Source organism: Prescottella sp. GW823-FHT02E09 (genome assembly GCF_058797375.1).
Genome location: NZ_JBXAJP010000003.1, coordinates 565,335 through 620,027 on the forward strand (window position 1 = coordinate 565,335; position 54,693 = coordinate 620,027).

59 protein-coding genes (2 of these 59 running past the window's edge) are annotated in these 54,693 nt (G+C 69.0%); 30 read left to right on the plus strand and 29 right to left on the minus strand.

What is annotated here, in order from left to right; genetic code table 11:
• Together AC1RIF_RS10410 and AC1RIF_RS10415 are read right to left on the minus strand one after the other, a co-directional pair.
• A protein-coding gene (locus AC1RIF_RS10410; protein WP_492601270.1) for an alpha/beta fold hydrolase crosses the window boundary here: on the minus strand, window positions 1–367 show its 5' portion. The gene continues 350 nt to the left of window position 1, outside the view; 367 of the gene's 717 nt are visible here — the first part of the coding sequence; its start codon is at window positions 365–367; the stop codon falls past the left edge of the window.
• Window positions 368–371: 4 nt separating this feature from the next.
• The gene (locus tag AC1RIF_RS10415; protein ID WP_492601271.1) at window positions 372–752 is read right to left on the minus strand and encodes a VOC family protein; all 381 of its coding nucleotides are present in this window, start codon (window positions 750–752) and stop codon (window positions 372–374) included.
• Between the two features lie 130 nt (window positions 753–882).
• On the opposite strand from AC1RIF_RS10415, the gene AC1RIF_RS10420 reads away from it, so the two are divergent.
• The gene (locus AC1RIF_RS10420; RefSeq protein ID WP_492601272.1) at window positions 883–1,983 is read left to right on the plus strand and encodes a CaiB/BaiF CoA transferase family protein; all 1,101 of its coding nucleotides are present in this window, start codon (window positions 883–885) and stop codon (window positions 1,981–1,983) included.
• Between the two features lie 7 nt (window positions 1,984–1,990).
• Here the strand turns inward: AC1RIF_RS10420 and AC1RIF_RS10425 are convergent, their stop codons facing one another.
• A complete protein-coding gene (locus tag AC1RIF_RS10425) occupies window positions 1,991–2,866 on the minus strand; it encodes an alpha/beta fold hydrolase (protein WP_492601273.1) in 876 nt (291 codons plus the stop codon).
• Between the two features lie 67 nt (window positions 2,867–2,933).
• Window positions 2,934–4,415 carry a MocR-like transcription factor YczR gene (gene yczR, locus AC1RIF_RS10430; protein ID WP_492601274.1) on the minus strand — a complete coding sequence of 494 codons (1,482 nt, stop codon included), beginning with the start codon at window positions 4,413–4,415 and terminating at the stop codon, window positions 2,934–2,936.
• A gap of 62 nt (window positions 4,416–4,477) precedes the next feature.
• Here yczR and AC1RIF_RS10435 point away from each other — a divergent pair, with 62 nt between their 5' ends.
• The 6 genes from AC1RIF_RS10435 (at window position 4,478) to AC1RIF_RS10460 (ending at window position 10,994) form a co-directional block, all read left to right on the plus strand.
• Window positions 4,478–4,693 carry a hypothetical protein gene (locus AC1RIF_RS10435; protein ID WP_492601275.1) on the plus strand — a complete coding sequence of 72 codons (216 nt, stop codon included), beginning with the start codon at window positions 4,478–4,480 and terminating at the stop codon, window positions 4,691–4,693.
• A 479-nt stretch (window positions 4,694–5,172) separates the two neighbouring features.
• The gene (locus tag AC1RIF_RS10440; protein ID WP_492601276.1) at window positions 5,173–6,573 is read left to right on the plus strand and encodes an Ig-like domain-containing protein; all 1,401 of its coding nucleotides are present in this window, start codon (window positions 5,173–5,175) and stop codon (window positions 6,571–6,573) included.
• 42 nt (window positions 6,574–6,615) lie between these two features.
• Window positions 6,616–7,788: an Ig-like domain-containing protein gene (locus tag AC1RIF_RS10445; RefSeq protein WP_492601277.1), complete on the plus strand. Its 1,173-nt coding sequence runs from the start codon at window positions 6,616–6,618 to the stop codon at window positions 7,786–7,788.
• 64 nt (window positions 7,789–7,852) lie between these two features.
• A complete protein-coding gene (locus AC1RIF_RS10450; RefSeq protein ID WP_492601278.1) occupies window positions 7,853–9,115 on the plus strand; it encodes a helix-turn-helix transcriptional regulator in 1,263 nt (420 codons plus the stop codon).
• A gap of 131 nt (window positions 9,116–9,246) precedes the next feature.
• Complete coding sequence (locus AC1RIF_RS10455) at window positions 9,247–10,335, plus strand: S-(hydroxymethyl)mycothiol dehydrogenase (protein ID WP_492601279.1); 1,089 nt, start codon at window positions 9,247–9,249, stop codon at window positions 10,333–10,335.
• Window positions 10,335–10,994: an MBL fold metallo-hydrolase gene (locus AC1RIF_RS10460; RefSeq protein ID WP_492601280.1), complete on the plus strand. Its 660-nt coding sequence runs from the start codon at window positions 10,335–10,337 to the stop codon at window positions 10,992–10,994. The genes AC1RIF_RS10455 and AC1RIF_RS10460 overlap by 1 nt, the downstream gene beginning before the upstream one ends.
• A gap of 71 nt (window positions 10,995–11,065) precedes the next feature.
• Here the strand turns inward: AC1RIF_RS10460 and AC1RIF_RS10465 are convergent, their stop codons facing one another.
• On the minus strand, window positions 11,066–11,677 hold the full coding sequence (locus tag AC1RIF_RS10465) for a CG0192-related protein (RefSeq protein ID WP_492601281.1): 612 nt from the start codon (window positions 11,675–11,677) through the stop codon (window positions 11,066–11,068).
• A gap of 188 nt (window positions 11,678–11,865) precedes the next feature.
• Between AC1RIF_RS10465 and glnT the strand changes: the two genes are divergently transcribed.
• From glnT to AC1RIF_RS10490, 5 genes are all read left to right on the plus strand, one after another.
• The gene (gene glnT / locus AC1RIF_RS10470) at window positions 11,866–13,239 is read left to right on the plus strand and encodes a type III glutamate--ammonia ligase (protein WP_492601282.1); all 1,374 of its coding nucleotides are present in this window, start codon (window positions 11,866–11,868) and stop codon (window positions 13,237–13,239) included.
• Between the two features lie 29 nt (window positions 13,240–13,268).
• The gene (locus tag AC1RIF_RS10475; protein ID WP_492601283.1) at window positions 13,269–14,165 is read left to right on the plus strand and encodes a class II glutamine amidotransferase domain-containing protein; all 897 of its coding nucleotides are present in this window, start codon (window positions 13,269–13,271) and stop codon (window positions 14,163–14,165) included.
• Window positions 14,153–14,851 (plus strand): protein glxC, encoded by a 699-nt coding sequence (locus tag AC1RIF_RS10480; protein WP_492601284.1) that lies wholly within the window; start codon window positions 14,153–14,155, stop codon window positions 14,849–14,851. The genes AC1RIF_RS10475 and AC1RIF_RS10480 overlap by 13 nt, the downstream gene beginning before the upstream one ends.
• A gap of 23 nt (window positions 14,852–14,874) precedes the next feature.
• Window positions 14,875–16,224: an FMN-binding glutamate synthase family protein gene (locus AC1RIF_RS10485; RefSeq protein ID WP_492601285.1), complete on the plus strand. Its 1,350-nt coding sequence runs from the start codon at window positions 14,875–14,877 to the stop codon at window positions 16,222–16,224.
• Window positions 16,225–16,364: 140 nt separating this feature from the next.
• A complete protein-coding gene (locus AC1RIF_RS10490) occupies window positions 16,365–17,012 on the plus strand; it encodes a helix-turn-helix domain-containing protein (RefSeq protein WP_492601286.1) in 648 nt (215 codons plus the stop codon).
• Between the two features lie 20 nt (window positions 17,013–17,032).
• Here AC1RIF_RS10490 and AC1RIF_RS10495 read toward each other — a convergent pair whose 3' ends face one another.
• Window positions 17,033–17,830, minus strand: a complete 798-nt coding sequence (locus AC1RIF_RS10495) for a siderophore-interacting protein (RefSeq protein ID WP_492601287.1) — start codon at window positions 17,828–17,830, stop codon at window positions 17,033–17,035.
• A 266-nt stretch (window positions 17,831–18,096) separates the two neighbouring features.
• Between AC1RIF_RS10495 and AC1RIF_RS10500 the strand changes: the two genes are divergently transcribed.
• Both AC1RIF_RS10500 and AC1RIF_RS10505 read left to right on the plus strand, forming a co-directional pair.
• Window positions 18,097–19,107: an ABC transporter substrate-binding protein gene (locus AC1RIF_RS10500; protein ID WP_492601288.1), complete on the plus strand. Its 1,011-nt coding sequence runs from the start codon at window positions 18,097–18,099 to the stop codon at window positions 19,105–19,107.
• Window positions 19,108–19,230: 123 nt separating this feature from the next.
• Window positions 19,231–20,280 carry an iron-siderophore ABC transporter substrate-binding protein gene (locus AC1RIF_RS10505; protein ID WP_492601289.1) on the plus strand — a complete coding sequence of 350 codons (1,050 nt, stop codon included), beginning with the start codon at window positions 19,231–19,233 and terminating at the stop codon, window positions 20,278–20,280.
• On the opposite strand, the gene AC1RIF_RS10510 is transcribed toward AC1RIF_RS10505, so the two are convergent.
• Together AC1RIF_RS10510 and AC1RIF_RS10515 are read right to left on the minus strand one after the other, a co-directional pair.
• On the minus strand, window positions 20,281–20,817 hold the full coding sequence (locus AC1RIF_RS10510; RefSeq protein WP_492601290.1) for a GbsR/MarR family transcriptional regulator: 537 nt from the start codon (window positions 20,815–20,817) through the stop codon (window positions 20,281–20,283).
• Window positions 20,818–20,961: 144 nt separating this feature from the next.
• Complete coding sequence (locus AC1RIF_RS10515) at window positions 20,962–22,326, minus strand: ammonium transporter (RefSeq protein ID WP_492601291.1); 1,365 nt, start codon at window positions 22,324–22,326, stop codon at window positions 20,962–20,964.
• A 193-nt stretch (window positions 22,327–22,519) separates the two neighbouring features.
• Here AC1RIF_RS10515 and AC1RIF_RS10520 point away from each other — a divergent pair, with 193 nt between their 5' ends.
• Window positions 22,520–23,722, plus strand: coding sequence for an NAD(P)/FAD-dependent oxidoreductase (locus AC1RIF_RS10520; protein WP_492601292.1), 1,203 nt, complete (start codon window positions 22,520–22,522; stop codon window positions 23,720–23,722).
• An 83-nt stretch (window positions 23,723–23,805) separates the two neighbouring features.
• Here the strand turns inward: AC1RIF_RS10520 and AC1RIF_RS10525 are convergent, their stop codons facing one another.
• A complete protein-coding gene (locus AC1RIF_RS10525) occupies window positions 23,806–25,095 on the minus strand; it encodes an adenylosuccinate synthase (protein ID WP_492601293.1) in 1,290 nt (429 codons plus the stop codon).
• 358 nt (window positions 25,096–25,453) lie between these two features.
• Between AC1RIF_RS10525 and AC1RIF_RS10530 the strand changes: the two genes are divergently transcribed.
• Window positions 25,454–26,128 carry a hypothetical protein gene (locus AC1RIF_RS10530; protein WP_492601294.1) on the plus strand — a complete coding sequence of 225 codons (675 nt, stop codon included), beginning with the start codon at window positions 25,454–25,456 and terminating at the stop codon, window positions 26,126–26,128.
• Between the two features lie 26 nt (window positions 26,129–26,154).
• Entirely contained in the window at window positions 26,155–26,934 is a 780-nt protein-coding gene (locus AC1RIF_RS10535; RefSeq protein WP_492601295.1) for a site-2 protease family protein, read from the plus strand.
• A gap of 74 nt (window positions 26,935–27,008) precedes the next feature.
• Here AC1RIF_RS10535 and AC1RIF_RS10540 read toward each other — a convergent pair whose 3' ends face one another.
• Window positions 27,009–27,314 carry a chorismate mutase gene (locus AC1RIF_RS10540; protein WP_492601296.1) on the minus strand — a complete coding sequence of 102 codons (306 nt, stop codon included), beginning with the start codon at window positions 27,312–27,314 and terminating at the stop codon, window positions 27,009–27,011.
• Between the two features lie 72 nt (window positions 27,315–27,386).
• Window positions 27,387–28,301 (minus strand): aminotransferase class IV, encoded by a 915-nt coding sequence (locus tag AC1RIF_RS10545; RefSeq protein ID WP_492601297.1) that lies wholly within the window; start codon window positions 28,299–28,301, stop codon window positions 27,387–27,389.
• A 106-nt stretch (window positions 28,302–28,407) separates the two neighbouring features.
• On the opposite strand from AC1RIF_RS10545, the gene AC1RIF_RS10550 reads away from it, so the two are divergent.
• Complete coding sequence (locus tag AC1RIF_RS10550) at window positions 28,408–29,370, plus strand: DUF389 domain-containing protein (RefSeq protein ID WP_492601298.1); 963 nt, start codon at window positions 28,408–28,410, stop codon at window positions 29,368–29,370.
• Window positions 29,371–29,385: 15 nt separating this feature from the next.
• Here AC1RIF_RS10550 and AC1RIF_RS10555 read toward each other — a convergent pair whose 3' ends face one another.
• Window positions 29,386–30,342, minus strand: coding sequence for a helix-turn-helix transcriptional regulator (locus AC1RIF_RS10555; protein WP_492601299.1), 957 nt, complete (start codon window positions 30,340–30,342; stop codon window positions 29,386–29,388).
• A gap of 62 nt (window positions 30,343–30,404) precedes the next feature.
• Here AC1RIF_RS10555 and AC1RIF_RS10560 point away from each other — a divergent pair, with 62 nt between their 5' ends.
• Both AC1RIF_RS10560 and AC1RIF_RS10565 read left to right on the plus strand, forming a co-directional pair.
• A complete protein-coding gene (locus AC1RIF_RS10560; RefSeq protein ID WP_492601300.1) occupies window positions 30,405–30,869 on the plus strand; it encodes a pyridoxamine 5'-phosphate oxidase family protein in 465 nt (154 codons plus the stop codon).
• A complete protein-coding gene (locus AC1RIF_RS10565) occupies window positions 30,866–31,789 on the plus strand; it encodes an SDR family oxidoreductase (protein ID WP_492601301.1) in 924 nt (307 codons plus the stop codon). Before AC1RIF_RS10560 ends, AC1RIF_RS10565 begins: the two co-directional genes overlap by 4 nt.
• Before the next feature lie 4 nt (window positions 31,790–31,793).
• Here AC1RIF_RS10565 and AC1RIF_RS10570 read toward each other — a convergent pair whose 3' ends face one another.
• Genes AC1RIF_RS10570 through AC1RIF_RS10580 form a run of 3 tightly spaced genes read right to left on the minus strand, consistent with a single transcriptional unit; the run spans window position 31,794 to window position 34,329 of the window.
• On the minus strand, window positions 31,794–32,720 hold the full coding sequence (locus AC1RIF_RS10570) for a cation diffusion facilitator family transporter (RefSeq protein ID WP_492601302.1): 927 nt from the start codon (window positions 32,718–32,720) through the stop codon (window positions 31,794–31,796).
• Between the two features lie 60 nt (window positions 32,721–32,780).
• Window positions 32,781–33,926: an FUSC family protein gene (locus AC1RIF_RS10575; RefSeq protein ID WP_492601303.1), complete on the minus strand. Its 1,146-nt coding sequence runs from the start codon at window positions 33,924–33,926 to the stop codon at window positions 32,781–32,783.
• Window positions 33,913–34,329, minus strand: a complete 417-nt coding sequence (locus AC1RIF_RS10580; RefSeq protein WP_114721620.1) for a DUF3151 domain-containing protein — start codon at window positions 34,327–34,329, stop codon at window positions 33,913–33,915. Before AC1RIF_RS10580 ends, AC1RIF_RS10575 begins: the two co-directional genes overlap by 14 nt.
• A 92-nt stretch (window positions 34,330–34,421) precedes the next feature.
• Between AC1RIF_RS10580 and AC1RIF_RS10585 the strand changes: the two genes are divergently transcribed.
• Entirely contained in the window at window positions 34,422–34,958 is a 537-nt protein-coding gene (locus AC1RIF_RS10585; RefSeq protein ID WP_492601304.1) for an Rv0361 family membrane protein, read from the plus strand.
• Between the two features lie 133 nt (window positions 34,959–35,091).
• On the opposite strand, the gene fbaA is transcribed toward AC1RIF_RS10585, so the two are convergent.
• Window positions 35,092–36,129, minus strand: a complete 1,038-nt coding sequence (gene fbaA, locus AC1RIF_RS10590; RefSeq protein ID WP_492601305.1) for a class II fructose-bisphosphate aldolase — start codon at window positions 36,127–36,129, stop codon at window positions 35,092–35,094.
• A gap of 166 nt (window positions 36,130–36,295) precedes the next feature.
• Here fbaA and AC1RIF_RS10595 point away from each other — a divergent pair, with 166 nt between their 5' ends.
• The gene (locus AC1RIF_RS10595; protein ID WP_492601306.1) at window positions 36,296–37,033 is read left to right on the plus strand and encodes a VTT domain-containing protein; all 738 of its coding nucleotides are present in this window, start codon (window positions 36,296–36,298) and stop codon (window positions 37,031–37,033) included.
• A 2-nt stretch (window positions 37,034–37,035) separates the two neighbouring features.
• Window positions 37,036–37,698 (plus strand): DedA family protein, encoded by a 663-nt coding sequence (locus AC1RIF_RS10600; protein WP_492601307.1) that lies wholly within the window; start codon window positions 37,036–37,038, stop codon window positions 37,696–37,698.
• Between the two features lie 6 nt (window positions 37,699–37,704).
• Here AC1RIF_RS10600 and AC1RIF_RS10605 read toward each other — a convergent pair whose 3' ends face one another.
• The 4 genes from AC1RIF_RS10605 to AC1RIF_RS10620 form a co-directional block, all read right to left on the minus strand.
• Window positions 37,705–38,826, minus strand: coding sequence for a glycoside hydrolase family 76 protein (locus tag AC1RIF_RS10605; RefSeq protein ID WP_492601308.1), 1,122 nt, complete (start codon window positions 38,824–38,826; stop codon window positions 37,705–37,707).
• Window positions 38,827–38,860: 34 nt separating this feature from the next.
• Window positions 38,861–39,559, minus strand: a complete 699-nt coding sequence (locus AC1RIF_RS10610; RefSeq protein WP_492601309.1) for a TrmH family RNA methyltransferase — start codon at window positions 39,557–39,559, stop codon at window positions 38,861–38,863.
• Window positions 39,556–40,164 carry a DUF6636 domain-containing protein gene (locus AC1RIF_RS10615; protein WP_492601310.1) on the minus strand — a complete coding sequence of 203 codons (609 nt, stop codon included), beginning with the start codon at window positions 40,162–40,164 and terminating at the stop codon, window positions 39,556–39,558. The genes AC1RIF_RS10610 and AC1RIF_RS10615 overlap by 4 nt, the downstream gene beginning before the upstream one ends.
• A 68-nt stretch (window positions 40,165–40,232) precedes the next feature.
• Window positions 40,233–41,027, minus strand: a complete 795-nt coding sequence (locus tag AC1RIF_RS10620; protein WP_492601311.1) for an SDR family oxidoreductase — start codon at window positions 41,025–41,027, stop codon at window positions 40,233–40,235.
• 99 nt (window positions 41,028–41,126) lie between these two features.
• Between AC1RIF_RS10620 and AC1RIF_RS10625 the strand changes: the two genes are divergently transcribed.
• Window positions 41,127–41,573 carry a hypothetical protein gene (locus tag AC1RIF_RS10625; protein WP_492601312.1) on the plus strand — a complete coding sequence of 149 codons (447 nt, stop codon included), beginning with the start codon at window positions 41,127–41,129 and terminating at the stop codon, window positions 41,571–41,573.
• On the opposite strand, the gene AC1RIF_RS10630 is transcribed toward AC1RIF_RS10625, so the two are convergent.
• Entirely contained in the window at window positions 41,570–42,307 is a 738-nt protein-coding gene (locus tag AC1RIF_RS10630; protein ID WP_492601313.1) for a lysoplasmalogenase family protein, read from the minus strand. The two genes, AC1RIF_RS10625 and AC1RIF_RS10630, sit on opposite strands and share 4 nt — an antisense overlap.
• A gap of 105 nt (window positions 42,308–42,412) precedes the next feature.
• Between AC1RIF_RS10630 and AC1RIF_RS10635 the strand changes: the two genes are divergently transcribed.
• On the plus strand, window positions 42,413–42,859 hold the full coding sequence (locus AC1RIF_RS10635; RefSeq protein WP_492601314.1) for a MarR family winged helix-turn-helix transcriptional regulator: 447 nt from the start codon (window positions 42,413–42,415) through the stop codon (window positions 42,857–42,859).
• Between the two features lie 20 nt (window positions 42,860–42,879).
• A complete protein-coding gene (locus AC1RIF_RS10640; protein WP_492601315.1) occupies window positions 42,880–44,124 on the plus strand; it encodes an MFS transporter in 1,245 nt (414 codons plus the stop codon).
• A gap of 19 nt (window positions 44,125–44,143) precedes the next feature.
• Here the strand turns inward: AC1RIF_RS10640 and AC1RIF_RS10645 are convergent, their stop codons facing one another.
• The 8 genes from AC1RIF_RS10645 to AC1RIF_RS10680 all read right to left on the minus strand — a co-directional run bounded on the left by AC1RIF_RS10645 (window position 44,144) and on the right by AC1RIF_RS10680 (window position 51,292).
• Window positions 44,144–44,698, minus strand: coding sequence for a nuclear transport factor 2 family protein (locus AC1RIF_RS10645; protein WP_492601316.1), 555 nt, complete (start codon window positions 44,696–44,698; stop codon window positions 44,144–44,146).
• A gap of 117 nt (window positions 44,699–44,815) precedes the next feature.
• Complete coding sequence (locus AC1RIF_RS10650; protein ID WP_492601358.1) at window positions 44,816–45,934, minus strand: helix-turn-helix domain-containing protein; 1,119 nt, start codon at window positions 45,932–45,934, stop codon at window positions 44,816–44,818.
• 114 nt (window positions 45,935–46,048) lie between these two features.
• Window positions 46,049–47,224 (minus strand): galactokinase, encoded by a 1,176-nt coding sequence (gene galK / locus AC1RIF_RS10655; RefSeq protein WP_492601317.1) that lies wholly within the window; start codon window positions 47,222–47,224, stop codon window positions 46,049–46,051.
• Window positions 47,221–48,336, minus strand: a complete 1,116-nt coding sequence (galT, locus tag AC1RIF_RS10660; protein WP_492601318.1) for a galactose-1-phosphate uridylyltransferase — start codon at window positions 48,334–48,336, stop codon at window positions 47,221–47,223. Before galT ends, galK begins: the two co-directional genes overlap by 4 nt.
• A 102-nt stretch (window positions 48,337–48,438) precedes the next feature.
• Window positions 48,439–48,972 carry an orotate phosphoribosyltransferase gene (gene pyrE / locus AC1RIF_RS10665; RefSeq protein ID WP_492601319.1) on the minus strand — a complete coding sequence of 178 codons (534 nt, stop codon included), beginning with the start codon at window positions 48,970–48,972 and terminating at the stop codon, window positions 48,439–48,441.
• Window positions 48,973–49,057: 85 nt separating this feature from the next.
• Complete coding sequence (locus AC1RIF_RS10670; RefSeq protein ID WP_492601320.1) at window positions 49,058–49,621, minus strand: LemA family protein; 564 nt, start codon at window positions 49,619–49,621, stop codon at window positions 49,058–49,060.
• A gap of 79 nt (window positions 49,622–49,700) precedes the next feature.
• Window positions 49,701–50,369, minus strand: coding sequence for a TtfA family protein (locus tag AC1RIF_RS10675; protein WP_492601359.1), 669 nt, complete (start codon window positions 50,367–50,369; stop codon window positions 49,701–49,703).
• 62 nt (window positions 50,370–50,431) lie between these two features.
• Window positions 50,432–51,292 (minus strand): DUF5666 domain-containing protein, encoded by an 861-nt coding sequence (locus tag AC1RIF_RS10680; RefSeq protein ID WP_492601321.1) that lies wholly within the window; start codon window positions 51,290–51,292, stop codon window positions 50,432–50,434.
• Between the two features lie 197 nt (window positions 51,293–51,489).
• Between AC1RIF_RS10680 and AC1RIF_RS10685 the strand changes: the two genes are divergently transcribed.
• The 4 genes from AC1RIF_RS10685 to AC1RIF_RS10700 all read left to right on the plus strand — a co-directional run.
• Window positions 51,490–52,149 carry a phosphatase PAP2 family protein gene (locus tag AC1RIF_RS10685; protein ID WP_492601322.1) on the plus strand — a complete coding sequence of 220 codons (660 nt, stop codon included), beginning with the start codon at window positions 51,490–51,492 and terminating at the stop codon, window positions 52,147–52,149.
• Window positions 52,150–52,225: 76 nt separating this feature from the next.
• The gene (locus tag AC1RIF_RS10690; RefSeq protein WP_492601323.1) at window positions 52,226–52,915 is read left to right on the plus strand and encodes a winged helix-turn-helix domain-containing protein; all 690 of its coding nucleotides are present in this window, start codon (window positions 52,226–52,228) and stop codon (window positions 52,913–52,915) included.
• Complete coding sequence (locus tag AC1RIF_RS10695; RefSeq protein WP_492601324.1) at window positions 52,912–54,291, plus strand: sensor histidine kinase; 1,380 nt, start codon at window positions 52,912–52,914, stop codon at window positions 54,289–54,291. The genes AC1RIF_RS10690 and AC1RIF_RS10695 overlap by 4 nt, the downstream gene beginning before the upstream one ends.
• Before the next feature lie 107 nt (window positions 54,292–54,398).
• Window positions 54,399–54,693, plus strand: the beginning of a protein-coding gene (locus AC1RIF_RS10700; protein ID WP_492601325.1) for a M15 family metallopeptidase. It continues 335 nt past the right edge of the window; the window shows 295 of its 630 coding nt (coding positions 1–295); the start codon lies at window positions 54,399–54,401; the stop codon falls past the right edge of the window.

Genomic DNA, 54,693 nt, shown 5'->3' on the forward strand with positions numbered 1-54,693 from the left:
GCGGATCGAGGTTGGCGGCGTTCACGATCAGCGATCGCACCCGCCCCGGATGCCGCAGCGCCAGGGTGAGGGCGGTGTTGCCACCGTCGCTGTAGCCCAGGACGTGCGCGCTCTCGACGCCGACCGCGTCGAGCACCGCGCACACGTCGTCGGCGAGACGCTCGAAGTCCAGTGGTCCGTCACCGCGGGTCGACCGACCGTGCGCGCGGGTGTCGGGCGCCAGCACGCGATGGTTCGCGGCGAAGGCGGGCACCTGCGCGGCGAAGTAGCCGGAACTCTCGCTGTTGCCGTGCAGCAGCACCAACGGCTCGCCGTCCCCGTACACCTCGTAGTACAGCCGCGCACCGGCGGCCTCGGCGAAACCCACCGGATCAGGCCGGCGGCTGATGGATCGAGAGCACGTTGGCGTGCGGATCGTGGAACCACGCGACCCGGGTGCCGTCCGGCGCCGTCCACGCGTCGTGCTCGTCCTGGTCCATCCCCTGGTAGCGCAGGAAGTCGACGCCCTTGGCCCGCAGGTCGTCGACGGTGGCTGACAGGTCCTTCGTGCGCCACCCCAACACCGTGTACCCGGTGTCGGCCTTCGACTGGACGAGCGTGATGCGCAGTTCGGTGCCGCCACCGCCGTCGACGACGAGCGCGAACGGGGTGCGCTCGGTGACGGCCAGACCCAGTGTGTCGACGTAGAACATCGACGAGACGTCCAGGTCGGTGCTGGCCAGGAACGCGACGAGTTCTCCGGGGAAGGCCATGCCATCCACTGTGCTCCCCGAGCCGGGCCGGAGACAAGTGGTCGGCTTCTCGTGACCCGCGACACAAAGCCCCGTTCGTAGGGGTTACCGTCACAGGAAATGAGGTCGACCATCCAGAAAGAGGTATGACGTGACTGCTCCAGGGACCGAACGCAGGGGCCCGCTGACCGGGATCCGCGTCGTCGAACTGTCCGGAATCGGGCCTGGCCCGCACGCGGCCCTGCTCCTCGCCGATCTCGGTGCGGATGTGGTGTGCATCCAGCGGGCAGGGCAACTTCCCGCCGAGGGCAAGCGCGCGAGCCAGACCCAGCGCAACCGCACTGTCGTCGAGGCCAACCTCAAGGATCCGGCCGACATCGAGAAGGTCATGGGTCTGCTCGAGCGCGCGGACGTTCTGATCGAGGGCTTCCGACCCGGCGTCACCGAGCGCATGGGTCTCGGTCCCGACGCCGTGCTGGCACGCAACCCACGTCTGGTGTACGGCCGGATGACCGGCTGGGGGCAGGAGGGTCCGCTGGCGCACTCGGCCGGCCACGACCTCAACTACATCTCACTGACCGGCGTGCTGCATGCGATCGGCCGCAAGGGCGAGCGCCCGGTACCGCCACTGAACATGGTGGGCGATTTCGGTGGCGGCTCGATGTTCCTGGTGTTCGGCATCCTTGCCGCCCTCGTGGAGCGCCAGGCGTCGGACCGTGGCCAGGTGATCGATGCCGCGATGGTCGACGGCACGCTCGCGCTGTCGCACATGATCTGGAGCTTCCGGGGATCGGGAATGTGGAACGACGAGCGCGGCGTGAACATGCTCGACGGTGGCGCTCCCTACTACGACACCTACGAAACCTCCGACGGCAAGTACATGGCGGTCGGCGCGATCGAGCCGCAGTTCTACGCCGAACTGCTGAAGGGCCTCGAGCTCGATCCCGCCCAACTGCCGGGCCAGCACGACGTCACCCGCTGGGACGAGTTGCGCCAGATCATCACCGACCGATTCCTGTCGAAGTCCCGCGACGAGTGGACCAAGATCTTCGACGGCACCGACGCCTGCACCACGCCGGTGCTGACATTCGCCGAGGCCCCGAGCGATCCCCACGTCGCCGCGCGCGGCTCCCTGATCGAGGTCGACGGTGTCACGCAGCACTTCCCGGCGCCGCGTTTCTCACGGACGCCCACCCGCGCACCGCTGCCACCGGCACGGTCCGCGACCGATATCGACACGCTCTGGCGCTGAACCACGGTCACTGCCCGGCGAGGAACTTCCGGATCCGGGCACTGACCGCATCCGGCTGCTCGAGCTGGAGGAAGTGACCCGCGTCCGCGATCAGATGCGCCTCGCTGCCCGATGGGAGGCCGGGCCCCACCAGGGCGGCGAGGCGCGCATCCAGGCACCCGTCGCGAGCACCGTGGAGGTAGAGAGTCGGGACCGTCGGGAGCCGCATCTCGGCCCCGACCCAGCGCCGGTAGCGCGCGGGCGGACGCGGGAAGGGCCGGACCATGCTCCGGTAGTAGCCGAACACGGCTCGGCAGTGCGCGGTGTCGGCGATCGCCTCCAGCACGGCGGGCAGGTCCGCGCTCGCGTCGTAGCCCGGCGACCAGTCCGCCCACAACCGTCGGATCAACTGCTCGGCGTGGCGTTCCGGCAGAACCGGTAGCTGGTTGAACAGGACGTACCAGCTGTTGCGCAGTTGTCGGGGCAGCACGCGGAGCACCGACGGCTTCCGCAGCGTCGCGAACGGCGGAACCGAGAGTGCTGCCACCGCTACGAACGGGCTGTCGGCGTGGGCGGCCAGGGCATTCGCGGTGATGGCGCCCCAGTCGTGCCCGATCAGGACCGCGTCGGACCCGCCGCCCTGATGCGCGTGGATCGCGACGGCGTCGTCCATCAGGGCCGCGACGTGTCCGCTGCGGTCGTCCGGCACCGCCGACGGCGCATAGCCGCGGGTGAACGGTGCCACCACCCGCCAGCCGTCGTCCGCCAGCGCGGGTCCCAGGTGCCGCCAGGTGTGTGCGGTGTCCGGGAAGCCGTGCAGTAGCACCGCCAGTCGGCCGGTTTCCGGCCCCCAGGCCAGAGCTCGCAGGCGTACCGCATCGAGGTCGAGGGTGATCTCACGCATGTTGATCATCCTCGCGGAAACCGAATCATCGAGAGAGCGATCCACGATTGCCGGTGCGGCGGCGCGGTCACACGACCAGCGCAGGTTCGGCGGGCTCGCGCGCCACGCGGAGCGCGTCGTACGCCGCTGCGACGCCGGCGACCGCGCGTCGCAGTTCGTCGACCGGTCGCGCGTAGGGCAGCCGCACGAAGCGTTCGAACGCGCCCTCGACACCGAAACGCGTTCCGGCCGCGAGGATCACACCATGACTCGGTGCGGTCGCGGCCAGCGCCGTGGAGACGGGTTCGGGCAGCCGCAGCCACAGCGACATCCCGCCGGTACCGACCGTCGGAACCCAGTCCGGCAGCCGGGCCGACAGCTCGTCGAGCAGTGCGGCCCGCTGCGTGCGCAGCTGTTCCCGGCGGACCTCGATGGGAGCGTCGCCCCGCTCGAGCAGGTGCAGAGCGGCCAGTTGGTCCATGACCGGAGTCCCGAGATCCAGCGCTGAGCGCGAACCCACGAGGCGCGTGATGAGCTCCGGATTGGCCCGGATCCAGCCGACGCGCAGTCCGCCCCAGTGTGATTTGGAGATGGAGCCGACCGTCACGACATCGGAGTCTCCGGTGCCGCGCGCGAACGCCGCAACCGGGGGTGGAGGCGGCGCATCCAGCCAGACATCGACCATCGTCTCGTCGACGACGAGCGTCATCCGCGTGTCGCGCGCGATCCGGGCGAGTTCGGCGCGGCCCCGCTCGTCGAGGCACAGCCCCGTGGGGTTGTGGAAGTCCGGCAGCAGGTACGCCATGCGGGCGGCGGTCTGCCTTGCGGCGCTCCGGATCCCGTCCAGGTCCCAGGCCCGGGCCGCACCACCCTCCGGTCGAACCGGAACTGGAACCGGGCGCGCTCCCACCCGCCGAAGCGCCTCCAGCGCATTGGGATACGTTGGATGGTCGACCAGCACCCGCTCCCCCGGAGCAGTCAGGACACCCAGCAGAAGACGCAGGGCGTGCTGGGCACCCGAGGTGATCATGATCTGGGAGACGTCGGTCTCGAGGCCACGGGCCCGGTAGCGGGCCGCGACAGCCTCCCTCAGTACCGTGATCCCCACCGGCTCCATCCCGTGCGTGTCGAGGAACGGCGGAAGTGTCTGCAGCGCAGCACTATACGCCTCACTGATCTCGTCCGCCGGTGCCACCATGGCGGCGTAGCTGAGATCCACGCCGGCCCCTTCCGGCCCCGGCAGATGAGTGTGGACCCTTCGCCGGTCCGAGTCGACGGCGGCCGGCAGGGTCACGGTGCTACGCGACCCCTGCCGACTCACCAGATAGCCCTCGTCGCGCAACACCGCGTACGCCGTGGTGATCGTCGTGCGGCTCACGTTCAACTCCGACGCGAACTCCCGTTCGCTCGGCAGCGCCGTCCCCAGCGGAACGCGACCATCGTGCACGAGCAGTCGGATACCGTCGGCCAGAGCTCGGTACGCGGGGCGCGCCGTGCGCCGCCCGGTCTCGTCCTGCCAGGCGCCGAGGTCGCGGGCCACCGCACGAGCACCGAGTGCATGCATCATCATGCGGTCCAGTATTCGCACACTGGCCGTTCATTTCAATGCCAGTTGTTCCCAGAATCGCTTTCATGAGCACTCTGATCACCTTCGCCTGCATCGCCGGACTGGCCGCCTTCGTCTACCACTACGCACCCAAGGAGAACGGAAAGGGCCTGTTCCGACTCGAACAGTTCCGTCCTGCAGCGCCTTTGGTGGGAGTTCTCGACAAGGACCCCGACCCGGCCGAATCGGACGAACTGCCGCCCGCCGAGGCGAAGCAGGCCAGTGCGGAACAACTGGACTGACGAGACTGGATGCACCGAGGTACGTCCGCGTGCCCAACGATGGCGATCCCGTGGCCATCGTCGACGGCGGGGCCGGATTCAGTAGCGGCGGGTGGGTCGACATCGACCCACCCGCCGTTCTCGTTTCTCCGGTGGCGACACGGACGCAACGTCGAGGCGGACCCGCCGAACGCCTGCGGTAGCCGGGTCGCCCACGCCAGATCCGATACGGGTTTTTCGTGAAACCAGCCCATGATCCACATGTCGATACTACATCGTATCGAAATCGCTAGATCCTTTATCGATCCGAGATATTGGTCTCGAGTTCCGAAGGCACGCAACGTATTCCAAACCAAAAACAACTGGACGACCGTTCAGTTTTCCGCTGAATCGATCAAGCGTCAATTTCCCTTATGCCCGCTTTCATACGCGTGTTAGGTGTAACGCGTTCCACTTCCAGTTGGAGATCGCCCGACGTTCACAGACCCAGGAGTCTCTCTATGACAAACCGATGGCGCCGCGTCGCCCTCACCACCGCTGCCACCACGGCAGGCACCATGCTGTTCTTCACCGGCACCGCGGCCGCGGAACCGGCGAGCACTCCGGCCGGCGGCGCTGGTGTCACCGCCGCTGACGAGCCCGCGCCCTCCGGCTTCGCGACCCGGGTCGAGACGCCTCACATTCCGAACCAGATGAAGACCGGGATCGAGGTGGAGTTGAGGTCGCAGGTCTTCGGTGTCGACGCGAACAAGGTCGTGAACGGTGGAACCGCGCAGTTCCTCGTCAATGACACTCCGGTCGGCGCGCCTGTCAATGTCAGCGGCAACGGCCTGGCCAACTACAAGCACACCTTCACCACGACCGGACCGAATGTCGTCACCGTTCAGTACCTGGGCGGCGGCAGGATCCACCCGTCCACCGAACTGGCGAGCCCCAGCGCTACGTCGGTAACCGTCGACGTGGTCGACCACGACGTAGCCACCGAGACCACGCTCACCGTGCCGGCCACCGCCGAGACGGGCGTGAAGGCCTCGTTCACCGTCCAGGTGGGGTTGCCGTCCGGCGTGATCCTTCCGGTGCGGACTGCGGCGAAGGTCCAACTCTTCGACAATGGTGTCCCGGTCGGTGCCGAGGCAACCGTCAGCTCCGACGGCAAGGCGCGTCTGGCGCACACGTTCCTCACGCCCGGCCCACACGACATCACGGCGAAGTTCCTGGGAAACAACGGTTTCGCCGCGTCGACTTCGGCCGTCACCGTGCTGGATGTCGCGCACAAGGACCTGGCCACCAGCACCATGCTCGTGGTACCCAACACCGCAGAGGCCGGGCAGCCCGTCACTCTGACCGCCACCGTCTCCAGCCAGGTGCCGCCGACCGGCACCGTGCAGTTCCTGTCCGGCGAGATCCCGCTGGGTGAGCCTGCGCCGGTCGTCGACGGGCTCGCGACCGCGCAGCACATCTTCACCGAGGCGGGCGATCACAGCATCACCGCCGTCTTCACCGGGTCCGGATTCGCCACCTCGACGTCCACCCCCGCGCCGCTGAACGTCTCGGCGCCCGAACCGGGCAACACGACGATCGCCGTCACCGCGCCCGCCGCCACCATCCCGGCCATCCCCGTGACCTTCACCGCAACGGTGGCTCCGGCGCCGCACGGCGGTACCGTCCAGTTCTACGTGGGTGACACCCCGATCGGCGACGCCGTGCCTGTCGTGAACGGATTCGCCTCCACCACCCATACGTTCGCTGCGGCAGGAACGTACCAGGTCAGCGCTCGCTACAGCGGCCACATCGCCGCCAACCCCTCGACCTCACCTGCCACCGCAGTGACCGTCGCCGGTCTCGGCGGTGACACCGGAAACGGCAGCCTCGGCTCGCTGCAGCTGCCCTTCGGGTCCTGACCAATTTTGCCTACTCGAACTTCGACCATCCAGGAAGGCAACATGACTGACAGATCTGTCAGGCGCTACCTGGCGCCTGTATGCGCCACCGCAGTCGCCGCGGGAATTGTTCTCTCCGGCGCCCCCGCTTCGGCTGCAACCACAGCCACCTCGTTCACCGCACAGTGCCGCGCTGCAGCACTCATCACGGTCAACAAGCCCGCTCAGCACCTGTTCACGGTCGACGCTCCCGCCCGCGTCGATCCGGGCGAGACGTTCACGTACCGCATCCAGCCGGCGCCATCGTCGTACCCGGACAAGGACTCCGGTGCCACCACGACCAGTGTTTCCCGGATGAAGCTGGACTACCAGCTGCCGGACAACGCCACATTCGTCGACGCGAAGGTCGTGCCGGGAACCGGAGTCGGGCTCTCCGGGACCCCGGCAAACGTGCTGCAGGTCAACGAGAACGGCGATGTGGACGCTACCGGCACGATCCTGCGGCTCTCGGGCAACAACGAGATCATCGGTAACAGCCCGACAGCCGACAAGAAGAGCGTCGCCGGCATCTTGGCCGAGAAGACGAAGAAGTACCTCGACGGCCAGCCCAGCGCCGACGGCTCGACGTGGTTCCAGCTTCCCGCGATCGACGTCACGCTCACCGCGGGCGCCGCCGGCGAGATCACGCCGAAGCTGCGCACCGCCGGCAACGCCTCGAATCTGGGCGACGAGGGCAACTACAACACCTTCCTCGCGCTCGCGGTCTTCGGTGGAAACCAGTGGGCGCCGACCCGCTGTGTCCCCAAGGACGCCATGGATGACACCGCACCGCTCAACCGCGGTGGCGGACCTCTCGCCACCATTGCCGTCGGCGACCAGTCCGGCAACATGACCAGCACCGCTGTGAGCGTCGCTCCGACAGCAGATGTCGCTGAGTCGGTGGAGCTTTCGGCCACTGTGACGCCCACGCCCAACGGCGGCAACGTCGCGTTCCTCGTCAACAGCGTCGTGGTCGGCGAAGCGCCAGTGGTCGACGGCAAGGCGACGTTGACGCACACCTTCGACCGGGCGAGTTCGTACACGGTCACCGCCCGGTACATCGGCGACGGGACGTTCCGTTCGTCGCTGTCGGACGATGCCACGATCGTGGTCGGCGGTGGCGGCAGCACCGGTAGCGCCGGCGGCTCGCTCGAGTTGCCGTCCTTCGGCTCGCTGCAGTTGCCCTTCGGTTCCTGATTCACGTGAGAACAGCGGCGGGTGGGCCACCTCGGCCTACCCGCCGTCCCGATATCGTGGCCTGGTGAGCGAGATCCGAACCGAAACCCTGCTGGACGGCCTGCGTGGGGTTCTGGTGGGCCGGCTGTCCGACATCGGACGCCGCTTCTCGACCTTCCTCGCCGACACCGTGCCACACACCGCGCTGGTGATCTTCACGCGCGAATGCACCGGCCGTCCACGCAAGGTCGCCGGCGACCAGGACATCGTCGACCGGGTCACGATCGCCGAATTGGAGACTCTCCGAGCGGATCTCGAGCACGGTCAGATCCTTCGGGGCCGCGCCACCGTCGCGGGGCACGCACGCGACGTGTACGCGATCCTCGACCACACCGACACCCTGCTCGTCATTGTTCCCCGCGGCCCGCTGTCCCGCACGGTGCCGCTCGAGCCCGTCCGATCCATGTTCGGCCTGGTCGCGACCGGCATCCAGTTGCAGGTCCAGGGCGCGAGCCCCGCCTATCTCGCCGAGTCCCGCGCCGCGTCCGCCGAGCGGGCCCGCACCATCGCCGAACTCACCGAGGTACACGCGACGACCCTCGAGACACTGCTGTCGACGCTGCGTTCCGGCGACCTCGACGACCCCCGTGCCCGCGCGGCAGCCCGCGAGACCGCGTCCGCGGCCCTGATCGGGCTGCGGACCGCCGTGGACACGCACCGCGAGTTCGCAGAGGAGTCCGTGGTCACCGCGTTCGCTCGACTCCGCGGTGAACTGCGCGGGCTGCTGCGTCACCGCGATCTCGAACTGGACCTGGTGGAGCCGCCGGTGGCCGGACGGGCCGTCCCCGGCGAGGTTGCGCACGCGGCCCGGGCTGTCGTCCGCGGCGCGGTGCTCGCGCTGTCCGGGCAGGGCGACGTCGCCCGGATCCGCGTCGCCTGGGCCTGCCCGGACACCGAACTGGTGGTGGACATCCGCGACGACGGCCACGGTCTGGCCGACACGGCAGACCTCGACCAGCAACTGCGTCCCCGCGTCGAAGCGCTGGGCGGGACGGTGCGGATCGAATCGACGTCGGGCTGGGGTTCGCGGGTGGTCGCGACGCTGCCGCTGCATGCACCCACGACTCCCACCGCGCACCACGCACTCACCGACCTCGGACCCCGCGAGCTCGAGGTGCTGGGGCATCTGGTGGCGGGACGCCGCAACCGGGCCATCGCCGAGCGACTCGGCGTCAGCGAGAGCACCGTGAAGTTCCACGTCGCGGGAGTCCTGCGCAAGCTCGACGTCGAGACCCGCGTAGAGGCCGCGGCCCTGGGCGGCGAGGCCGGCATCCGGCCCACCCCCTGACCGTTCGGCCAGGTCCACCTCGCCGCTCGACCAGTCCCCGGGCCGCCCACTGATGACTAGCCTCGTAGTGGGATGCGCACCCCACCATGTGCGCACCCGCGTTCACGTCGACCGAATGGAGTGGAGAAACCATGCCGCAGCAGGTACGGGGCGTCATCGCCCGCTCGAAGGACGCCCCCGTCGAACTGGTCACCATCAACGTCCCGGATCCCGGACCCGGCGAGGCCGTCGTCGCGATCGCGGCATGCGGCGTCTGCCACACCGACCTGACCTACCGTGACGGCGGCATCAACGACGAGTTCCCCTTCCTCCTGGGCCACGAGGCCGCGGGCATCGTCGAGGCCGTCGGCGAGGGTGTCGACACCGTCGAGGTCGGCGACTTCGTCGTCCTCAACTGGCGTGCGGTGTGCGGAAAGTGTCGCGCCTGCAAGCGCGGTCGCCCGCAGTACTGCTTCGACACCCACAACGCGAAGCAGAAGATGACCCTCGAGGACGGCACCGAACTGACCCCGGCCCTGGGCATCGGCGCGTTCGCCGACAAGACCCTCGTCGCCGCCGGGCAGTGCACCAAAGTCGATCCCACCGCCGATCCTGCCGTCGTCGGTCTGCTCGGCTGCGGCGTCATGGCCGGCATGGGTGCCGCGATGAACACCGGCAACGTCTCCCGCGGCGACTCCGTCGCCGTCATCGGCTGCGGCGGTGTCGGCGACGCCGCCATCATGGGCTCGCGCCTGGCCGGCGCCAACAAGATCATCGCGATCGACAAGGATCCCAAGAAGCTCGAGTGGGCCGTCGAACTCGGCGCCACCCACACGATCGACGCGTCGAAGGTCGACGACGTCGTCGAGGCCGTGCAGGAACTCACCGACGGCTTCGGTACCGACGTGGTGGTCGACGCCGTCGGCCGCCCGGAGACGTGGAAGCAGGCGTTCTACGCCCGCGACCTGGCCGGCACCGTCGTCCTCGTCGGCGTCCCGACCCCGGACATGACGCTCGAGATGCCGCTCGTCGACTTCTTCTCGCGCGGCGGGTCGCTCAAGTCGTCGTGGTACGGCGACTGCCTGCCCGAGCGCGACTTCCCGATGCTCGTCGACCTGTACCAGCAGGGTCGCCTGCCGCTCGAGAAGTTCGTGACCGAGCGGATCAAGCTCGAGGACGTCGAGCAGGCGTTCGAGACGATGCACCGCGGCGAGGTGCTGCGCTCGGTGGTGGTCCTGTAATGGCGAGCGAAGCGACGGGGAATCGACACAGCGGCGCCTTGCGCGTCGATCGGGTCGTCACGTCGGGCACGTTCGAACTCGACGGTGGCACCTGGGACGTCGACAACAACATCTGGCTCGTCGGTGACGACGACGAGGTGCTGGTGATCGACGCCGCGCACACCGCGCAGCCGATCATCGACGCCGTCGGCGGCCGCAAGGTGGTCGGGATCGTGTGCACGCACGGCCACAACGACCACGTCACCGTCGCACCGGAACTGTCCGAGAAGCTCGACGCCCCGATCTACCTGAACCCGGCCGACGACGTGCTGTGGCAGATGACCCACCCGGGCGTCCGCCACCTGGCGCTCGAGGACGGTCAGCGGATCGCGGTGGCCGGCACCGACATCCAGGCCATCCACACCCCGGGCCACTCCCCCGGTTCGACGTGCCTGTACCTGCCCGAGGCGGGTGAGCTGTTCTCCGGCGACACCCTGTTCTCCGGTGGGCCGGGCGCCACCGGCCGCTCGTTCTCGGACTTCCCGACGATCATCGGGTCGATCCGCGACAAGCTGTTCGCGCTGCCTGCCGAAACCCGCGTACACACCGGGCACGGCGACGGCACCACCCTCGGCACCGAGTCGCCGCACCTCGAGGAGTGGATCGCGCGGGGTAACTGACCGCCCCGCTTCTCAGCCGGATGTCACATACGTTCAGTTGGACCGAACGTATGTGACATTCGGCCATTCGGTCAGCGCACCGACGCGAAAACTCCTCGGCCACCGCCCCATTCGCCCTTCAGGACCGCTCCGTCCGGCTCGACGTCGACCGGGCGGTGGTGCACCACGACGGTGGCACCACCCGCGCTGATCACGGTGTCGGTGCCGTCCGCTCTGACGCTGACCCCGGCAACGGTGGGCGTCTCGGCCCCGGACACACCGCTGCCCGACGCGTAGGCGGTGTTGTCGATCAGCCTCGGCTCGCCGCCGTCGACATGGACGTACTGCTCGGCCTCACGGCCGCCGCCGAAGATCGCCGCGAGTAATTGCTGCACGTAGACGGGGTCGGTCGTCGCGTCGTAGACGTAGCGGTGCCCGAGAACCGAATGCTCCATCTCGCCCGCCAGTCGCGCCCCGGCGAGCGGCGTCGAGCGGTAGGTCAGCGGCACCTGGTAGGTCGTGCCGTCGGCGTCGCGCACCAGGTGCGTCTCGATGCCGACCTCGCCGGCGGGATCGTCGAACCGGTACGCCCCGACCGGCGTCAGCGCGGGCGACCCGCCCGAATAGTAGGGTGCCGCCGGCATCCATGTGGCGATCAGTTCCGGCTTGGACGGCGACAGTTCTGCGGCATACAGGATGGCCATGTGGCCGATCGTAGCCGCCGCCCCCGGTCGAAGGGTCCCTTCGAGCGCCCGCAGCACACGAAGAGACCCTTCAGCTGTCACGGCATCCTCACCGGTCCGTAACGCGACCGTCATGCACCCAGGGTTTCCTGTTAATCGACATCGATTCATGTGATGAAACATTCGTCGTCGAATCCCGAGGAGTCCACATGGCGCTCGACCCCGCCGATCTCACCGTGATGCGCCTGCCCGACACCGCGATGCCGGACGCCCCCGAGCACTCCGACCTCGCCGCTCTGGCCCGCGCCACCGACACACGCTTCGTCCTCGCGGTGTTCACCAATCTCGCCGGGAAGCCCTGCGCCAAGCTCGTCCCGGCCGAAGCGGCCGACGAACTCCAGCACGACGGCGTCGGATTCGCCGGCTACGCCGCCGGGGCGATGGGGCAGCAGCCACGGGATCCCGATCTGGTCGCGATCCCCGACCTCGCCTCCTTCACCCCGATCCCCTTCGTCCGGCCCGGTCTCGCGCTGGTGCACTGCGATCCGCATGTCGAGGGCGCCCCCTGGCCGTTCGCACCGCGGGTGATCCTGCGCCGGGTACTCGCACAGGCCGCCGAGCTGGGCCTGGACGTCAAGGTCGGCACCGAGGTCGAGTACTTCCTGGTCGACCGCGACGAGCACGGAACACTGCGCACCGCCGACGCCCTCGACACCTCCCGGCGCCCCTGCTACGACGCCCGCGACGTCACCCGGATGTACGAGCACCTCACCGCGATCTCGGCCGCGATGAACCAACTCGGCTGGGGCAACTACGCGAACGACCACGAGGACGGCAACGGCCAGTTCGAGCAGAACTTCCGGTACGCCGACGCCCTCACCACCGCCGACCGCGTCGTCACGCTGCGCTACCTCATCTCGGTACTGGCCGAGCAGCGCGGCATGACGGCGACGTTCATGCCCAAGCCGTTCGCCGACCGGACCGGTAGCGGCATGCACATGCACCTGTCGCTGTGGTGCGACGGCGCGCCCGTCTTCCCCGACCGCGCCGACCCGCGCGGGCTGGGCCTCTCGCCCACCGCGTACGCGTTCATCGGCGGCATCCTCGAACATGCCGGCGGTCTGCAGGGCGTACTCGCCCCGACGGTCAACTCCTACAAGCGAACCGGAGCGATCTCGACGAGCAGTGGGGCGACGTGGTCGCCGCGCCGGCCCACCTACGGCGGCAACGACCGCACCCACTACCTGCGGGTGCCGGACTCCAACCGCGTCGAACTGCGCGGCGGCGACGGCTCAGCCAACCCGTATCTCGCGGCCGCCGCCACGGTGGCCGCAGGCCTCGACGGTATCCGCCGCGGCGTCGACCCCGGCGAGCCGGGCAGTGGGACCGGCACCGACGTCCTGCCGATGACACTGCTGCACGCGATGGACGCGCTCGCGAAGGACGCCATCGTCACCGGCGCTCTCGACGCCGCGGGCCCGGGCGTGGCCGACTACTTCACCGCCCTGAAGCGGGACGAGTTCTTCGACTGGCACAACACGGTCACGCCGTGGGAGGTCGACAGCTACCTCACCGCCTTCTGAGTATCGACAGCAAGCAAGGGAGACAACACATGTGCGGAATCGTCGGGCTCCACCTGCGGGAGCCCTCCCTGTATCCGCGGCTCGGTGAACTGCTCACCGGGATGCTCGGCCAGATGGTGGACCGCGGACCGGACTCGGCCGGCATGGCCGTCTACGGCGACCCCACGTGGTCGCCTCCCGGACACGCGACGGTGACACTGCTGAACGCGAGCGTCGTCGCGGACACCCTCGCCGCCGCGGTGGGCGCCGCGCTCGGCACCACCGTCTCCGGACTCGACGTCGGGCCGAACACCGTTCTGCACGGACAGGTTCCGGCATCTGCGCTCGCCGACGCGGCACTGGGCGAGACACCCGGCGCCGTTCTCATCGGGTTCGGCGACGACGTCACCGTCCTCAAGGGCATGGGCGACCCGGTGGATCTCGCGCACCGGTTCGGGCTGCCCGGCGCGTCCGGCCGGCAGGGCGTCGCCCACACCCGCATGGCCACCGAATCCGCCGTCACCGCAGCGGGTTCGCACCCGTTCGCCGTCGGCCCCGACCAGTGCCTGGTGCACAACGGGTCGTTCTCCAACCACCTGAGCGTCAAGCGGGACCTCGAGGCCGAGGGCGTCGCGTTCGACAGCGAGAACGACACCGAGGTGGGCGCCCGTTTCGTCGCGAAGCAGCTCGCCGAGGGCGTCGACCTGGAGAAGGCCCTGCGCCTGCTCGGCGAGCGGTTCGACGGCTTCTACACGCTGCTCGTGTCCACGCAGGACTCGTTCGCCGTGGTGCGCGACCCGATCGCCTGCAAGCCCGCGATCATCGCCGAACACGCCGACTACGTCGCGATGGCATCCGAGTACCGCGCGCTCGCCGGACTGCCCGGCATCGAGGGCGCCCGCATCTTCGAACCCGAACCGGAAGAGGTTTACGTATGGCACCGCTGACCGCCACCCCGACCACCACGTACGACGTCTCCGACATCGGCACCCGCGCCCTCAACGCGGCACTGCAGTACACCGCGGCCCCGGCGGCGGTCACCGTCGTCGAACCGGCCGGCGCGCACGCGCTCGCGTGTGGCCTGGACGCATCGATCGACGTGCGCATCGAGGGGCACGTCGGCTACTACGCGGCCGGCATGAACCAGCACGCGAGCGTGACGATCGACGGCAACGCCGGTGTCGGCGTCGCCGAGAACATGATGTCGGGCAGCGTCCGCGTCACCGGCGACGCGTCCCAGTCCGCCGGCGCCACCGCGCACGGCGGCCTGCTCGTGATCGAAGGCAACGCCGCGGCCCGCTGCGGCATCTCGATGAAGGGCGTCGACATCGTCGTCGGCGGCAGCATCGGCCACATGAGCGCGTTCATGGGTCAGGCCGGACGCCTCGTCGTGCTCGGCGAGGCCGGTGAGGCCCTGGGCGATTCGCTGTACGAGGCCCGCATCTACGTGCGCGGCACCGTCGCCTCGCTCGGCGCCGACTGCATCAAGAAGGAGATGCGCGACGAACATCTGACCGAACTGCGGGAACTGCTGGACGCCGCCGGATTCGACGCCGACCCCACCGAGTTCACCCGCTACGGGTCGGCCCGCAGGCTCTACAACTTCCACGTCGACCACGCCTCGTCGTACTGACGCGCCACTTCCAGGAGGCCCCCATGACCACGCATTTCCCCGGTCTGCGCGAATCCGCGACGTTCGACCGCGACGTCATCCACGAGATCCAGCGTGCCGCCGAGACCGGCATCTACGACATCCGCGGCTGGGGCGCCAAGCGCAGGCTCCCCCACTTCGACGACCTGCTGTTCCTGGGCGCATCGATGTCCCGCTACCCGCTCGAGGGCTACCGCGAACGCTGCGACACCGACGTCGTCCTCGGTCACCGGCACGCGAAGTATCCACTGCACCTGGACATCCCGATCACGATCGCGGGTATGAGCTTCGGCGCGCTGTCCGGCCGGGCGAAGGAGGCCCTCGGCCGCGGCGCCGGCGAGGTCGGCACCTCCACCACCACCGGCGACGGCGGTATGACGCCCGAGGAACGCGGCCAGTCGAAGAACCTCGTCTACCAGTACCTGCCGTCGCGGTACGGCATGAACCCCGACGACCTCCGCAAGGCCGACGCCATCGAGATCGTGCTGGGTCAGGGCGCCAAGCCCGGTGGCGGCGGAATGCTGTTGGGCCAGAAGATCACCGATCGCGTCGCCGGCATGCGCACCCTGCCCGTCGGCGTCGACCAGCGCAGCGCGTGCCGCCACCCCGACTGGACCGGCCCCGACGACCTCGCCATCAAGATCATCGAACTGCGCGAGATCACGGGCTGGGAGAAGCCGATCTACGTCAAGGTCGGCGCCGCCCGCACGTACTACGACGTCAAGCTCGCAGTGAAGGCCGGCGCCGACGTGATCGTCGTCGACGGCATGCAGGGCGGCACCGCCGCGACGCAGGACGTGTTCATCGAGCACGTCGGCATCCCGACTCTCGCCGCGATCCCGCAGGCGGTGCAGGCGTTGCAGGAACTGGGCGTGCACCGCGGCGGGGCGAGCGGAGCGACGGGGGGATCCGGCGGGGTCCAGCTGATCGTGTCGGGCGGCATTCGCTCGGGCGCCGACGTCGCCAAGGCGATGGCCCTCGGTGCGGACGCCGTCGCGATCGGCACCGCCGCGCTGATCGCACTGGGCGACAATCACCCCCGCTTCCAGAAGCAGTACGAGGCCATCGGTTCGTCGGCGGGCTTCTACGACGACTTCCAGGCGGGCCTCGACCCCGCGGGCATCACGACGCAGGACCCGGAGCTGCAGAAGAACTTCGATCCGGTCGAGGGCGGACGTCGGCTCGCGAACTACCTGCGGGTGCTGACGATGGAAGCCCAGACCCTCGCCCGCGCGTGCGGCAAGTCGCACCTGCGCAACCTCGAACCGCAAGACCTCGTCGCGCTCACGATCGAGGCGTCGGCGATGGCGCGGGTACCCCTCGCCGGCACCGACTGGATCCCCGGCCGAATCTGACGTCGCACACCTTGTGCCGCAGTCGCACGGGCAGTCAGTGCTGACAGGATGTGCGACACCGACAGAACCCCTGCGACGCCCGTCTCCCCCGGCAGCGGCGCCCCGTCCACTGCGAGTGGACGGGGCGCTACTGTGAGGCAATGAGCCCGTCCGAGCGCCCCGTGCACCACGACACCGCGCAACGCGAGGTGCCGGCTGACACCCCCACCGGTGTCGACCTCGAGCGCGTCATCGCCGCCCAGGTCCGAAAGCTGCGACTGGCGAGCGGGCTGTCGGTGGGCGACATGGCCGCGCGGGTGGGAATCTCGAAGGCGATGCTGTCGAAGATCGAGAACGCGCAGACGTCGTGCAGCCTGTCGACGCTCGCGCGCCTGGCCGCCGGACTGGACGTGCCCGTCACGTCGCTGTTCCGCGGCGCCGACACCACCCGCGACGCGGTCTTCGTCGAGTCCGGCCACGGCGCGGTCATCGTCGGCCGGGGCACCCGCGTCGGGCATCACTACGAACTCCTGGGGGCACTGCGCGGACAGCACAAGCGCCTCGAACCGGTGCTCGTCACGCTGACGAACGCGAGCGAGGTGTTCCCGCTCTTCCAGCATCCCGGCACCGAACTGATCTACATGCTCGCGGGCGAGATGGTCTACGGGCACGGCGAGAGCGAGTACCGCCTACGCCCCGGCGACTCGCTGTTGCTCGACGGCGAGGGCCTGCACGGCCCGAACGAACTGGTGCAGTTGCCGATCCGGTTCCTCGCAGTCACCGCGTACCCGGACAACCACCAGGAGTGAGCGCGGGCGGCATCGGCCGGTCAGTCGGACATCCCGCTGTTCATTCCCGATACGTGCCCGTCCGCGCCGAGTCGCCAGTACCCCACCGCGTGGTGCCGGTCGCGTGCCAGTCCGCGGGACTCGCGCAGATGGCGCCTGATCGCACGGCTCGTGGAACTCTCGCACGCCACCCACGCATACATGTCGCCCGGCGGGAAGGTGAGCTCCTCGACCGCCTCCAGCAGAGCGCTCGGCGCGAGTCCGAGACCACTCCCGACGAGCCAGGTGTAGGTGACCTCCCCGCGGGTGCGGAACTCCTGACGGTCGGCCTCGCTGTGAACCTCGACGATCGCGTGCGCGACGTCACCGTCACCCAGTTCCTCGATGATTCGTCCCAGACCGGGCAGGCCGGTGGCGTCCGCGACGAGCAACTGCCATGACGCTTCGCCGGTCGGCTGGTAGTAGGCGCGCGCCGGACCCGACGAGAACACGCCGAGGACGTCGCCCGGCGCCGCGCGCAGCGCCCAGTCGGAGGCCAGACCACCCGGATGCACGACGAAATCGATGTCGATCCGTCGCCCGGCGTCGAGCACCCGCCGCACCGTGTAGTGCCGCCACGGCGGCTCGGTGCCGAGATCGGCTCTGCCGTAGTCGGGGTCGTTGAAGAACTCGACGTCGGCGACCGTCTCCCCGGGGCGCGGGAACGCGAGGTCGATGCGCTCGTCACCCCATCCGTCGGTTGTCCACCGCCAGTCGCCGTCGGCCTCGAGCCCGATGCGGATCATGTGGGGCGTGACCGGGGTGACGGACACGACCGTGGCGGGATGGCAGAAGGACATGCGGTACTCCAATTGGCTTGCTGTCGAGGTGGTTTGCGGACCGACCGCTACTCGGGTCGACACTATCGACGTCCGGTGTCGAAATTCAGCCGTCCTGTGTCGCCGAACGGCCACCCGCTCCGGTCGACGGCGTGAGCGGGCCACCTCCGACTCCGGAGCACGGCGACATGGCCGAATCGGATTAGCATCTGGCGTCTTTCGACATGCGCCCTGAGGCCCGTCCGCTCCTACCATCGACGGGTACCCGCATCGAAAGGTTCCCGGCCATGCTCACCACGACACACGCGAAGATCGACGATCGGACGTGGCACGAACTCGTCGACGCCCTGACTCGCCGGGAGTTCGGGATCGGAGCCGGGATGGTCGGCATCGCGGCGCTTCTGTCCGCGTGCGGATCCACCGGCCGGCGCGGCGCGAACGACGACGCGCCGATGCGTACCGTCACGACGCCCCTGGGCACGTACGAGATTCCGACGAAGCCGAAGCGCGTGCTCGCGGTGGATGCCCGAACCGACCTGGAACTGGCCATCGCGCTCGAACTGCCGGTGTTCGGGTACAACATCTCCCCGGCGACATCCTGGGTGCCGGTGGATCCGGATACGCACTATCTGAGCGACCGCCCCAATCTCGAGCAGATCCTCGGGTTCGCACCGGACCTCATCGTCTGCGTCAACGCCGACAACGACTACTGGCCGGCGAGGAAGCTGCAGGCCATCGCGCCGGTGTTGCCCACCGAGTCCAAGGACACCTGGCGGGTCAACCTCGACCGCCTGGCACAGTGGCTCGGACGAACCCCGACGATGGACCGTGTGGTTGCCGACTACGACGCGCTCATCGCCGACATACGCAGTCGCCACGCCGCCGCGATAGCCGGGCGGACGGTGGCCAGCCTGTCCTACCGGCCCGACAACGGCACGATCTACATCGACAGCCTGCCCGTCTCCGCGGAGACCGGGAAGAAGAACCGGCAGCCCACCGACATGACCCTGTCCGACATCGGTGGAACCACACTGCCCACGGCGGGGTTCGACGACCAGGGACGGCTCAGCGTCGAGGAGATCGACCGGCTCGCCGACTGTGACGGCTTCATGGTGTCGGTGGTCGACGCCGACGACACCACCTTCGACGAACTCTCCGCGAACAAGCTCTGGCAGCGTCTTCCGGCGGTGCGGGCCGGCAATGTGTCGGTCCTGGCCGGCAGCACCTACTACGGATCCGTCTACACGAACATGTACGTTGCCCGCGGGTGGGATGCGCTGTACTCCACGCTGCGGTAGCCGCCCGGCCGGAGTGCGTTGAGCAGCCCGATCCCGCACCGCGAACTTTCAATTGAGTTGAAATTTCGATAAAGGTAAGCCTATGCTCACCGTCGCATCGTCGACGCGTCGGAAGGCCCCTCCATGAGATTCGCTCGAACCCGGACCGCCCGTCGGTCTGCACTGTTGTCCGGCCTGGTGGCCGCGGCCGTCGCTCTCGTCGGCTGCAGTTCGAGCGAGCCGGAAAGCGCCTCCACGGGTACCGACTTCGAGACCGTCACGATCGAACACGCCCTCGGCGAGGCGGTCATCACCCAGGAACCCGAGCGAATCGTCACGCTCGGCATGGGCTCGGCCGAGACCGCCATCGCGCTCGGCACGGTGCCGGTCGGCATCGAGGAATACAAGTGGGGCAGCGACGAGGCCGGCTACCTGCCGTGGATCCACGACGCGATCACCGAGCGCGGCGCCGAGCTGCCGGTCCAGTTCACCGGCGGCAGCGAGATCGACATCGAGGCGATCGCCTGGCTCGACCCGGACCTGATCCTCGCGCCGTGGTCGGGCGTCACGCAGCAGCAGTACGACGCGCTGAGTGCCCTCGCCCCGACCGTCGCCTACGCCGAGAAGGCGTGGACGATCACGTGGGAGGACCAGATGAAGGTGATCGGCAAGGCCATGGGCAAGTCCGCCGAGGCCGATCAGGAGATCGCGAAGATCAAGTCCCAGTTCGCCGACGCCACCGCGGCGCACCCCGAGTACTCCGGCGTGTCGTTCTCGTTCATCTACAACACCGGCCCGGGTACCCTCGGCGTCTTCTTCCCGGACGAGCAGCGCGTCGCGATGGTGCGCGCCCTCGGCCTGCAGGTCGATCCGGTCGTGAACACGCTGCCGGAGACCGACGGCACCGATTCCTCGCTGATCGGGCTCGAGAACGCGCACCTATTGAAGGACTCCGACCTCCTGTTCACCTTCTACTCGGACCCGGCGAACCGCGCCGAGACCGAGGCGCAGCCGGTCTACGCCCAGATTCCGGCCGTCGCACGGGGTTCCGTCGTCGCCCCGACGAACCAGCCGTTCGTCACCGGATCGTCGATCATCACTCCGCTGACCGTGCCGTGGTCGCTCGAACGCTACGTGCCGATGATCGACGAGGCTGTCGCCAAGCTCGACCAGCCCGCTGCTCCGGCCAACTAGTCAGGCAGTTCCGGCATCGTTCCAACCGGATGCTCCGCCGTCGCGTTCCGCCTTGAAGCGGTTCCACTCGCTGCGGAGCATCCGGTTGTCGATGATCCACCCCATGTAGTCCCGCATGTTCAGCACCCGGATGTGCGCCGGCCCATTCGGGTCGGTGTGCGCGAGCGCCTCGGTCGCGAGGCGCCGCTGGTTCTCCAGGTACGCGTGCTCGTTCTCGAGGAATCCGCCCCACACGTCCGAATCCATTGCGTAGTAGTGGGTTCGGTCTCGTGGTTTGCGGATCAGTTTGACGAACCCGCGGTCGATCAACCGCCGCACGTACGTCGAGACCGATCCGCGGCTGGCGCCGAGTTCGGTGGCCAACTCCTCGGCCGTCACACCGGGCGACTCGTCGATGAGCAGGTACCCGGCGATGCGGCCCTCGATCCGCGATGCTCCCGCCGACTGCCAGTAGTCGGCGAAACTCTCGACGAACCAGTGCGAGAAGTCCTCTCCCTTCGCGGGACCTCCGCGTCCGGTGTTCCTGCCCTCGCTCATACCGCCTCGAAATCCCGATTCGCTCGAAGTACCTTGCCGTCGAACATTATGCCGACGTCCGGGCCGGGACTCGCGACACGGCAGGGCGACCGCTGCTCGTCTCGGCGAGACGGGCAGCGGTCGCCCCGTTCGTGCGACGCGCCGCTACGTGCGCTGTTCGGTGTTCGCCGCGCGGGTCACGAGCGCCTCGGCCGCGTCCGCGACGGCTGCCGGATCGACCGGACCCGACCCGGAGACCGTCACCGACACCGTCTCGGTGACGTACGCGGTCTCGCCGTGCTCGGTGACGTCGAGCCCCTCGTGTTCGTCCTCGGGTCGCACCCGCAGCCCCAGCGTGAGGTCGATGCCCTTCGCGATGATCCACGTCACCGCGAACGAGTACGCCAGCACCACGACTACGGCCAGCGCCTGCTTGCCCAGCAGCCCGAAGCCCCCGCCGTAGAACAGTCCGGCGACACCGTTGGGTGCGTCCTCGGTCGCGAGCAGACCGATGAGCAACGTGCCGAGGATGCCGCCGACCAGGTGGATGCCGACGACGTCGAGCGCGTCGTCGTAGCCCAGGCGGAACTTCAGCGACACCGCGAAGCAGCACAGCGCGCCGGCGGCCGCACCGATCAGCAGCGCACCGATCGGCGACACCGCACCGCAGGCCGGGGTGATCGCGACCAGCGCCGCGATCAGACCCGACGCGGCCCCGAGCGAGGTGGGCCGGCCCTCACGCAGTCGCTCGACGAGCAGCCAGCCACAGATGCCCGCACACGCCGCGGACACCGTGTTGAGGACGACGACGGACGCCGCATTGTCGGCGGCGAGCGCCGAGCCGCCGTTGAACCCGAACCACCCGAACAGCAGGATGCCCGCACCGAGCAGGGTCAGCGGAAGGTTGTGCGGGCGCGGCATGTTCGGGAATGCATATCGTTTGCCCAGCACCAGCACCATCGCGAGTGCCGCGATGCCGGCGTTGATGTGGACGGCGGTGCCGCCCGCGAAGTCGATCGCCCCGAGCTTGTTCGCGATCCAGCCTCCGATCACGCTGCCGTCATCGGAGTCGAACGCGAACACCCAGTGCGCCACCGGGAAGTACACGAGCGTCACCCACAACCCGGCGAACAGCATCCAGGAACCGAACTTGATCCGGTCGGCGAGCGCACCGGAGATCAGTGCGACCGTGATGGCCGCGAAGAGCATCTGGAATCCCGCCACCAGAGCCGCCGGCAGAGCGGGCTCCGCGGACGGTTCGAGCAACTGTCCCAGCCCGACGAACTCGAGCGGGTCGCCGAGAATGCCCAAGCCTCCCAGGGAATTACCGAGGACGGCCGAGTAGCCGAAGAGCACCCACAGCACACCGACGACGGCGAACGAGCCGAACGTCATCATCATCATGTTGAGCGAGTTGCGAATGCTCACCATGCCGCCGTAGAACAGCGCGAGCCCGGGGATCATCAACGCAACAGCAGTGAACGCCGCCAGTAACCATGCGGTATCGGCGGCCGCGAGAGCCTGCTCCATATCTGCCCACCTTGTGTCGGCCCGTTTTACACGGGGAATCGAGGTCATCCGAGAGTGAAGGTCCGCTGTAAGGGCTGCGAGTAGCCCTGGTGAACAGTGCGTTACAGGGTTCGCACAGCAACCCGGGATTGCGATCGTTTCTCTTCATGCAACACTGTCTATCATCAAGAAACACCGGTGACCGGAGGTCGAGATGGCAGAGAGCACGACGGAGCACGCACGCATCGTGATCGTGGGCGGCGGACTCGAGGGACTGGCGATCGCATGGTCGCTGGCCGAACGCGGCGAGACCGACGTCGTCGTCCTCGAACGCGACACCCTGTGCTCGGGCATGACAGGCAAGTCCAGCGGAATCATCCGGTGCCACTACGGAGTTCCGTCACTCGCGGCGATGGCGTGGCACGGTGTCGACGTCTTCTCCCGCGCCGACGACATCTTCGGCACCGACATCGGCTTCCGGCAGACCGGGTACGTCGTCGGCGTCGACGCGGTCAACCTCGCGCCCTTGCACGCCAACGTCGAGATACACCGCAGTCTCGGCATCCCGGTGGAGTTGATCGACGCCGACGCCGTGCACGCGATGTGGCCGGGACTCCGCCTCGACGACTTCGCCGGGTTCGCCTACGAACCGCTGGGCGGCCATGGCGACGCGTACATGACGGGCATGGCGTACGGCGCCCGTGCCCGTGCTCTCGGTGTCCGAATCCGGCAGTCCACCAGCGTTGTTCGACTGATCCAGGACGAGACCGACCGAGTGCTCGGCGTCGGGTGCGCCGACGGATCCGAGATCCTCTGCGACACCGTCGTACTGGCGACCGGGGTGTGGAGCCCCGCACTCGCGGCCACCGCGGGTGTACACGTGCCGATCCGCGCTCAGCGCGAGCAACTGGTACTGGTGGATCGGGGAGAGCCCACACCCGAAGTCCCGACGTTCTCGGATCTGGTGAACCTGCAATACATTCGACGCGAGCCGAACGGGCATCTACTGGTCGGCAACAGCGACCACTCCGTCCCCGAGTTCGCCGACCCCGACGCCTACCGCAACCGGGCCACGGACACCTTCGTCGAGACCGCGATCGGCAAGCTCGACCGGATCCTGCCCGACATGCACGACGCGCGCCTGGCGTCGTCGTACGCGGGCTGCTACGACATCACTCCCGACTACAACCCGATCATCGGGCCCTCCCCCGCCGAGGGCCTGTTCCTGGCGGTGGGTTTCAGCGGGCACGGCTACAAGATCTCCCCCGCTGTGGGCCGCCTGGCCGCGGATCTGCTGCTCGACGGCATCAGCAGCGACCCCGCCGTGGACGGGGACGACTTCCGGTACGGCCGCTTCGACGAGGGCAAGCCCCTGACAAGCCGGTACCCGTACGCCGGCGCGGGCGAGATGCGCTGATCCCGGGGACACCCCCGAAATGCCGAATGTCACATGCGTTCAGTCCAACTGAACGCATGTGACATTCGGTCACACGGGGAAGGTCAGGCCAGGATGTCCCGGCGGACGATGGTCTCGTCGCGGCCCGGTCCGACACCGATGCAGGACATGAACGCGCCGGACAGCTCCTCGAGCCGCAGCACGTAGTTCTGCGCCGCGACCGGCAACTCCTCGAAGGTGCGGGCGCCCGAGATGTCCTCGGACCAGCCCGGCATCTCCTCGTAGATCGGCTTCGCGTGATGGATGTCGGTCTGCGTCATCGGCATCTCGTCGACGCGCACACCGTCCACGTCGTACGCGACGCAGATCGGGATGGTCTCCAGGCTGGACAGCACGTCGAGCTTGGTGAGGAAGAAGTCGGTGATGCCGTTGACACGGGTCGCGTACCGGGCGATCACGGCGTCGAACCAGCCGGTGCGGCGGCCGCGACCGGTGGTGACACCGACCTCGCCGCCCTTGTCCGCCAGGTACTCACCGAACTCGTCGAACAGCTCGGTCGGGAACGGACCGGAGCCGACACGCGTGGTGTACGCCTTCAGGATGCCGAGCACCGTGGTGATCTTGGTGGGGCCGATGCCCGAGCCCACCGCGGCGCCGCCCGACGTCGGGTTCGACGACGTCACGTACGGGTACGTGCCGTGGTCCACGTCGAGCAGTGTGCCCTGCGAGCCCTCCAGAAGCACCGTCTCGCCTGCGTCGAGGGCCTGGTTGAGCTGCAGACGGGTGTCGGCGATGCGGTGCTTGAAGCCCGCGGCCTGCGTGAGGACCTCGTCGACCACCTGCTGCGGGTCGAGGGCCTTGCGGTTGTAGATCTTGACGAGCACCTGGTTCTTGAACTCCAGTGCCGCCTCGACCTTCTGGGTGAGGATCTTCTCGTCCAGGACGTCGGCCACGCGGACACCGACACGCGCGATCTTGTCCTGGTAGCAGGGGCCGATTCCGCGGCCCGTGGTGCCGATCTTCTTGGCGCCCAGGAAGCGTTCGGTGACCTTGTCGATGGCCACGTGGTACGGCATGATCAGGTGCGCATCGGCGCTGATCAGCAGGCCGCTGGTGTCGACGCCACGCTCCTCGAGCCCGGCGAGCTCCGCGAGCAGTACGCCCGGGTCCACCACCACACCGTTGCCGATCACGTTCGTGACGCCCGGCGTGAGGATGCCCGACGGGATCAGATGGAGCGCGAACTTCTCACCGTTGGGCAGGACCACGGTGTGTCCCGCGTTGTTGCCGCCCTGGTACCGCACGACCCACTGCAGGCTTCCGCCCAGTAGATCCGTAGCTTTGCCCTTACCTTCGTCGCCCCACTGGGCACCGATGAGGACGATTGCCGGCATTTCCCTGTCTCCTACGGTCGACGTGCAGACGTATCCGACTGCATGGTCCTGCCGTGGTGTAGGCAGTGGCCGGAGGCACAGTCTAGCCGAGACCGACCGTCATCCAGCCCACTAGCCCTCCGAACCCGCCCGAAACGGACAGCGAAGCGGCCCGGCCGTTTGCGACGCCCGCCCGCGTTCGGGTAGACATCGAAATGCCTTTGCGGGCGACGGATGCCTCCATCGCCACTGCCGTGGCGCGGCGACGAACGTGAGAAGGCGGGCGGTTCGTGGCTCCAGGCTCGAACTGCTCACCACACGCCCCATCCTCCGAATAGCCGGATCCGAACCGCAGCGTCGGGGCCAAGCAAGGAGTGTCATGACCCCGGTAGTGCTCAAGTGCGGCGACGGACCGCTACCACTGGCGCTGCGGTCGCTCGACGTGTTCACCGCGCCCGCGCTCCCCGCGAAGGGCGACTTCGACGAGGCGTTCGCCAAACTCGAGACGGTCGAGAAGCCTCGACTGGTCGTCGTCGGCGACGACGGGGCGTTCGCGGCCGCGCTCACTCGACTGATGCGTACCGAGCGGCTGGACATCGAGCTCGCCTACGTTCCGGAGGAGCGGACCGACGCCACCCACGCGTACGGGCTGAGGACCGGATCCAAGGCGGCGTCGATCGCCGTCTCGGGCGTTGCGCGACCGCTGCCGCTGATCCGCGACGACGCCGGCATCGCCCTCGTCGGTGAGGCCCGCATCTACGGATCCGAGCACGCCGGCGAGCTGACCGGGGAGGCGTACGTCGACGACACCCGCCTGTTCTCCGGCACCGTTCCCGGGATGCGCGTCGTCCCGATTCCCGAACTGCCCGGCCTGCGCGCCACCGTCGACAAGCGGCGCTGGTTCGGCGGCCACCGGTGGCTCACCGGTCGCGCCGTCCAACTCGGATCACCGGCGGCCGTCCTGACCCGCGACGGCGTCCGCACCCCGCGCGCGGTCAAACGTTCGACCTTCTACCGACACCACGAGGACTGGCTGCTCGTCTACGGCGCCTGAGACACAGCCGCCTGGATACTGGGGGCATGTATCCCGACGCACGCACCCGGTCCGCCGCCGTCCGTCCGAGCCCCGTGTTCCTCGGCATCGTGGCGGTGGCGGTGCTGGGCGGCGTCCTCGCGTGGCGGTCCACCGACTACGCGACCTCGGGCCGGATCGGCGTGTTCCTGCTGGTCGTGGCGGGCTGGGTGGTCACGCTGTGCCTGCACGAATTCGCCCATGCGTTCGTCGCGTGGCGAGCTGGCGACCACGACGTCGTCATGCGCGGGTACCTGACCCTCGATCCGCGCAAGTACACCCAGCCGCTGCTGTCGATCGGCCTGCCGGTGCTGTTCCTCGCGATCGGCGGCATCGGACTCCCCGGCGGCGCCGTCTACCTCAGGACCGGATCGATGCCGCCCCGCGTGCAGACGCGGATCTCCCTCGCCGGGCCCGCGGTGAACGCGGTGGCGGCAGTCGCGTTGCTCGTGGTGATCCGCCTGTTCGGGCTGGACGGGCACAACCAGATGTTCTGGAGCGGGCTGAGCTTCCTGGCGTTCCTGCAGGTGATGGCCACGGTGCTGAACCTGCTGCCGGTGCCCGGGCTCGACGGATACGGCGCCCTCGAGCCGCACCTGCGGCCGGGCACGCGCCGATCGCTCGACAAGATCAAACCGTACGGGCTGCTCCTGCTGATCGCGCTGCTGTTCGTGCCGCAGATCAATACCGCGTTCTTCGACGCCATCTACTGGCTGTTCGAACTGTCGGGCATCCCCGATTTCTACGCCGCCTTCGGCAGTTTCCTGATGCAGTTCTGGCGGAGCTGACCCGCCGCTGACCCGCCCACGTCATCGCACGTGACCGCGCCGACCCCGGTCGGTTCCTGACCGGGGTCGGCCGGTCACATGGCATGACCCAGACGCCCCCGTCCGAGCCGCAGCAGCAACAACGCGAGCGTGTGCCCCTCCGGCCCCAGGTCGTCGAAACGCGACAGAACACTCATTTCTCGGGTGTGCACGAGACGAGTACCGCCGCCGAGCATTCGCACCTCACCGATCAGACGGGAGATCTCGGTGCGCCGCTGGATCGCCGCGAGGATCTGTGCATCCAGACGGTCGATCTCGCCCCGGAGTTGCTCGATGTCGACGTCCGGCTGGCGGTCAGCCTCCCGATTCGCCGACATGTTCGTCACCTGTGCGCTGGTCATGCCAACAACGCTAGGTACGCGGTCCCGCGGGCACGTAGGTAGTTCACTACCCGATCTGGTCGGCGCCGGTGGTCAGCCGAGAACGGTGACCCACCCGTGGAGACCATCCGAGCGCAGGGCCGCGGTGTGCCGCTTCCGCAGCGCCTCGCAGATCGGGCCCGTCGCGCCGTCACCGACGGTGCGACCGTCCACCTCGGTCACCGGCGCCACCCCGGCCGAGGTGCCGGTGGCGAACACCTCGTCCGCGATGTACAGCTCGGTGAGATCGACCGTGCGTTCCACGACGGGGATACCGTCCTCGGCAGCGAGCGTGAGCAGCGTGCGCCGGTTGATGCCGTCGAGGATGTCGCACGAGACGTCGGGGGTGATCAGGGTCCCGCCGCGGACCAGGAAGATGTTCGCGGCGCTGAGCTCACACACGTGCCCGGCGCCGTCGAGGAAGATCGCGTCGTCGTAGCCGGCGTCGATCGCGTCCTGCTTGGCCAGCACCGAGTTCACGTACGCGCCGTTGACCTTGGCACGCGAGGGGATCGCGAAGTCCGGGATGCGCCGCCACGTGCTGGTCTTCAGCCGCATGCCGTCCTGCGGGACGATCGGCACCGCGTCGTACACGAACATCGACACGACGGTCCGGCACCCGCGCACCCGGGTGCCGGGGATCGACTCGTCGACGTGCACCGTGGCACGCACGAAGACGTCCGCGGTGGGCGCGTTGGCATCGACGAGTTCGGTTGCGGCCGAGACGAAACGGTCGAAACTCCACTCGTCGGCGAACCGGTCGATGCCGATGATCCTGCAGGACTCGACGAGACGTCGGTAGTGGTCGGCCAGCCGGAACGCCGTACGGACCCCACCGTCGGCATGCACCGGGAATACGGTGTAGACACTCAGGCCGTACAGGACGGCGGACGTGGCGACTCCCAGAGTGGCCTCGGAGGCGGGAACGAGTCGGTCGCCGTAGTACACGTGCGGATGCGGGACAGCCATGGCCGGGAATGCTATCGACGCCGCGCCCCGACGGAAAGCGAATTCACGCCCACCCGGCCGCCGCGGCATCCCACCATGCCCGTATCCCGCCCGGCACACTGTGCGCATGCTCCATCTGCGGATCCTCACGCCCAGCGATCTCACGGACGAGACCGTCCGCATCCTGGAGGACGAACCGGCCGTCAGCGGGCTCGCCGTGCTCCGCGGCGCCGCGGTGCGCCCGGTCGGCGACCTCGTCTACGCCGACATCGCCCGCGAGGTCGCCAACGACGTGGTCGAGAAGCTCCGCGCCACCGGTCTGCACCACCGCGGCAGCATCGAGATCGAACCGGTCCACACCTGGCTGTCCCGCAGCGGACTCGACGCCGAACTCGACAGCCCGGGCAGCAGTGCCGACACGGTCGTGTGGGCCGAGGTCGCCCAGCGGTCCTACGAGGACGTCGAACTGAACTGGACCTACCTGAGCTTCATGACTCTCGCGACCCTGCTGGCGGGAATCGCGATCATCACCGACTCGCAGATCCTCGTCATCGGCGCGATGGTCCTGGGCCCCGAGTTCGGGGCGATCGCGGCGCTCGGTGTCGCTCTGGTCAAGCGCCGGTTCGTGCTGCTCGCGACCGCCGTGCGCACCCTCCTGATCGGATTCGCGGTCGCGATCACGGTGACCGCGCTGGCCGCCCTGGGCGGACGGCTGCTCGGCTGGGTGACGATCGACGACGTCACCGGACCCCGACCGGACACCGCGTTCATCTACTCGCCCGACAAGTGGTCGTTCATCGTCGCTGTCATCGCGGCGGCCGCGGGGGTGCTGTCGCTCACCTCGTCGAAGCTCGGCGGGCTGTCGGGTGTGTTCATCTCGGTGACAACGGTTCCCGCGGCCGGCAACGTCGGGCTCGGACTCGCCTTCGGTGCCGGGCACGAGGTCTGGGGCAGCATCCAGCAGCTCGCGCTGAACCTGTCCGGGATGGCGCTGGCCGGGTGGGCGACGCTGGCGATCCAGCAGGCCGTGTGGTCGCGGGTGTCGGTGCGCCGCGCCCGCGCCCTGGACCGACGGCGGCGCATGCTGTGACCGTCGGCAGACGGATCACCGATTGCGGCGCGCCACCTCCTCGGCGACCGCCCGCAGCCCCGCGCGCAGCGATGCCGGCCCGAGCACCTCGACACCGGTACCGAGCCCGGTGAGCTGATCGAGCGCGACCTCCTCCGCCTCGAGCATCAGATCGACCGTCACCCAGCCCTGCTCGTCCGCCTCGGACGGTTCGACACGCGCCGCCCCCTCCCCCACGACGTCCGGCAGCCGCCGCCACGCGTACGGCGACAGCCGCACCCGGCACGGGTACCGCAGCAACGCCCGGTCGAACTCCGCCGTCGACGCCGCCCACCACGCGGCCAGGTCGAAGTCGTCCGGGCGCGCGGCCGGTGTGTCCAGCACCTGCGCGCCGTCGATCCTCGAGACCCGGTACGACAGCGTCCGATCCCGGTGCCGCGCCACGAGATACCAGACACCCGCCTTCGCGACCAGGCCGAGCGGGTCGAGGGTGCGAGTGGCCGCTCCACCCCGACGCCGGTACCGAATGCGGAGCCGTCGCCCCTCGAACACCGCGGACGCCACCGCCGGCAAGTGCTCCCCCGACGGTGTCGACTCGAACCAGCCCGGCGCGTCCACGTGCAGGCGCTCGCGCCACAGCAGGGCACCGGCCCGGAGCGGAAGCGGCAGCGCCCCCAGCAGTTTCGACTCGGCGCGGGCCGCGACATCGGCGAGCCCGAGATCCTGCGCGACGTCCGGGATGCCGAGCAGCATGAGTGCCGACGTCTCCGCCCCCGTCATGCCGCTGAGCTTGGACTGCCAGCCGTCGAGCAGACGGATCCCACCCCCGGGCCCGCTCTCGGTCCACACCGGAACCCCGGCGGCCTGCAGTGCAGCGATGTCCCGATACACCGTCCGGACCGAGACGTCGAGTTGCTGGGCCAGCCGGGCGGCAGTGCTGCCGGGGCCACCCTGCAAGCGCAGCATCAGATTGAGCAATCGGGAGGAGCGCACCCGGAAAGTCTACGAATAATCGCTGACACAAGATGTCAGTGATCGGCGCGCACACTGACCGCATGACAACCTGGCAGGAGTTCTCCGAGCAGGCCCCGGCGCTGGCCGAGGCAGTCCGTGCGCGACTGACCGCGCACAAGCACCACGTGATCGCGACGCTGCGCGCCGACGGCTCGCCGCGCGTGAGCGGCACCGAGGTCGAGATCTTCCGGGGGCTGCTCGTGCTCGGGTCGATGCCCGGCGCCCGCAAGGCCCGGGACCTGCAACGGGATCCGCGGTACTCGTTGCACTCGAATCCGGGCCATCACACGATGGAGGGCGGCGATGCCAAGATCTCCGGCCGCGCCCGCGAGCTCACCGGCGCTGAGAAGCAGTCCGTCCTCGACTCCTACCCCGAGAACCCCGGCGACGAGGCGCACATCTTCGAACTCGGCGTCGACGAGGTGGTGCTGACCACGGTCTCGGAGGACCGCCTGCACGTCGACCTCTGGCGGCCCGGCGTCGCCGTCACCAGGGTCAGCCGGTGAACGCGCCGGATCTGACCGGGAAGGTCGCCCTCGTCGCCGGTGCGACACGCGGCGCCGGTCGGGCGATCGCGGTCGAGTTGGCCCGCGCCGGAGCCACCGTCTACGCGACCGGCCGCAGCAGTCGGGTGGCCGGGCGGTCGGAGATCGACCGGCCCGAAACCATCGAGGAGACGGGCGAACTCATCGCGGCCGCCGGCGGCGACGGGGTGGCGCTGCGCGTCGACCACCTCGAACGGGATCAGGTGCGCGCCCTGACCGAGCGCATCGACGCCGAGCACGGCCGTCTCGACATCCTGGTCAACGACATCTTCGGCGGCGACCGCTACGCCCAGTTCGGGACCACGGTGTGGGAACACGACCTCGACGGCGGGCTGCGGATGCTGCGGATGGGGATCGACACCCACGCGATCACCAGCCACTTCGCGCTGCCCCTGCTGATCCGCCGACCGGGCGGGCTGGTCGTCGAGATGACCGACGGCACCGCCGACTACAACGTCGCCTACCGGCACCAGGTCGGCTTCTACTACGACCTCGTCAAGGCGGCGGTGCAGCGGATGACCACCGCGCAGGCGTACGAACTGGCCCCGCACGGCTGTGCTGCCGTCGCGGTGACCCCGGGGTGGCTGCGGTCGGAGACGATGCTGGAAGCCTTCGGCGTCACGGAGGACAACTGGCGCGACGCCCTCGATCACGTCCCACACTTCGCGATCTCGGAGTCCCCGACGTTCGTAGGCCGAGCGGTGGCTGCGTTGGCCGCGGCGCCGGACGCGGGCGGGTACAGCGGCCGGGTGGTCTCGAGCGGCGAGTTGGCGCAGCGGTACGGCTTCACCGACGTGGACGGGTCCCGGCCCGACTGCTGGCGGTACATCGTCGAGGTGCAGGACCGTGACCTGCCCGCGAACACCGACGGCTATCGCTGACGCGTCACCAGGTGAGGTCCTCCTGGCAGCGGGAGCCCTCGACACCGGATTCCACCTGAACGGTGGCGTGACTGAGGCCGTGCGTGTCCAGCACGGTCTTGGCCGCTGCCAGCACCCGCTGCGAGTCCGAATCGGTGGTCAGGTGCACGGTCGCCACGTCCATCCCGGTGGTGAGCGTCCACACGTGCAGATCGTGGACGTCCGAGACCCCGGGCACCGCACGTAGATCCGCGCGGACGGCGTCGACGTCGACGTTGGCGGGCGACGCCTGCGTGAGGATCCGCAGCGCCGATCCGGCGAGCTTGAGCGCACGCGGCACCACCCACAGGGAGATCAGCACACCGACGACGATGTCCGCGTAGGTCCAGTCGAACAACACCAGTGCAGCGCCGGCGATCAGGACACCGACACTGCCGACCGCGTCGGCGAGCACCTCGAGATACGCGCCGCGGACGGCGATGGAGTCCTTCGCGTCGCCGCGCAGCATCAGCATCACGACGATGTTGGCGGCCAGGCCGGCGGCGGCGGTGACCATCAGGGGCACGCCGGGGATGTCGGGGACGTCACCGATCCGGCCGATGGCCTCGTACATCACGAACGCGGCCACGCCCAGCAGCAGTACGGCGTTGGCCATCGCGGTGAGAACCTCGGCGCGATGCCAGCCGAACGTGCGGGCCGCAGCCTTGGATCCCTGCTTCGCGAGCAGCAGCGCCACGAGCCCCATCGACATGCCGACGACGTCGGTGAGCATGTGCCCGGCGTCGGCGAGCAGCGCCAGGGATCCGATCGCGAGGCCGACGACCACCTCGAGGATCAGGAACACGATCAGAATCCCGAGCGCGATCACCATCTTGCGGATCCGCGTATGCGACGGACCGGCGGCGCCGACGCCCGAAGTGTTGCCGTGGCTGTGCCCGTGACCGGCTCCCATGATCACCCTCCTCGTAAGTCCGGCCCATCATATGCATACATTCGCATATATGAAAAGAAGTCAGAGTTCGGGCTTGTAGGCGGGGTTGGGAACCGTCGGCGGCAGCGTCGCGATCGCCGAGATCCGCTCGAGTCCCGCAACCTGCAGAAGATCCACGATGAGCGACCGGATCTGCGCGAACACCACGGTCGCGGAGATGCCGGCCTTCTCGACGAGCTCGGGCTTCATTCCCGACGCGACGGTCCGCAGCACCCGGGCCGCCTCCGCCTGATCCGGCTGCTCCCCCGGTTCGGCGAGAATCATCCGGCGCAGCACATCGAGGGCGTGCGAGAGCTTCTCGATCTCGTCGACGAGACGTGGGTCGAGGATCTCGTCATCACGCACGAGCGAGAGCGACCGGCGCGACAGCACGCGGATGTTGCGCATCGCGTTGTCGATCGGATCGGCCGTCGCCGTGAGCCGGGCCAGGCGGGCGCGGCTGCCCCAGTACAGCGGGGAGATCCGGCTGATCTCCTTACCACCGGACAGATTGCTGCGCAGCGAATCGATTGCCGACTGCGTAGCCCGCGCGTCGCGCAGGGCCTTCTCGATCGGCTTGGGATCGTTCTCGATGAGCCCGTCGGCGACCAGCTGCAGCACCTCGGCCGCGGTCGCGAGGATCCCGGCGGCGTCCCGGCGGGCCCGGCGCACCGGATGTGTGGGCACGATCGCGACCACCGCGATACCCACCAGACCACCGACCAGGGCGTCGACCATCCGGTCGACTCCGGCGGCGTCGCCCGGCGGCAGCAACGTCGCGACCAGCACGGCAGACGTGCCGGCCTGCATCGAGAAGATGGGCCCGCTGCCGATCAGCACCGCCGTCGACATCGCCAATGCCACGACGAGCGTGATCTGCCACGCACCGGTGCCGATCAGCGAGATCAACAGGTCGCCGACACCGATGCCGACCGTCACACCGCAGACCAGTTCCACCGATCGGCGCAGGCGCGCGCCGAGCGACAGGCCCAGCGAGACGACCGCCGCGATCGGCGCGAAGAACGGCCGGGTGTGTCCGACGACCTCGGTGGCGAACCACCACGCGAGGCCGGCCGCCAGAGCACATTGCAGCACCGGCAGCGCCGACGCGCGCAGGCGACGGACCGACGCCTGCGCGCGCTCCCGGCCCGCTGCCGGGCGCGGAACGAAGCGGCTAGCCGAGACCAAGTGCTTCGGCGGCCCGGGGATCGCAGTCCTCGAGCAGGTCCAGGCAGCGTGCGTACTCGTCGTTCTCACCGATTGCCTGGGCGGCCTTCGCCAGCACGGCGACACAGCGCAGGAAGCCGCGGTTCGGCTCGTGACTGAACGGGACCGGACCGAAGCCCTTCCACCCGTTGCGGCGCAGCTGGTCGAGGCCACGGTGGTAGCCGGTGCGTGCGTACGCGTACGCGGTGATGGTCTGCCCCTGCTCGAGGGCCGCCTCCGCCAGGTACGCCCACGCGATCGAAGCAGTGGGATGCGCCGCGGCGACCTTCGCCGGGTCCTCGTGGTTGAGCAGGTCCGACTCCGCGTCCTCGTCACCGGGGAGCAGAGTGGGCTGCGGGCCGAGAAGATCACCGAAAGACGTCATGGCGTCCAGGTTACGTCCACCGTGCCCGCCCCGATACTCGGGCCGATAGGCTGCCCACCAGTCGATCCCACTCCCGGACCGAGAGGCGTCCCGTGCCCGACCCGAACGACAACCAGTCTCGTGCCACACCGGCCGGTCCCGGTCCGCAGCGCATCGACCCGGTCGCCCCGGCCGCGCAGCCCGGTGGGCGGCGCGGCGGCAGACGCGGCTGGATCATCGCCTCGACCGTCGCGGTCGTCGGCGTGCTCGCCGCGCTCGGCGTCACCGGCTTCGTCATCGCCCGCGGCGGCGCCCACGGAGCCGACGAGACCAAGGTGCGCGACGCCGTCGACACGTTCGTCGACGCGCTGGCGTCCGGAGACCTGTCGACCCTGCAGTCGTCGACGTGCGGCACGCTCGCCGACTTCTACCGCGGCATCCCGCCCACCGAGTTCGCCGACGTGCACCGCAACTCCGTCGCGCAGGGCAACGTCCCCGTCGTCACCGGCATCGACACGGTCCAGATCACCGGCGATGCCGCCATCGTCCAGGTCACCGCGCACACGCAAGCCAATCCGACCGACGCCTCCCCGCGCACGTTCGACCTCGAACGCGTCGACGGCGAGTGGAAGGTCTGCGACCCCGACTGAGGGCGCTCACGAGGAGAGACGTCCCCCGAAACGCGTTTTGCGCACTTGTCGCGGTTCCCGGCACGGGTTGACCAGCGACAAGTGCGCAAAACGTGGAGACGGACGAGGGGCCGAACCCCTCAGCGACCCCCGACTAGCCGGCGGAGACGGAACGTCCCGCGGACTTGAGGTCGTTGCAGGCCTCGATGACACGAGCGGTCATGCCGGCCTCGGCCTTCTTGAGGTAGCTGCGCGGGTCGTAGACCTTCTTGTTGCCGACCTCGCCGTCGATCTTCAGGACACCGTCGTAGTTCGAGAACATGTGGCCGGCGATGGGACGCGAGAACGCGTACTGGGTGTCGGTGTCGACGTTCATCTTCACGACGCCGTAGCGCAGCGAGTCCTCGATCTCCGACTTCAGCGAGCCCGAGCCGCCGTGGAAGACGAAGTCGAACGGCTTGGAGCCGTCCGCGAGGCCCAGCTTCGCGACAGCCGCAGCCTGGCCCTCGGCCAGCACCTCCGGCTTGAGGACGACATTGCCCGGCTTGTAGACACCGTGCACGTTGCCGAACGTCGCGGCCAGCAGGTACTTGCCGTTCTCGCCGACACCGAGCGCGTCGACGGTCTTCTCGAAGTCCTCGCGCGACGTGTACAGCTTGTCGTTGATCTCGGCCTCGACGCCGTCCTCTTCACCGCCGACGACGCCGATCTCGACCTCGAGGATGATGTTCGCGGCCTTCGACAGCTTCAGCAGTTCCTGGGCGATCTCCAGGTTCTCGTCGATGTGGATGGCCGAGCCGTCCCACATGTGCGACTGGAACAGCGGGTTCCGACCGCTGTTGACGCGCTCCTGCGAGATCGCGAGCAGCGGACGGACGAAGGTGTCCAGCTTGTCCTTGGGGCAGTGATCGGTGTGCAGCGCGATCGTCACGTCGTACTTGGCTGCGATGACGTGCGCGAACTCGGCGAGCGCGACCGCACCGGTCACCATGTCCTTGACGCCCAGGCCCGAACCGAACTCCGCGCCGCCGGTCGAGAACTGGATGATGCCGTCGCTGCCGGCGTCCGCGAAGCCCTTGATGGCCGCGTTGATGGTCTCGGACGAGGTGCAGTTGATGGCGGGGAAGGCGAAGGAGTGCTCCTTGGCCCGTCCGAGCATCTCGGCGTAGACCTCGGGAGTTGCGATAGGCACGGCGGCTGTCCTCCATGTGACGGTTCGGGGGCGCTGCCGACTGTGACGGCGCGCCGGTGGTCTATGCAGTATGGCAACCCGGGCGGGTGAATGCCTCCCCTGGTGTCGGCTCGCCCGGTGCGGTCGGCTCAGCGAGCTCTCAGTGGCCGCCGGTAGTCTGGTGCCCGTGAATGTGCTGGCAGCCTCGGAGTCCGTGACCACGAATCTGGCATTGCTGCCGGGATTCCTCGATCCAGTGAACCTGCTGAACTCGTTCGGCACGTGGATGCTGATCGGACTCCTGCTGGTCGTCTTCATCGAGTCGGGTCTGCTGTTCCCGCTGCTGCCGGGCGATTCCCTGCTGTTCACCGCGGGTCTGATCGCGGCCTCGAAGTCGGCGGAGGTGGAACCGTTCGCGCCGCTGTGGGTGCTCATGGTGACCATCCCGATCGCCGCGGTCCTCGGCGACCAGGTGGGCTACGTCATCGGCACCAAGGGCGGCTCGGCCCTGTTCAAGTCCGACGACGCGAAGATCTTCAAGAAGAGCTACATCGACGAGGCCCACGCCTTCTTCGAGAAGCACGGCCCGGCCACCATCTTCCTGGCCCGCTTCGTGCCGATCGTGCGCACCTATGCACCGCTGGTCGCGGGCGCGTCGAAGATGAAGTACTCGACGTTCATCACCTACAACGTCATCGGCGGCATCGTATGGGGCGCCGGCGTGACGCTGCTCGGCTTCTGGCTCGGACAGATCCAGTTCATCGCCGACAACATCGACTACATCTTCATCGGCATCGTCCTCGTGTCGGTCATCCCGATCATCGTCGAGGTCGGCAAGCGGTTCCTCGCCTCGCGTAAGTCCGGCTCCGCCGCGGCGCCCGCCGAGACCGAGTCGGTCAGCGCTCCCCACGACCCGACCGCCTGACGATGATCACCGCGGCCGGAACGTTCGGGCCGCTCGAGTCCGCCGGTCCGGCACTGGTGTGGATCGTCGTACTCACCTTCGTCTTCCTCGAGTGCGCTCTTCTCATCGGACTGTTCCTGCCCGGTGACTCCATGCTGGTCACCGCCGGCATCGTGCTGGCCACGCACGGGTCCGGCGCCCAGCACACGTGGGCGCTGTCCGTCGGCGCGATGGGCGCCGCGATCGCCGGTAACCAGGTGGGCTACGCGATCGGCAAGCGCAGCGGCCATCATCTCGTCGCCCGGCGCAACGGCAAGTACGTCAACGCGAAGAACCTGCACAAGGTCAACGTCCTGCTCGACCGGCACGGGTTCTGGGCGGTGCTGGTGGCGCGGTGGATCCCGTGGGTCCGCACACTGTGCCCGATGGTCGCCGGGGCGGCGAACATGGACCACCGCCGCTACACCGTCGCCAGCAGCATCGGCGCGATCCTCTGGGCACCGGTGCTGCTGCTCGTCGGCTTCTACTTCGGGTCCGTGCTCGAGCGGGTGCCGTGGCTGATGCCGGCCGTGCTCGGCACCATGGTGAGCCTGCTGGTGATCGGGACCGCCCTGGGTGTGTGGGGGTACCGGCGCGAGATGGCCAAGCCCGCCGAAGACGTCGTCGTCGACGAGGTGCACGACTGACGGCCGTCACCGCCGTTTCGGATACCCCGCCGCCGACACCAGGTAGGCCGACTCCATCAGCAGCCATCCGCTGAGCTGCACGGACAGGTCCCGTTCCGCGATGTCGGACGAATGCACCGATCCGCTCGACACGGTCGCGATTCCCGCCCCGAGGCCCGGCAGCAGCGCGGGCCGGCTCCAGTCCTTCCCGAACAGGGGCAGTTCCTCCACCTGCAGCCGGTTCTCCCACGCGGCCTCGGCCGAACCGAGCACGAGCTGCGCTGCGATCCGCCGCGCCCGCACGTCCTCCGGGGCGTCCCCCGGCAGCATCAGCGCGACGAGCGCCAGGTAGCGGGCGAGCAACCCGTTGAACAGTCCACCGTCCCCGCCGCCGCCACCACGGATGACGCCGCCCTTGGTGAGGCGCTCGTCGATCGCGTCGACCAATCGGTGCACCCGCAGCCGGTGCCGGGGCGCACCCATCCGGACCGCGAGCTCGGTCTCGAGGCTGAGCACCGTCCCCTGGCAGTACGAGTAGATGTTGCGCTCGATCTCGCCGTCGCTCCGGATCCCGTCGAAGATCAGGCCCGTCTCCGGATCCCTGAGCGTGTCGTCGATCCAATCGGCCATCGCCTGCGCCCGCCACAACCGCCCGCTGCGGGCGAGCATCAACCCGGCCGGGCCGTTCGCCGGAGTGTTGAAGAAATCCGAGTGCTTACGCCACGGGATGCCGCCGCCCTGATCGGGCGACCAGGCGTCGAACAGTTGCGATTCGAGCGTCGCGAGAGCCTTGCGGTTGTCGATCAGCTGCATCCGCTGGGCTCGCTCGAGCGCGATCCCCAGCCACGCCATGTCGTCGTAGTAGCTGTTGGTCCAGCCGGAGATGTTCCGGATCCGATGGCCGCGAATGAGTCTCGTCAACCGACGCCGACGGCGCGCGGTGGGATTGCGTTCGGCGGCGTCGACGGTGCAGTTGATGACGTGCGCCTGCCACCAGTAGTGCCAGTTCACGAACACCCGTTCCCGCCGCACCGCGGGCCACGCGACAACCGCGAGCGCAGTACCCGGCATCCCCCAGACGCGTCGAATGTGCCGAGTGATCACCGCGTTCTCGGCGGCGTCCGCACGAGCGGACCATTCGCGCTGCATGTTTACCGATCTTGCCTCGGCACGGACACTTCCGCTACCAGGCGCGGCCGAGATTCGCGTGCTGACGTATCCAGGTGTGCATCGCGATACCCGCGGCTACGCCGGCGTTGATGCTGCGGGTGGACCCGAACTGCGCAATCGACACCGTCATCGACGCCACGTCGTGCCCCTGCTCGGTGACGCCGGGGCCCTCCTGCCCGAACAGCAGCAGGCAGTCGCGCGGCAGCTCCACCGTCTCGATCGGGACCGACCCGGGAGTGTTGTCCACCGCGACGACCGTCAGCCCGTGCTCCCGTGCGAACGCGGCGAGGTCGTCGAGGTCGGCATGGTGCACCAGATGCTGGTAGCGGTCGGTGACCATGGCGCCGCGCCGGTTCCAGCGTCGTCGACCGACGATGTGCACGGCGGCCGCGGCGAACGCGTTCGCGGTCCGCACGACGGTGCCGATGTTGGCGTCGTGCCCGAAGTTCTCGATCGCGACATGCAGCGGGTGCCGGCGGCCGTCGATGTCGGCGACGATGGCCTCCCGCGTCCAGTAGCGGTAGGCATCGACGACGTTGCGCCGGTCCCCCTCGGCGAGCAGCTGCGGGTCGTACCGCGGATCGTCGGGCAGCGGCGCCCCATGCTCCTCGAGCCACGGGCCGACGCCGTACGGATGCTCACCCCATTCGGTGGGGCCGGGGGCGTCGGCCTCCTCGGTGGCGCCGGTCGGATTCGTATCGTCAGTGCTCAAAACGTCTCGTTCGAATCGGGGGCGACGGTGAATCCGTGGCCGGTCTCGTCATTGGCGCATGTCACCGATGTCGCCGTGGTCGTGCACGTGTAGCCGAGCTGGGCGAGTTCGACGCCCGGTGCCAGCACCGGATCGGCTCCGGTCCCGGACGTGTAGACCCGTCCACCCGAACACATGAACCCACCCCGTCCCGCGTTCTCGACGCGGATCCCGTTGCCCCAGCTGACGACGCAGTCGTCGGGCCTGGGCGGGATCGGGCTCGTCGACCCCTCGCAGCCCGCCTCGGTGCGACTCGGCAACCGCACGATGCCGCAGTTGAAAGTGCCGTCGGGTGAGGTGAAGTAGTACGACTCGTTGCGCTGGAACTGCACGTCGGTGAGCGTCGTGGTGGCCGCCGCCGAGGTCGTGGTGGTCTCGGTCGTCGTGGTGACCGGTGCGGTCGTCGTCGTGGTGGGCGCCGGGATCGTCGTCGTGGTCGGCGCCACGACGGTACCCGTCGGCACTGCCTCCGCCGGGGTGTCCGGCGATCCGCCGCACCCACTCAGCGTCAGTGCCGCGGCCACCGCGGCACAGGCCCTCACACCCAGCGGCGTTACCCGACGCACAGCAGCGACTCCTGACGAATTCCCGACCGATCGACCGACATCGAACTCTAGTCGCCGGCCGACCGATCTCAGCTGCGGGTGAGCAGCCTGTTCGTCATCCGGGTGAGCCACTGCGGGGAGAACTGCGCGGCCGCCGACATCACCTGCGCCTGCCGGCCGACGGGATAGTGCACCTTGGGCAGCGCTCGACGACGGCTCCGCGTGGCGTCGAAGATCGCGTCGGCGACCTCCTCCGCGTTGAGTCGGATGCCGAGCGAGCGGGTGCTGGCGATGGACATCCCGCGCACCATCCCCGTCCCGACGAACAACGGCCACATGTCGATCACCCGGATGTCGTGGGCACGCCATTCCAGATCGAGCGCCTCGGTGAGTCCTCGCACCGCGAACTTGGTGGCACTGTAGGTCGCCAGCTCGGGCTGACCGTAGATGGCCGACGCCGAACACAGGTTCACCACCTGGGCGCCCGGCGTCTCCTTCAGGTACTCGAACGCGGCGAGCGTCCCGTTCACGGTGCCGCCGACGTTGATGTCGATCATCCGGCGGTGTGCGTCGGCGGGGATGTCCTGGAACCGCCCCGACGTCAGCACTCCGGCGTTGTTGACGAGGATGTCGAGCCGTCTGTCGTCGGACGTGAACTCGGCCAGTCGATTCTTCCACTCGTCCGGAGCGGTGACGTCGAGGACGCCGACCCGTGCCCGTCCACCGCGGTCGACGATCTCCGTTCGGAGAGACTCGAGGCCGTCCTCGTCGATGTCGTAGGCACCGACGACGTAGCCGGAGTCGGCGAATTTCAGGGCCGTCGCTCGGCCGATCCCCGCGGCCGCCCCGGTGATGAACACGGTGCGTGGTGATGTGGGAGGCATGCCGACAGGCTAGGCGCTGGATGGATAGGCTGGAGGCGATCGGAGAGAGTTGCGTTCGCGCGGCCGGCTTCCGGTGCCGGCGCTCGGACGACGGAGACCATGAACCACCCACGCATCGTTCGCACCGTCTGTTTCATCAGCGTCAGCTACGTCATCGTCCTGTCGATCTGGCTGGGCTGGCTGATCGATCACACCGCGCCCGGGACCATCCCGTACCAGGTCGGCGGGCTGCTCGCGGCATACGGCTCGGCGCTGGGGCTGGGCATGATGTGGGCCGACCGCCCCACCCGATCCGAGCGCAGACTCGCCCGGCACGGGCTCGAGGGCTGGGCGAAGATCCAGCACGCCCAGCCCATCCGGCGCACCGTCGACAACGGCGAGCTCACCGAGCTCGATCTGGCGCTGACGGTGCCCGGATCGGACTCGTACACGGGCAAGGTCCTTTACGAGGTGCTCCCGGAGAACCGGGCGCGGTTCGTCGAGGGCGAGACCATCTCGATCCGCGTCGACCCCCGGAACCGCGACCGGATCATGATCTGCCCCTAGCGGATTCGCGCCTTCGCGCGCCGGCCGAGCTCGATCATCCCCTCGACGAGCAACAACTGCGCCGCCGCATACGACGCGAGGATGGCGCCCTCCGCGGCGGCCCGCGGCTTCTCGCCGCGCAGGAACAGCTTGCGCACCACGATCAGGCCGTCGGAGCCGGTGAACAGCAGCCCGCCGAGCCCGAGCCAGCTGCGGCGGTCCCGACCGTTCGGCACCGGAAGCCCCGCAACGTCGGAGGCACCGGGCGCGAGAGCCGGATCGGCGGCGAGTGTCGCGGTGGTGCCGAGCAGGAATCCGTAGCCGGTGAGCGTCTTCGCCACGGTCGGCGCCTTGGCGTGCAGCAGCCCCGACGCCCCCGCCCACGCCCCGAGCCGCGGGAGCGCGGCCGCGCGGCGCGGCCTGGCGCCCCGACGGACCAGCAGCGAGGAGTAACCGGTCTGCATCACACCGAACGACGTCGCACCGCGGCGCAGCCGGGCGTCGACATCCGGGTCGATCATGAACACGTCGCCGACGGTGGCCGCGGCGAGCCCGGCTACGAGCAGGGCGGTGTCGGCGGTGTCCAGGTCGCCGCGGCGACGCAGCACCCGCGTCGCGAGGGCCGGAGCCATCAGCGGCTTGGCGACCTGCTGGACCCGCTCGCGTCCGGTGACCGCACCGTAGACGGTCGCCGCCGTCGCACCGACGAACACCGCGTGTTCGAGTCCCCACTTCTTGCCGCTCGCGAATGCCATGCCCACTCCTCATGTCCGGATTTCGACTCGACCGTACCGCCGCATCCCCGTCCCGAGTGAGGAACCGGGGTTTACATAGATAGTTAGCTTATGTAATCTTTTTGAGTGAGTTCGCCCGATCCCCAACTTCGTGACCTGCTCGTCGATCTCGTCAGCAACGCACACCGCTTCACCCGCCTCGCGTCGGCCCTCGCGACCGACGACCACTCCCGGTCGTGGATGCGGGCGCTGTCGCTGCTCGAGGAGCAGGGTGCCGTTCGGATCAGCACGTTCGCGCGCCTGGACCGCTGCTCCCAACCGTCCGCGACCGCACTGCTCAAACGGCTCGGCGAGGAGGGACTGGTCTCGCGGGAAGCCGACCCCGACGACTGCCGCGCCGTCCTGGTCGGTATCACCGACCAGGGCCGGGACTGGCTCGCCACTGCGCGGCGCGACATGGCCGACGTGTTGACACCGCACTTTGCGCACCTCGCTCCCGAGCAACTCGCTCGGCTCTCCGAGGGCCTCGGCGAACTCCGGGCGATCATCCGGACCGCCGCCACCGACTACTGACACATCCTGAGGAGGGTCATGTGAGCACCGCGACCGCCACCGGAACCGAGAAGCCCGGCATCCTGCAACAACCGAAAGCGGTGTGGGCCGTGGCCTTCGCCAGCGTCATCGCCTTCATGGGCATCGGCCTCGTCGATCCCATTCTCAAGCCCATCGCCGAACAGCTCGACGCGACCCCGTCGCAGGTGTCGCTGCTGTTCACCAGCTACATGCTGGTCACGGGCGTCGCGATGCTGTTCACCGGCGTGATCTCCAGCCGGATCGGCGCCAAGAAGACCCTGCTGTGGGGCCTGGCGATCATCGTGGTGTTCGCGGCCGCCGCCGGCGCCTCGGACACCATCGACCAGATCGTCGGCTTCCGTGCCGGCTGGGGCCTGGGTAATGCGCTGTTCATCGCGACCGCACTGGCGGCGATCGTCGGCGCCGCGAGCGGCGGAGTCGCCCGGTCGATCATCCTGTACGAGGCCGCGCTCGGCATCGGCATCGCCGTCGGTCCGCTCGTGGGCGGCGTGCTGGGCAACATCAGCTGGCGCGCACCGTTCTTCGGCGTCGCGACGCTCATGGCCGTCGCGTTCATCCTCATCATGGTGATGCTGCCGAAGGCACCCGCGCCGCAGCATCGCACATCGCTCGCGGCACCGTTCCTCGCGCTGCGCCACCGGGGCCTGCTCACCGTCGCGATCACCGCACTGCTCTACAACTACGGATTCTTCACACTGCTCGCGTACACCCCGTTCCCGCTGGACATGGGCGCCTACTCGATCGGCTTCATCTTCTTCGGCTGGGGCGTGATGCTGGCGATCGCGTCGGTCTTCCTGGCCCCACGCCTGCAGCGCCGCTTCGGCACACTGCCGATGATGATGGCCTCGCTGGCCCTGTTCGCGGTCGACCTCGCGGCGATGGGCCTGTTCACCGACTCCAAGCCGGCGCTGATCGTGTGCGTCGTCCTCGCCGGACTGTTCCTGGGCGTCAACAACACCCTGATCACCGAGACCGTCATGATCTCCGCGCCCGTCGAACGTTCGACCGCCTCGGCCGCGTACAGCTTCGTCCGCTTCGTCGGCGGCGCCGCTGCCCCGTACGTCGCCGGCAAGCTAGGCGAGCACAACGTCCACGCTCCGTTCTGGCTGGGCGCCCTGCTCACCGTCGCTGCGATCGCCGTCCTCGCCACCGGACGAAAGGTGTTGGCGCACGTCGACGATCACGATCCGGAGCCGCACAGCATCGAGGAGGCCACGGCCGTCACCGTCGGCGACGCGGACTGAGGTCCTGACCGGGGAGTGCTCAGGTGGCCGGGGTGTGCACCAGATCGATGTACTCCTGCGGGAGCTCGTCGAACGACAGCTTGGTGACACGCGACGGCCCGGAGTGGTACGAGTCCTCGCCCTGGATCAGGCCGTGCTCGTCCACCGGCCACAGGATCAGCTGCCGGAACACGACGAGGTAGTCGGCCCCCTCGTCGTCGACCGGGATCCCGATCTGCGCCGCATACGACCCCGGGTAGATCTGCTTCAGGAAGCCCTCCGTGACCAGACAGTGGTCGTCGACGACGAGGCGGTCGAGCTCGTACTCGAGGATGTTGGTGCGGGTCGCGAGGAAGTCGATGTAGTACGTCCTCACGCCGTCGGTTCCCTTGGGTCCGACGTCCTTGCCGCCGTTCCAGAAGTGGTAGTCGGGAGCAGGATTCAGCGTGGCCATCAGCCGATCCAGGTCGGGAGCGGCCTCGGCTCTCATGTGCTCGATCACCGCGCCGAGGACGACGCGGTGTCGGGCGTCGGTGGTGACGGCGAGACGCTGCTCGAGCAGCTCCCAGGTGCGAGTGGGGTCCATGACAGCCATGTGTGCGAATTCCTTTCCGATGAAACGAACTTCGCCACGATCGTGACCCATCGGATGGGTGTGGGTCACCCGACGGATGTCGCCCGATCCGGCGGCCGGACCCGACAGATGTCGGGCTCAGAACCTCGATCCGAAGATCTCCGCTGCCGCAAGTTCGGTCGACGACAACGCCATCCGGCGAATCATCAGCACCAGTGTCGCCATGAACCGGTCCATCGAATCCTCCAGGTCCCAGCCCATCTCGGCCTCGAGATGCGCCAGGCGGGACGCGACGGTGCTGTGGTGGACGTGCAGTTCGGCCGCGGTCCGCCGGAGCGAGCCGAACACGCAGAACGCCTCGAGGGTGGCCACCTCCTGGGCGCCGGTAGCCGAGGCCGCGATCGCATTGATCCGCGCGACGTCCCGATCGTGAAGCAGGCGTTCGAGGGGCAATTCGACGAGTAGCTCGAGCGAGCTCAGTCGTCCGTACGCGACCGCGCGTCGCCCGTACCCGGTGGACGACGCGAACCGCAGCGCACGCAGCGCCTGCTTCCACGACGTCGGTGCCGCGTACACGCTCGTCGGCTCCCCGATCCCCACCCACGGACCGCGATCGGCACCCGACGTCGGGTGCGCGACGACGATCGCGGCGTGCAGCCCGTCCGCGAGGGTCCGGCTGTCGGCGTTGTCCTGCAGGAGCACGGCGGTCAGGTTACCGACATCGACGGAGCGGACCAGTCGGCCCGCACAGGTCCGTGAGATCAGTTCGACCGCAGCGGCACTCGCCGCCGCCGACACCGCCAGCACGCGGAGGTCCCGCGCCGGGTCCAGCCCGAGCAGCCCCACCGCACGCACCCGGTCCTCGCGGCGTTCCTTGTCCGACAGCACCACCTCGAGCAGCGCGGGATCACCCATCCGCAGGCCGTCCGTCGAGCCCGACCGGACGGCCGCGACGCGCAGGGTGTGGCGGAGTCGATCCAGGAGAACCGAATCGAGTGGACGCTCGGCACCGCCGCGTTCCAGCCACACCACGGGGTCCCGTGGCACCCGCTCCGCCGGACGCGCTACGTCGAGCAGGTCGCCGAGCGCGTCGTATCCGATCACGGTGCCGGACGCCCAGCACGCGCCGACCGGGCATTCCGCGAGCATGGCCGCCGCCCGCACGACGGTGTCGGCGTTGGCGGCAGATTCCCCGAGCTCGTCGAAGTAGGCGATGATCCGCAGCACCGAGACCGAATCCGATCCCAGCTCGGACATTCGCAGCTGCGCGTGGCTCACGGTGAACTCCGTTCGTCGTCGTGCCCCGAGCATGACGCGACGGTGCCGCCCGAAGGATCCGCTCGTCCCGATCCGCGGGAACCCACCCCGAGGTCAGTGCAGTCGGCGAGCCGGGGACGACGCGGCGACAGTCGCGAAGGCCGGCTCGGGCAGCTCACGCTCCCGCGCACGGCTCAGGATCGTCTCGACGGCGTCGTCCACCCCACCGGCCGGCATCAGTGCGATCGCCGATCCACCGAACCCGCCGCCGGTCATCCGCGCACCCAGCGCCCCGGCGATCATGGCGCCCTCGACGACGTTGTCGAGTTCCGGGCAGGAGACCTCGAAGTCCCGGGCCAGCGACATGTGCGACGCGCAGAGCAGGCGCCCGAACTCGGCGAAGTCCCCGGACTCCAACGCCCGCACGGCGAGCCGGACACGGGCGATCTCGCTGATGACGTGCCACGCCCGACGGCGCAGCACGTCGTCCTTCAGCCCCCGCACGACGTCCATGCCGTCACGACCGCGATCGGCAAGGTCACGCAACGGGACTCCGAGCCGTCGCGCCGCCCGCTCCACCGCGGCGCGACGTTTCGCGTACTGCCCGTCGACCAGCCGGTGCGGGGCGCGGGTGTCGATCACCAACAGCGACAGCTCCTCCGGGGCGAACGGCACGTGCGACACCGCGCCGGACGCCGAATCCAGCAACAGGGCATGACCTTCCGCCGATCGCAGCGACGCCGCCTGGTCCATACCGCCCGTCGGCGCCAGCGCGACGTCGTTCTCGGCGCGCACGCACACCGCGGCCAGGTCCGAGCGGTCCGCGGCGGGTGCCAGCGCGAGCGCCAGCGAGCATTCCAGTGCCGCCGAGCTCGACAGTCCCGCCCCGATCGGCACCGTCGACACGAACGCCGCGTCCACTCCGCCGAAATCGTCTGCGATCAGACCGCTCTCGTGCAGTGCCCACACCACGCCGGCCGGATACGACGCCCAGCCCTGCGGGCGGCCGGGTCCGATGTCGTCGAGTCGACCGTCCCACGCGGCACCGTCGGTGGAGCGCAGCCGGATCAGCCCGTCGGTTCGCGGCGACACCGCAGCAACCGTGCTGTGCGGCAGCGCGATCGGCAGGCACAGTCCGCCCGCGTAGTCGACGTGTTCGCCGATCAGGTTCACCCGCCCCGGGGCAGCCCAGGCGCCGGCCGGATCCGCTCCGAACTCGGCCCGGAAGAACGCGTCCGCCGCAGCGGCCAGAGTTTCGTCGGTCCCCGCGCGGAACCGTGCGGCGGTCACGGCGCGACCTCACGGAACCGTGCCGCGATCCGTTCGGGGGTGGTGTCGCTGATCCACGCGCCCATCCCCGACTCGGAGCCGGCGAGGAACTTCATCCGGTGCGGCGAGCGCATCAGCGAGAAGACCTGCAGGTACAGCCTTCCCAGCTCGCGGCCCTCACCGACCGGCGCCTGGTGCCACCCGGCGATGTACGGCAGCCGGTCGACACCGTCGAAGAACCGGTCGAGACGGCCGAGCAGGTCGAGATACAGATGCGAGAGTTCGTCGAGTTCGGCGTCGTCGAGTTCGGTGAGGTCCGCGACATCCCGATGCGGCGCCACGTGCAACTCCACCGGCCAGCGCGCGGCGGCCGGCACATACGCCGTCCAGTGCTCTCCCTCGACCACCACCCGGGCGCCGGCGCGACGCTCCGCGTCCAGGACGTCGCGCAGGAGCGAACGCCCGGTGCGGGTCCGGTGCTGCTCGGCCTGCCGGACCAGCGCGACGGTGCGCGGCGGCAGCGCCGGATAGGCGTAGATCTGGCCGTGCGGGTGCGCCAACGTCACCCCGATCTCCTCGCCCCGGTTCTCGAAGCAGTACACCTGCGCGACACCCGGCAGCGCCGACAGTTCCCGGGTCCGGTCGCGGAGGGCGTCCAGCACGGTGCGCACCCGGGAGTGCGGCAACTGGGCGAAGCTGCGGTCGTGGTCGCTCGTGAAGCACACCACCTCGCACCGCCCGTCGGCGGGCCGCTGTGTCCAGAGCGCCTCTCCGTCAACGCGATCGGAGTCGAGTACGGCTCCGGGCGACAGGGACGGGAAGCGGTTCTCGAACACCGCGACGTCGTAGCCGTCGTCGGGGATCTCGGTTGCCGGATGTCCGGACCGGCTGGGGCACAACGGACATTCGTCCGTCGACGGCAGGAAGGTTCGGTCCATCCGGTGCGCCGCGAACGTCACCCACTCCCCCGACAGCACGTCGTAGCGCATCGTCGACAGCGCAGTCACCGGCGCCAGGCCGCGACCGTCGTGCAATTCACGGGTCGCGTCCCCGCCGACGTACGGCTCGGTGTCGTCGAAGTAGATCAGTTCGCGCCCGTCGGACAGGGTCGTCCGCGTCTTCCGGATCGGCATCGGAACACGATATGCGACGCGTCGGATCATGAGCGGAAGGGACCGTTCATGCGCTGCGAGCACGTGAACGGTCCCTTCAGCTTCGAGCCTGGGCGACCCCGATCAGTTCAGACCCAGGTCCTCGAGACCCAGGAGCGAGCGGTATTCGAGTCCCTCGGCGGCGATGATCGCGTCGGCGCCGGTGGCCCGGTCGACGACGGTGGCGACACCGACGACGACGGCACCCGCGTCACGCAGCGCCTTGACGGCGGTGAGCGGCGAGTTGCCGGTGGTGGTGGTGTCCTCGACGACCAGGACACGCTTGCCGACGACGTCGGGGCCCTCGATCTGGCGCTGCATGCCGTGCGCCTTGGCGGCCTTGCGGACCACGAACGCGTCGATCGGGCGTCCCTCGGCGTGCATGACGGCCATCGCGACGGGGTCGGCGCCCATCGTCAGACCGCCGACGGACACGAAGTCCCAGTCGGCGACCAGTTCGCGCAGCAGCTTGCCGATCAGCGGGCCGGCCCGGTGGTGCAGCGTCGCGCGGCGCAGGTCCACGTAGTAGTCGGCTTCCTTACCCGAGGACAAGGTCACCTTTCCGTGCACCACCGCCAGCTCGCGCACCAGCGCAGCGAGCTCGTCGCGATCCGTCATCGGTCGCTCCCATCACCGTTCGAAGTCAGACACATTTCGTCGCGTCGAGCCTAGCGAGGGGGCCAGGTCACGGCGCCTGCGGCCCTCAGGCCGCGACGTCGGTGACGCCGTCGTCCCCGGTCCCCGAGTCCTCGGATCCGGACGCGGGCACTTCGAGAATCGTCGCCTCGAACGGCTGTACCCCCACGATCCCGATTCTGCGGGCGATCAGCCCTGTCGGGAAGGTGGCGAGCGCGCGGTCGAGGCGGCCGGCCATGTCGTTGTAGACCTGGATCGCGCCGGCCAGCCGCGCCTCGGTCTGCTCGATCTCGTGGCCGGGTCGGGTGAACGCCCAGTCGTTGCGCAACGACGGGTAGCTACGGGCGGTGGTGAGCAGGGATTGCAGGGCCTCGGACAGCGCGTTCTCGGCGCCGGCCTGCCGACGCGGATCGAGGCCCTCCTCCCGGATCCGCATGGCGAGGGTGCGGGCCCCCGACACGGTGTTCACGAGGTCCCGGCCCACCGTCTCGGCGGCGGCCAGTATCAGGCCGGGGATGTACTCGTACCGACGATCGAGCTCGACGTGAACGAGCCCGAGGGCTGCCCGGACGCTCGCGTCGGTCCGGCGGAGCTGCCGGACGGCGGCCGTCACCCAAACCACAGCGCTCACTGCAGCCACTACAAGAACAAGAACAACACCCGACACGACAACCACAGAAGCGGAATCTACTGGGAGGGGGCGGGTGCCGCTATTCGACGGGCTCGGGCGTGCCCGGGCGACCCGGATCGTGCGCGGCAGGCTCCATGGCCGGCGGTTCCGTGGCGGGCGGAAGCACCCGAAGCATGCCCGACAGTCGGGCGACGGCCTCGATCGCCGCATCCCAGTCCCGGCCGGAGCTGCCCACCGGCAACGAGCCCAGCGTCCACTGGCCCTCGCTCCACAGCATCTGCACCTGCGGCGGCACCGCCTCGGTGAACGCGACCATGCGCTGGTCGCACACCCGGCGCGCGATCTCGAGATCGGTCGCGAACACCACGCGCGGCCCGATCGCTCCCAGCAGATTCAGGTCGGTGTCGCGCGGCGGTGGCGTCGACTTCAGACGCAGGTCGATGTCGACATCCGAGCCCACCTCCCGGTGCACTGCGACGATCGTCGCCGTGTCCTCGAGGTCGAAGAGCACGAACTGCTCGCCCCGACGGACACCCCGCACGACGTCCACCGCACCGAGGTACTCCTGCTTCGAGAGAGCTGCACGATGCCACGCGGACGGCAGGTGCTCATCGGAGGAGTTGTACGTGTATCCCTGCGCCTTCGCCCAGATCTGCCGGACCCGACCCGTCTGGTCGCGTCGCGAGCGATCGACATAGAGCAGCGCGATAGCGCCCGCGAGCGCTATCACTGCCAATCCGAACCACATAGCCGTCATCGAGAGTCAGCCTAGCTACTCCCGGGCCTGATCCGGGCATCCGGTGCCGCGCGTCAGTTGCCGAAGTCGGGAAGCGTCGTGTCGATGATCAACTTCGCGGTGACCGCCCCGCCTTCGACCGTGTCGCCCTGCACCAGTACCGATGCGCCAGGCTTCAGATCGGCGACGGTGTCGGCGGTGAGGGAGATCAGCGTGGTGTCGGCGTCGGTGCGCACGGTGACCTTCGTCCCGCCGATCGAGTCGACGGTGAGCGTGCCGCCGTCGTTGGCGGTGATGGTGCCCATGGCGGTTCCCGCCTTGCCGATCAGTTCACCGACACCACCGGGAATGCTCTCGAGCGGGGATGTCGTGTCGGGCGCCGACGTGGGCGGCGGGGTGCTGCGCGGCTGCCCGGGCGCAACCGGGGCCGACGTGCGGGTCGACGGGGCCGCGGCTGTCGTCGAGTTGTCGGGGCCGCCGCTGTTCAACAGGAAGCCGACGCCCAGGCCGAGGGCCAGCAGCACCGCACCGGCCCCGACGGCCGCCCACAGCCCCACCCTGCGGCCAGGTTTGTGCTCGGGCGTGTTCTCGATGGACGGCGCCTCACCCGTCGGCGGCGGACCGGGCGGCGGGTACCCGCCCTGCGCGTAGTACGTCGGGTATGCCTGCGTCGGATTGGACGGCGGAGCCTGCGGATCGAAGCGGGGATCGTATGTGGGGTACGCCTGGGTCGCATTCGGCGGCGGCGAACCGTACGCCTGGTAAGGGTCGGCCGTGTAGTACTGCTCGGTGGGCTGGTCGGGCGCGGCAGCCGGACCGATCTGCCGGGTCGCGTCGTCGGCCGGGCGAGCCCACTCGACGGTTTCGTCGGACGCCTGCTCGGCGGGATCGTATGCGCGCTCCTGCGGGGTGCGGGGATCGCCGGGATTCGTCATCGTGGGGCCTCTCTCTTCCGTGCGGTCGCGTCGGGCCGACAGTTCAGGGTAGTGCGGGTTTCTGAGAGCCCTCTGAAGCGCCGGAGCCCCGCCGAGGGTGCGCGGCACGGCGAATGTCACGACATCGTGACATTCCGTGGCTTGCGCGGCGCGGCGGCGGGGCGGCGTCGTGACACGGCGAAGGCAGCCTCGTCGGCATGAACTTCCCCAGTCGTCGTATCCGCGTCCGCCCCGAACGGCTGCTGGCTGCGCTCGCGCTGGCCGTCGTCGGGGGCATGGTGTTCGGTCTCGCCGTTCATACTCCGACCGGCCAGGTTCTCGACCAGAACCTCATGGTCCGCGCATCCGCCTCACCGGCCACCGGCTTCTCCACCGTGTTCGTGGGGATGGTGATTCCACTCGTGCTCGTGGGCGGGACCCTGGTCGCGTTGCTGGTCGTGATGGGCGCGCAGCCCCTGCGACTCGCGGCGACGGTGGCGCTGGTGACCTTCGGGCCGATCGTGACCGCGTGGTGTCTCAAGCGCGTGCTCGATCGTCCGACGCTGGACGGTCTGGTCATGCACAACTCCTTCCCCAGCGGCACCCTCACGGCGGTCGCGGCAGTCGGATGTGCGGCGGTACTGATCGCGCCGCGGCGATGGCGGACCGCCGTCACGATCAATGCGGTACTGATGACGATCGGTACCGCTGTGACGGTGGTGGTGCTGCGTTGGCACCGCCCGAGCGACGCTCTCGGCGCACTGCTGATCGTCGGTTGTTTCACGCTGATCGCGTCGGCGTTCACGACCACCGACACGCACCGGTCGGCGCTCGCGCAGTTCTCGGATCCGCAGGCGGAACGGCTGGTGGAGCGGTGAGCGCGCCCCGGGACGTCGCGTGAGCGCGGGTACGATCCGAACCGGAGAACGCTCATTCGACGAAGGCGGCCGACACGTGGCAAGCATTCTCCTCATCGAGGATGACCCGGCTGTGGCCGAGGCGATGACCCTGGGGCTGAGCCGGCTGGGGCACCAGGTCCGGCACCGCGCGGACGGCAACACCGACGCGGCGACCGAACTGGACGGGATCGACCTGGTCCTCCTCGACCTCGGCCTGCCCGGCGACGACGGGTACGCGGTGTGCCGCCGGGTGCGGGCGGTGAGCACGGTGCCGATCATCATTCTCACCGCGCGATCCGACGACGTCGACACGGTCGCCGGGCTCGAGGCCGGGGCCGACGACTACGTCGTCAAACCGGTGACCCCACGGGTACTCGACGCCCGGATCAAGGCGGTGCTCCGGCGCACCGTCGCCGCCCCGGTGACGGTGCCGGCTCCCCCGTCCGCTCCCACCGGTTCGGGGCTCGACATCGATCGCCGCTCCCTGCGGGTGCACCGGGACGGGACACCGATCACGTTGACGCCGACGGAGCTGCGGCTGCTGCTGGTGCTGTCGGAGAATCCGGGGCACGTGCTGAGCCGGCAACAGTTGCTCACGGCCGCGTGGGACCAGGGCTATCTCGGCGACTCGCGACTGGTGGACGCCGCGATCCAGCGTCTGCGAGCGAAGATCGAGAACGATCCGTCCGAGCCGCGGATCATCGAGACCGTGCGCGGATTCGGCTACCGGTTCGTGGCGCCGTGAAACTGCGCCTCGGCGGGCTGCAGGCACGGTTCGTGCTGGTCTTCGTCACCACCGTCGCGGTTGTTGCGGGCACGACGGCGATCGCGATGGCGATCGCCGCGCGGTCCTGGGTCTACACCAACGCGCAGGATGCGGCCATTGCCGAATTCGAGGAGGAGATGTCGTTCGTGTTCGGCGAGGCCGTGGATCTCTCGGACCAGGTCGATCTGGCACGGAAGTTCCCGGGCAATGTCACGATCATGAAGGACGGTCACGTGTTGCGGGCGGGATCGGCCGACCCGGCGCAGATCCTGGAGTCGTTCCCCGGGGGGCTGGACTCGAACCGTCTGGTGCGGTTCAAACGCCTCGATTCCCAGCGGATCATGCTAGGCATCTCGTTCATGGTGCGCGACGCCACGTCCTGGGACACCGAGACGGAGGTCGAGACGTATGCGATCCGGCCGCTGGTCGGGGTGCAGGAGAAGTTCGACAGTCTCGTCGGTATCGTCGCCGTCACACTGACGGCGGGGATGGCGCTGTGCGGGCTGATCGGGTGGTGGATCGGTTCGACCCTGGTGCGCCCGCTGCGCCGACTGGACGACGCCGCCGCACAGGCCGCGGCCGGAGACCTCGACGTGCGGCTGCCCGAGGTCGGCGTCACCGAGCTCGCCCAGGTGACCGAGACTTTCAACGAGATGATGCGCCAACACGGTTCGGCGATCGCCCGGTTGACGGCGTCCGAGTCGCAGTCCCGACGATTCGTCGCCGACGTCTCCCACGAACTGCGGACACCCCTGGCGGCTCTGGTACCGATGGGCGAGATCCTGCGGGAGGATGCGGACCGTCTGCCCGCGGACACCGCGGCCGCGGCGCGCGTCGTGGGCTCCGAGATCACGAAACTGGCACGGCTGGTGGAGGATCTGATCGAGATGTCGCGGCACGATGTGGGCCGGGCCCGCCTCGACGCGAGCGCCGTGGACCTCGTGGCCCTGGTCCGCACGACCCTGACCGCACGAGGGTGGGGTGACCGCGTGCCGGTGTCGGCGTCGGGTCCGGTGTGGGTGCGTGCGGACGCCCGGCGCCTCGAGATCGTGATCGCGAACCTGGTGGGCAATGCGTTGCGGCACGGCGCCGATCCCGTCCTGGTTCGGGTGCGACTCGACACCGACACCGCCGCCGTGGTGGAGGTCCGCGATCACGGGCCGGGTGTCCCGGACGCGCTCCGGGAAGAGATCTTCGAGCGGTTCTTCAAGGTCGACACCGCGCGGGGACGGAGCGAGGGCAGCGGGCTGGGGCTGTCGCTCGCACTCGAGAATGCGCGCCTGCACGGCGGCAGCATCGTGATGATCCGCGACGCGGCCGTCACGGTGTTCACGCTCCGCCTGCCGACCATGTGAATCTCTGCAGTGCAGCGCTTTCCGTGATGACATAGTTGTTACGGTGCGTTGCTCGAATGTTGCGTTCCGCGGATACCGCGCGGACAGTGACGTCCCATGCTCGAACCGTGATCGAGACATTCGAGTCGACTACCGACCCCCTTCGCCGCCGGACGATCCCACGACGGCTCCGCTACTGCCTCGCGGTGACGCCCGTCCTCATCCTGGCGGCCTGTGCCGACGGGCCGACCGCGGATCCCGTCTCCGTGGTCGACGGCCCGCGCTCGTCGATGACCGGGGCCGACCGGACTCGCGGCGGAAGTTCCTCCGGGGCGATATCGTCCGACGACCGCGTCACCGTGTTCGACACCCACCTGTACGCGATCGGCGAGCTCGAGCCGGGTCTGCTTCGCGCCGTCCAGT

Excerpts from the sequence above, each read along its gene's own strand:
- AC1RIF_RS10415 (WP_492601271.1), bottom strand. The coding sequence starts at position 752 with ATGGCCTTCCCCGGAGAACTCGTCGCGTTCCTGGCCAGCACCGACCTG.
- AC1RIF_RS10425 (WP_492601273.1), bottom strand. The coding sequence starts at position 2,866 with ATGCGTGAGATCACCCTCGACCTCGATGCGGTACGCCTGCGAGCTCTG.
- yczR (WP_492601274.1), bottom strand. The coding sequence starts at position 4,415 with ATGATGATGCATGCACTCGGTGCTCGTGCGGTGGCCCGCGACCTCGGC.
- AC1RIF_RS10435 (WP_492601275.1), top strand. The coding sequence starts at position 4,478 with ATGAGCACTCTGATCACCTTCGCCTGCATCGCCGGACTGGCCGCCTTC.
- AC1RIF_RS10440 (WP_492601276.1), top strand. The coding sequence starts at position 5,173 with ATGACAAACCGATGGCGCCGCGTCGCCCTCACCACCGCTGCCACCACG.
- AC1RIF_RS10445 (WP_492601277.1), top strand. The coding sequence starts at position 6,616 with ATGACTGACAGATCTGTCAGGCGCTACCTGGCGCCTGTATGCGCCACC.
- AC1RIF_RS10455 (WP_492601279.1), top strand. The coding sequence starts at position 9,247 with ATGCCGCAGCAGGTACGGGGCGTCATCGCCCGCTCGAAGGACGCCCCC.
- AC1RIF_RS10460 (WP_492601280.1), top strand. The coding sequence starts at position 10,335 with ATGGCGAGCGAAGCGACGGGGAATCGACACAGCGGCGCCTTGCGCGTC.
- AC1RIF_RS10465 (WP_492601281.1), bottom strand. The coding sequence starts at position 11,677 with ATGGCCATCCTGTATGCCGCAGAACTGTCGCCGTCCAAGCCGGAACTG.
- glnT (WP_492601282.1), top strand. The coding sequence starts at position 11,866 with ATGGCGCTCGACCCCGCCGATCTCACCGTGATGCGCCTGCCCGACACC.
- AC1RIF_RS10475 (WP_492601283.1), top strand. The coding sequence starts at position 13,269 with ATGTGCGGAATCGTCGGGCTCCACCTGCGGGAGCCCTCCCTGTATCCG.
- AC1RIF_RS10480 (WP_492601284.1), top strand. The coding sequence starts at position 14,153 with ATGGCACCGCTGACCGCCACCCCGACCACCACGTACGACGTCTCCGAC.
- AC1RIF_RS10485 (WP_492601285.1), top strand. The coding sequence starts at position 14,875 with ATGACCACGCATTTCCCCGGTCTGCGCGAATCCGCGACGTTCGACCGC.
- AC1RIF_RS10490 (WP_492601286.1), top strand. The coding sequence starts at position 16,365 with ATGAGCCCGTCCGAGCGCCCCGTGCACCACGACACCGCGCAACGCGAG.
- AC1RIF_RS10495 (WP_492601287.1), bottom strand. The coding sequence starts at position 17,830 with ATGTCCTTCTGCCATCCCGCCACGGTCGTGTCCGTCACCCCGGTCACG.
- AC1RIF_RS10500 (WP_492601288.1), top strand. The coding sequence starts at position 18,097 with ATGCTCACCACGACACACGCGAAGATCGACGATCGGACGTGGCACGAA.
- AC1RIF_RS10505 (WP_492601289.1), top strand. The coding sequence starts at position 19,231 with ATGAGATTCGCTCGAACCCGGACCGCCCGTCGGTCTGCACTGTTGTCC.
- AC1RIF_RS10510 (WP_492601290.1), bottom strand. The coding sequence starts at position 20,817 with ATGAGCGAGGGCAGGAACACCGGACGCGGAGGTCCCGCGAAGGGAGAG.
- AC1RIF_RS10515 (WP_492601291.1), bottom strand. The coding sequence starts at position 22,326 with ATGGAGCAGGCTCTCGCGGCCGCCGATACCGCATGGTTACTGGCGGCG.
- AC1RIF_RS10520 (WP_492601292.1), top strand. The coding sequence starts at position 22,520 with ATGGCAGAGAGCACGACGGAGCACGCACGCATCGTGATCGTGGGCGGC.
- AC1RIF_RS10525 (WP_492601293.1), bottom strand. The coding sequence starts at position 25,095 with ATGCCGGCAATCGTCCTCATCGGTGCCCAGTGGGGCGACGAAGGTAAG.
- AC1RIF_RS10530 (WP_492601294.1), top strand. The coding sequence starts at position 25,454 with ATGACCCCGGTAGTGCTCAAGTGCGGCGACGGACCGCTACCACTGGCG.
- AC1RIF_RS10535 (WP_492601295.1), top strand. The coding sequence starts at position 26,155 with ATGTATCCCGACGCACGCACCCGGTCCGCCGCCGTCCGTCCGAGCCCC.
- AC1RIF_RS10540 (WP_492601296.1), bottom strand. The coding sequence starts at position 27,314 with ATGACCAGCGCACAGGTGACGAACATGTCGGCGAATCGGGAGGCTGAC.
- AC1RIF_RS10545 (WP_492601297.1), bottom strand. The coding sequence starts at position 28,301 with ATGGCTGTCCCGCATCCGCACGTGTACTACGGCGACCGACTCGTTCCC.
- AC1RIF_RS10550 (WP_492601298.1), top strand. The coding sequence starts at position 28,408 with ATGCTCCATCTGCGGATCCTCACGCCCAGCGATCTCACGGACGAGACC.
- AC1RIF_RS10560 (WP_492601300.1), top strand. The coding sequence starts at position 30,405 with ATGACAACCTGGCAGGAGTTCTCCGAGCAGGCCCCGGCGCTGGCCGAG.
- AC1RIF_RS10570 (WP_492601302.1), bottom strand. The coding sequence starts at position 32,720 with ATGGGAGCCGGTCACGGGCACAGCCACGGCAACACTTCGGGCGTCGGC.
- AC1RIF_RS10580 (WP_114721620.1), bottom strand. The coding sequence starts at position 34,329 with ATGACGTCTTTCGGTGATCTTCTCGGCCCGCAGCCCACTCTGCTCCCC.
- AC1RIF_RS10600 (WP_492601307.1), top strand. The coding sequence starts at position 37,036 with ATGATCACCGCGGCCGGAACGTTCGGGCCGCTCGAGTCCGCCGGTCCG.
- AC1RIF_RS10605 (WP_492601308.1), bottom strand. The coding sequence starts at position 38,826 with ATGCAGCGCGAATGGTCCGCTCGTGCGGACGCCGCCGAGAACGCGGTG.
- AC1RIF_RS10620 (WP_492601311.1), bottom strand. The coding sequence starts at position 41,027 with ATGCCTCCCACATCACCACGCACCGTGTTCATCACCGGGGCGGCCGCG.
- AC1RIF_RS10625 (WP_492601312.1), top strand. The coding sequence starts at position 41,127 with ATGAACCACCCACGCATCGTTCGCACCGTCTGTTTCATCAGCGTCAGC.
- AC1RIF_RS10630 (WP_492601313.1), bottom strand. The coding sequence starts at position 42,307 with ATGGCATTCGCGAGCGGCAAGAAGTGGGGACTCGAACACGCGGTGTTC.
- AC1RIF_RS10645 (WP_492601316.1), bottom strand. The coding sequence starts at position 44,698 with ATGGCTGTCATGGACCCCACTCGCACCTGGGAGCTGCTCGAGCAGCGT.
- AC1RIF_RS10650 (WP_492601358.1), bottom strand. The coding sequence starts at position 45,934 with ATGTCCGAGCTGGGATCGGATTCGGTCTCGGTGCTGCGGATCATCGCC.
- galT (WP_492601318.1), bottom strand. The coding sequence starts at position 48,336 with ATGCCGATCCGGAAGACGCGGACGACCCTGTCCGACGGGCGCGAACTG.
- pyrE (WP_492601319.1), bottom strand. The coding sequence starts at position 48,972 with ATGACGGATCGCGACGAGCTCGCTGCGCTGGTGCGCGAGCTGGCGGTG.
- AC1RIF_RS10675 (WP_492601359.1), bottom strand. The coding sequence starts at position 50,369 with ATGTGGTTCGGATTGGCAGTGATAGCGCTCGCGGGCGCTATCGCGCTG.
- AC1RIF_RS10680 (WP_492601321.1), bottom strand. The coding sequence starts at position 51,292 with ATGACGAATCCCGGCGATCCCCGCACCCCGCAGGAGCGCGCATACGAT.
- AC1RIF_RS10685 (WP_492601322.1), top strand. The coding sequence starts at position 51,490 with ATGAACTTCCCCAGTCGTCGTATCCGCGTCCGCCCCGAACGGCTGCTG.